The organism is Streptomyces sp. IBSBF 2435, from assembly GCF_036815005.1.
In the GTDB taxonomy this organism is placed as follows: domain Bacteria; phylum Actinomycetota; class Actinomycetes; order Streptomycetales; family Streptomycetaceae; genus Actinacidiphila.
The window spans coordinates 1-40,657 of sequence record NZ_JAJSYW010000036.1; the positions used below are offsets into that span (position 1 = coordinate 1).

The following is a 40,657-nucleotide window of genomic DNA, read 5'->3' on the forward strand; positions in this document are numbered from 1 at the left end:
GCGGAGGGGAGGAGGGGGACGCGGTGGCCACGCGATCAGATCCGGTAGCCCGAGCCGGGCACGGTGACGATCACCGGTGGCTCGCCGAGCTTGCGCCGCAGTGTCATCACCGTGACCCGCACGACGTTGGTGAACGGGTCGGTGTTCTCGTCCCAGGCCTTCTCCAGCAGCTGTTCCGCCGAGACCACCGAGCCCTCGCTGCGCATCAGCACCTCGAGCACGGCGAATTCCTTGGGCGCCAGGTGCACCTCGGCGCCGTCCCTGGACACCTCGCGCCGGTTGGGGTCGAGCCGGATGCCGGAGCGCTCCAGCACCGGTGGCAGGGCCGCGGTCGTCCGGCGGCCGAGCGCGCGGACCCTGGCGGTCAGCTCGGTGAAGGCGAACGGCTTGGGCAGGTAGTCGTCGGCGCCCAGCTCCAGGCCCTCGACGCGGTCGCTGACGTCGCCTGCGGCAGTGAGCATCAGCACCCGGGTGGGCAGCCCCAGCTCGACGATCTGCCGGCACACGTCGTCACCGTGCACGACCGGGAGGTCACGATCCAGTACGACCACGTCGTAGTCGTTGACACCGATCCTCTCCAGGGCGGCGCCGCCGTCGTAGACCACGTCGACGGCCATGGCCTCGCGGCGAAGGCCGGTGGCAACCGCATCAGCGAGCAGTTGCTCGTCCTCGACGACCAGTACGCGCAAGGCGCTGTTCCTTCCGTGAGCTGTGGGAATGCTCCACCATCCTGCACCTGGCAGGGGTAAATCGGCGGTAAGTGCGCGGACCGCGGAATTTCCCCCGGGCCGGTGAGGTTTCCCCCGCGGGCACGGCGGGGAGGACGACTGAACACCCACCCACTACGCCTGCCGCGCGTTGTCGCGCGCGGCATCTGGCTTGACACATTCCCCGTGTCAACGGAGACGACGAGGGGGCGCCATATGGACGCGTTCACCACCGGAATCCTGCAGCGCATACACAGCACGGAGTCCGACCTGCGCAGGGCGCGGGAGACGGGCGACGAATTCCTCGCCGAGGTCGAGCAGGGCGAGCTGGACGATCTGCGCAGGCTCGCAGCGGAGCACGGCGTGGACGTACGGCCCAAGGTCGCCTGACCCCGAGCCGCACGCCCCGGCCCCTGGAGGGAGCCGGGGCGTTCGCATGCCCGGGTCCTGGGCGGCCCGGCCAGGTCCGGGGCGCAGTGGCCGCGCCCCGGGCTCGTCGGGCCGCCCGGGGTGCCGGGCGTGCCTGGGTCATCCCTGCCAGGCGCCCAGCTCGTCCAGCCGCTGCTGAAGCGTCTCGAAGAGCCCGGCGGGGGCGGCGACCAGCAGGTCGCCCGAGGCGCGGTCGCCGGGGCGGCCGCCGGTGAGCGCGCCGGCCTCGCGGGCGAAGAGGTCACCCGCGGCGAGATCCCACGGGTTCAGGCCGCGCTCGTAGTACGCGTCGAGCCGCCCGCAGCCGATGTCGGCCAGGTCGATCGCGGCGGAGCCGCCGCGCCGGATGTCGCGGACCTGCGGCAGCAGCGTACGCACCACCTCCGCCTGGGTCGCCCGCCGCTCGGCGCGGTAGCCGAAGCCGGTGCCGACCAGCGCGTGCGACAGCTCGGGGGCGGGCCGGCAGCGGGCCGGAGCACCGTTGACCAGCGCGCCGCCGCCCAGCACCGCCTGGTAGGTCTCGCCGCGCATCGGCGCCTCCACAACGCCGACGACCACCTCGCCGTCTTTCTCCGCGGCGATGCTGACCGCCCAGGACGGCAGGCCGTAGAGGTAGTTCACGGTGCCGTCCAGCGGGTCGATGATCCAGCGCACCCCGCTGGTGCCCTCTCGGCTGGCGCCCTCCTCGCCGAGGAAGCCGTCGTCCGGGCGCACCCGGCCGATGACGGTGGTGATCAGCTTCTCGGCCGCGATGTCCATCTCGGTGACGACGTCGATCGGGCTGGTCTTGGTGGCGGCGACGCCGAGGTCGGCCGGGCGGCCGTCCCGCAGCAGGGCGCCGGCCTTGCGGGCCGCCTCCAGGGCGACCTCCAGCAGCTCGGTGTATTCCGCGGTGCGGTCGGCCGGTGACGCTTGGGTGCTCACGTGACTCCTCAGTCCATTCCTGCGGCGGCGGGCATCGGGTTCCTGGCAGGGCAGCAGCCTGCCGGGCAGACGTCGTGGCTCGGTCCGAGCGCGCCGAGAGCGCAGCGCGCGGGGGCGGCGCCGCTCTCGGTGGCGGCCCGCTCGACCACCAGCTCGCGCACGGCGGCGGCGAACCGCGGGTCGGCCCCGACGGTGGCGGCCCGGCTGACCGGCAGGTCCAGCTCGGCGGCCTTCGCGGCCGCCTCGGTGTCCAGGTCGTACTTCACCTCCATGTGGTCGGAGACGAAGCCGATCGGCACCATGACGACGGCGGGCGCGCCCTGCTCCCGCACCTCTTCCAGGTGGTCGCAGATGTCCGGTTCGAGCCAGGGGGTCTGCGGGGAGCCGCTGCGGGACTGGTAGACCAGCTCCCAGGGGCGCTCGACGCCGTCCACCGCCCTGACCGCGTCGGCGACCAGCCGGGCGGTGTCCAGGTGCTGCGCGACATAGGCGCCGCCGTCGCCGTGGACAGGCGGCGGGCCGGAGGTGTCGGCCGCGGCGGTCGGGATCGAGTGGGTGGTGAAGGCGAGCCGGGCGCCGTCCCTGACCGCGGGAGGCAGGGCGGCCAGCGCGGCGAGCGTCGCCTCGGCCATGGGCTCCACGAAGCCGGGGTGGTTGAAGTAGTGCCGCAGCTTGTCGACGCGCGGCACCGCTCGCCCCTCGGCGGCGAGCACGGCCAGGGCGGCGGCCAGGTTCTCGCGGTACTGCCGGCAGCCGGAGTAGGAGGCGTAGCCGCTGGTGGCCAGCACCAGGACGCGGCGATGCCCCGCGGCGGAGATCTCCCGCAAGGTGTCGGTCAGATACGGCGCCCAGTTGCGGTTGCCCCAGAAGACCGGCAGGTCGAGGCCGTGTTCCGCGAAGTCCTTGCGCAAGGCGTCGAGCAGGTCGCGGTTCTGCGCGTTGATCGGGCTGACACCGCCGAAGAGGAAGTAGTGCCGGCCGACCTCCTTGAGGCGCTCGCGGGGGATGCCGCGGCCGCGCGTCACGTTCTCCAGGAACGGCACCACGTCGTCGGGTCCCTCGGGGCCGCCGAAGGACAGCAGCAGCAGCGCGTCGTAGGGGGCGGGGTCGGTGCCCGGCACCGGGGTCCCCGGCACGCGGGCGTCGGTTGTGGGTGACTGCTCTGGCATGGGTCCGATCCTGCCACCCAACGGCCGGCGACCCCGAACAGCCCCGGGCGTGCAGGGCGGGTATATCCGGTTGCCACCGTTCGTAAGCTGTATGGAGCCAGCAGAGTCCTTACGACGGAGCGCCCCTCGTGACCAGCCCCTATCGCGCGATATTCGCGGCGCCCGGCAGCAGGGCCTTCTCTGCCGCCGGCCTGGTCGGTCGGATGCCGCTGTCGATGCTGGGGATCGGCATCGTGACGATGATCTCGCAGGTCACCGGGCAGTACGGGCTCGCCGGCGCGCTGTCGGCGACCGCCGCGCTGGCCGGCGCCGCGATCGGGCCGCAGGTGTCCAGGATGGTGGACCGGTACGGCCAGGCACGGGTGCTGCGGCCGGCCGCGGCGGTCACCGTGGTCTCGGTGCTGAGCCTGCTGGCGGCGGTGAAGGGCGGGGCGCCGCACTGGACGTTCTTCGTGTGCGCGGTGGGCGTCGGCGCCACGCCGAGCATGGGCGCGATGGTACGGGCCCGCTGGTCGGCGATCCACCGCGAGGCGCCGGAACTCCTGCACACGGCGTATTCGTTCGAGTCGGTGGTGGACGAGATCGTCTTCATCCTCGGCCCGATACTGTCCATCGGCCTGTGCACGGTCCTGTTCGCCGAGGCGGGGCCGCTGCTAGCCGCGGTCTTCCTGGGGGTCGGCGTGCTGCTGCTGACCGCGCAGCGCCGCACCGAGCCGCAGCCGCATCCGCGCGCCCACCGCGGGGGCGGCTCGGCCTTGCGGGCGCCCGGCATGCCGGTGCTCATCGGGGTCTTCATCGGGACGGGCACGGTCTTCGGCGCGGTCGACGTGACCACTCTCGCGTTCGCCGACGAGCACGGCCACAAGTCGGCGGCGAGCCTGGTGCTGGCGACCTACGCCCTCGGCTCCTGCCTGGCCGGACTGGCGTTCGGCCTGATCAGACCACGTGGCAGCGCACAGGGGAGGTTCCTGCTGGGCATCTCCTTGATGGCGGTGAGTATGATCCCGCCACTACTGGTCGGAAACCTGGTGTTCCTGGCCATGGCGCTGTTCTTCTCCGGTCTGACGATCGCACCGACGATGGTGACATCGATGAGCCTGGTCGAACGGCTGGTACCGCGGGCACGGCTGACCGAGGGCATGACGTGGACCTCCACGGGGCTCGCGATCGGGGTCGCCCTGGGGGCCGCGCTCGCCGGCCGGGTGACCGACGCGCACGGCGCCTCGGCGGCGTTCGCGGTGCCCGCCGGCGCGGCGTTCCTCGCCGCGGCGGTGGCAGGACTCGGGTATCGCCGGCTGCGTCCGGCGCCGGAGCGGGAGGAGCCGCGCGGTGGGTACGACGACGGACACGGCGCGATCAGCGCGCACGACACGGTCGACGGACGCGAAGGTGTGGCGTAACTGGGCGGGGAACGTCACCGCGCGCCCGGCGCGCGCGGTGGCGCCGGCCTCGGCCGACGAGCTGGCGGCGGTGCTGCGCGCCGCCGCGGCGGACGGGCTGACGGCCAAGGCGGTCGGCTCCGGCCACTCCTTCACCTCGGCCGCCGCCACCTCCGGGGTGCTGATCCGGCCCGAGGGGCTGACCGCGATCCGCTCCATCGACCGGGCGGCCGGCACCGTGACGGCCGAGGCCGGGGTGCAGCTCAGGCAGCTCAACGCGGCGCTGGCCGCGGAGGGCCTGTCGCTGACCAACATGGGCGACATCATGGAGCAGACGGTGGCCGGCGCCACCAGCACCGGCACCCACGGCACCGGCCGCGACTCGGGCTCGATCGCCGCGCAGATCACCGCGCTCGAACTGGTCACCGCGGACGGCTCGGTGCTGACCTGCTCGGCCGACGAGCGGCCCGAGGTCTTCGCCGCGGCCCGGATCGGCCTCGGCGCGCTCGGCGTGGTCAGCGCGGTCACCTTCGCGGTCGAGCCGGTCTTCCTGCTGACCGCCCGCGAGGAGCCGATGGCCTTCGACCGGGTGATGTCCGAGTTCGACGCGCTGGTCGCGGAGAACGAGCACTTCGAGTTCTACTGGTTCCCGCACACCGACAGCTGCAACACCAAGCGCAACAACCGCAGCCAGGGACCCGCGGCGCCGCTCCCCGCGGTCCGCGGCTGGATCGACGACGAACTGCTGTCCAACGGGGTCTTCCAGGCCGCCTGCGCGCTCGGCAGGGCCGCTCCCGCCGCTATCCCGGGCATGGCCAGGATCTCCAGCAGGGCGCTGTCGGCCCGCAGCTACACCGACATCCCCTACAAGGTCTTCACCAGCCCGCGCCGGGTGCGCTTCGTGGAGATGGAGTACGCGGTGCCCCGGGAGGCGGCGGTCGACGCGATCCGGGCGCTCAAGGCGATGGTGGAGCGGTCGGACCTCCGCATCAGCTTCCCGGTGGAGGTACGGGTCGCGCCGGCCGACGACATCGCGCTGTCGACGGCGTCGGGCCGGGACAGTGCGTACATAGCGGTACACATGTACCGGGGCAGCCGGTATCAGGAGTATTTCACCGCGGTCGAGGCGATCATGACCGAGCGGGGCGGCCGGCCGCACTGGGGCAAGATGCACACCCGGGACGCGGAGTATTTCCGGGCCGTTTACCCGCGGTTCGCCGAGTTCACGGACGTGCGCGACCAGTTGGACCCGGGGCGGCTGTTCACGAACGACTACCTGCGGCGGGTGCTTGGTTCGTAGCCCTTCGCCCTTTTTGCCCCCGGCGCGTACCCCGTACGAGTGAGCCGGGTCACTCAACTCCCGCTCCGCACACCACATTCGGCGCGCGGCAGCCGCCCTCGGCTGGCCCAAATGGAGTACCGTGACGAATCCGTGCTCCCGGTTGCCCGTCCGGTCGCCCGGACGAACAGGGGGGAAGCCTCGACGGCACTCCTCCCGGTGCACGGCGATCGGTCACACTGAGTGGCCAATCGACCACCGTCCCATAACGGCGTGTCACCAGGCAGTGCCGACACGCCGGGTAACTCTGCAAGGTTGTGGCACGCTGCACCCGGGCAGGCCACACTCGTCCAACGGGAGCAGCGACGCAACTGACGTCGGCAGGCACCACCCGGGAGGTAACCGTGCCCGAACTGCGCGTCGTGGCCGTCAGCAACGACGGCACACGACTGGTGCTCAAGGCTGCCGACAGCACGGAATACACGCTCCCCATCGACGAGCGGCTGCGCGCCGCGGTCCGCAACGACCGTGCCAGGCTCGGCCAGATCGAGATCGAGGTCGAGAGCCATCTGCGGCCCCGTGACATCCAGGCGCGGATACGCTCGGGTGCCTCCGCCGAGGAGGTCGCGCAGATGGCCGGCATCCCGGTGGAGCGGGTGCGCCGCTTCGAGGGTCCCGTGCTGGCCGAGCGCGCCTTCATGGCCGAGCGGGCCAGGAAGACCCCGGTCAGGCGGCAGGGCGAGAGCACCGGCCCGCAGCTCGGCGAGGCGGTGGCCGAGCGGCTGCTGCTGCGCGGCGCGGAGAAGGAGACCGTGCTGTGGGACTCCTGGCGGCGCGACGACGGCACGTGGGAAGTGCTGCTGGTCTACCGGGTGGCCGGTGAGCCGCACTCGGCGAGCTGGACCTACGACCCGCCGCGCCGGCTGGTGCAGGCGGTGGACGACGAGGCCAGGTCGCTGATCGGCGAGACCACCCAGGCGCAGGCACAGGCGCAGGAGCCGAGCTTCCCGTTCGTGCCGCGGATCGCCAGGCTGCCGCGGGACCGCCCGCTGGACCGGGCGCTCGACCGGCAGTTGGAGCGGCCGGACCGGCAGGAGCGCGAGCCCCGGGAGGCCAGGGAGGCGCGGGCCGACGAGCGGGCCGTCCTCGCGGAGCCGGAGGAGCGCGACTCGCTGACCAGCCTGCTGGAGGCCGTGCCGAGCTTCCGCGGCGACATGGTCGTGCCCGCCCCGCCGACGGCTCCGCCGGACGCGGTGCCGGCCGCGCAGGAGCCCGCCGCCGAGGTCGAGCAGGAGACGGCGGCCCCGGCCGCCAGCGCGGGGTCCGCCTACGCCGACGTCCTGATGCCGCGGGCCGTCGCGGGCCACCGCGACCGGCTGGTCGGCACCACCGACCGCCAGGCCGAGGCGGACGGCGTCCGGCCGGGCCGCAGAGCGACCGTCCCGAGCTGGGACGAGATCGTCTTCGGCAGCCGCCGCAAGAAGCAGGAGTGATGTCCGCGTCGATGCCAGCGGTCTGACGCGGGACAGCTCGTGCCCGCGGTCTGACGCGGGGACAGCCACGGGTAAGGGGCGGCCACCCAGCTGGCCGCCCCTTACCCGTGTCCGGTGCGGGCGTCAGCCAGCCTGGCCGCCGGTGGCGACCGGGCGGGCCGGGTCCGCGGTCCACTCGCTCCAGGAGCCGGGGTAGAGGGCGGCGGGGATGCCGGCCTCGGCCAGGGCGAGGATCTCGTGGGCGGCCGAGACGCCGGAGCCGCAGTAGACGCCGACCTCCGTGCCGGGGGCCGCGCCCAGCGCGGTGAAGCGGGCGGCGATCTCCGCGGCGGCCAGGAAGGTGCCGTCGGGGGCGGAGTTGGCCGTGGTGGGGGCGTTGACGGCGCCCGGGATGTGGCCTGCCACCGGGTCGATGGGCTCGGCCTCGCCCCGGTAGCGCTCGGCGGCGCGCGCGTCGAGCAGCAGGCCGCGGCGGGCCAGCGCGGCAGCGCCGTCCGCGTCCACCACCGGCATGCCGCCGGGCCGTGCCACGAAGTCGCCGTCGCCCGGCGGCGGTTCCTCGGCGCTCAGCGGGCCGCCCGCGGCCCGCCAGGCGGCGAGGCCGCCGTCCAGCACCCGGACCCGCCGGTGGCCCGCCCAGCGCAGCAGCCACCAGGCGCGGGCCGGGCCCCAGCCGTTCCCGTCGTCGTAGACGACCACGTCGGTGTCCGCGCCGACCCCTGCCCGGCGCATGGCCGCGCCGAAGTCCTCCGCGTCAGGCAGCGGATGCCGCCCCGCGGCTCCCGGCGGCGCGGCCAGCTCCGCGTCCAGGTCGACATAACGCGCCCCGGGGATATGGCCCTTGGCGTATTCGCCATGTCCGGGCGGGCCGCCCATCCGGTAGCGCACGTCCAGCAGGACCGGCGGCACGGGGGCCGCGGCCAGCTCGGCCGCACTGATGAGAAATTCCATGTACCTATTGTGGAGGCACGGTAGTTGTCCCCGGCGCGGCCGGGCCGCGCGCGGCCGTCTGCGGTGCGACGATCTGCTGTGCCACCCCCGGGCAAGCCGGGCAGGCAGCGGGCTGCCCACGAGGAGAACGTTCGCATGACCACCGAGGTACAGAACCGGCGTCCGCCTGGCACACCCTGCCTGGCCAGTCTCATGGCACACCGGCCCGACCTGGCCCGGGACTTCTACGGGGCGCTGTTCGGCTGGGACTTCACGCCGGGGCCGCCGCAGCTCGGCTCCTACACGCTCGCCGAGGCGGGCGGCCTGCGGGTCGCCGGCATCGGCGAGGGAGCGCCGCAGGCGGACCGGCCGGCTGTGTGGACCACCGTGCTCGCCACCGACGACGTCGACCGCGCCGCGGAGTCGGTACGCGAATGCGGCGGCACGGTCGGTATCGGCCCGCTCAACGCCGGTGAGGACGGCCGGCTGGCCATCGCCGTCGACCCCTCGGGGGCCGTCTTCGGCATCTGGCAGGGCGGGCGGTTCGGCGGCGCGGACGTCACCGGCGTGCCGGGCAGTGTGGCGTGGAGCGAACTCGTCACGCACGACTCGGCCCTGGTCGGCAAGTTCTACGAAGCGGTGTTCGGTTTCGGGGTGGACCGGGCCGCCGGGGTGGACGGCGGCGAGGACCGGGCCGAACTCACCGTGGACGGGCGGGCGGTGGCCGGCGTCCACGGGGTCGGCCGCGATCTTTCCCCTGAACGGGGTGCGCACTGGATGACAGGTTTCGCTGTCGCGGACGTCGCTGCTGCGGTCCGCCTCGCTTCACGGCTCGGCGGCCGGGTCCTCTCCCCGCCCACGGCCGGCCCGCACGGTCCCACGGCCACGGTGGCCGACCCCGAGGGGGCGGTCTTCTCACTCGTGGGCCGGGTCTGAGCGAGTGCCTCCGGCCTGGTCCTCACGCCTGCTTCCCCCGGCGGTGGGCCCACTGCCGGGGGAAGGTCCCGGCAGAGGGGCGCGGGGGCAGCCCGGGGTGGGACAGAGGTCACGCCACCTCGCCGGATGCCGCCGCCGCCGACAGGAGGTACGGCGCTCCTGCCAGGACCAGGCCCGCCGCCCCGCGGACTTCGGCCCCGTCGCCGAGGCCACCTGTGACGATCTCGACCCCCCGCGCCGCGGAGGGGAGAGTGTGCCGGCGGACCCCGGCCCGCAGCGGTTCGAGCAGATCCTCGCCGGCCCCGGCAAGATCGCCGCCGACCACGATGAGCCGCGGGTTGAGCAGGGTGACGAGCGTGGACAGGGCACGCCCCACCGCGTCCCCGGCGTCGCGCACCGCGCGCAGCGCCCCGGCATCGCGCTGCTTGATCAGTGCGGGCAGGTCGCGCGCGGCGATGTGCCGGCCCCAGCTCTGCGTCAGCAGCCGGGCGATGGCGACGGGACTGGCCACCGTCTCCAGGCAGCCGCGGTTGCCGCAGCGGCAGATGAGGCCGTCGGTGATCAGCGGCAGGTGCCCGATCTCGCCGGCCAGCCCCCGCGCCCCCAGCAGCAGCTGCCCGTTGCTGACGATCCCGGCGCCGATGCCGGCCGACAGCCGGATGTAGACCATGTCGCCGACCTGCCGCCCGGCGCCGTACATCAGCTCGGCCAGCGCTCCGGCGTTCGCGTCGTTGGTGACCCGGACCGGGAGGGCGGTGCGGTGCTGGAGTTCCTCGGTGAGGTGCAGGCCGACCCAGCCCGGCATGATGCCCTCGGCGCCGAGTTCGCCGCTGCCCTTCTCCACCGGCGAGGCGATCCCGGCGCCGATGCCGAGCACCCGTTCGCGGGCCACCCCGGTCTCCTGGAGGGCGCGGCCGACGAGGACGGCCACGAGGTCGAGGGTCTCCTCCGGCGCGCGGTCGACGTCCTTGGCCACCCAGTGCTCCCACAGCACCGTCCCGAACAGGTCGCACAGGTTCACCCGTACGTGCTGGTGGCCGATGTCCGCGCCGATCGCGTAGCCCGCGGTCGGGACCAGGGACAGCGACTGCGCCGGGCGCCCGGTGCGGCGCGGCTCCGGGTCGTCGGTGTCCGGATCCTCCTCGGTGACCAGGCCGATCGCGATGAGGTCGGCGATCAGCGAGGAGACGGTGGCGCGGGACAGGCCGGTGACCCGTACCAGTTCGGGACGGCTGCTGCGCGGTGTGGCGTGCAGGGCTTCGAGGACCCGCAGCCTTCCGACCTCGCGCAGGTTGACTGGTGTGTCGATCGTGACCCCCGGGGGTGTGCATGCAGGCGCGCGGATCGTGATTCCGCGTGCCCCGCCCTCTTGCGTCCGGCCCGGTCAAGAGCCTTGACTTATGACGAACTTCAGGCAGAAACTCGCGAACTGTTCTATCCAACTCCACGAGTTTCAGTCGATGCCGGATGAATAACGATTCACGGCCCAGTGCCGCCCGAGGAGGACGCACGTGACGACGACAGCACCGCAGGCCCTGCGGATCGGCATGGTAGGCCATGCCTTCATGGGAGCGGCGCACTCGCACGCGTGGCGCACCGCGGGCCGCTTCTTCGAGCTGCCGCTGCGGGTCGAACTGACCGCGGTCTGCGGCCGGTCGGCGGAGCGCGTGCGGCAGGCCGCCGAGCAGTACGGCTGGCAGTCCACCGAGACCGACTGGCGGGACCTGGTCGCCCGGCCGGACATCGACGTGGTGGACATCTGCACTCCCGGCGACAGCCACGCCGAGATCGCGCTGGCGGCGCTGGCCGCCGGCAAGCACGTGCTGTGCGAGAAGCCGCTGGCCAACTCGGTCCGCGAGGCCGAGGAGATGGCCGCGGCGGCGCAGAAGGCGGCGGCGGACGGGGTCCGCTCGATGGTGGCGTTCAACTACCGCCGGGTGCCTGCGCTGGCGCTGGCCAGGCAGCTGGTCGAGCAGGGCAGGCTGGGCCGGATCCACCACGTGCGGGCGCAGTATCTGCAGGACTGGCTGGTGGACCCGGAATTCCCGCTGGCCTGGCGGCTGGTCAAGGACCGGGCGGGCTCCGGCGCGCTCGGCGACCTGGGCGCGCACAGCATCGATGTGGCGCAGTACCTGACCGGGCAGCGGATCTCGTCGGTGGGCGCGGTGCTGGAGACGTTCGTGACCGAGCGACCGCTGCCGGCCAGCTCCAGCGGCCTGTCCGGTACTGCGGGCAGCGAGCGCGGCTCGGTGACGGTGGACGACGCGGCGCTCTTCACCGCGCGCTTCGACGGCGGCGCGATCGGCGTGTTCGAGGCGACGCGCTTCGCCACCGGGCACAAGAACGCGATGCGGATCGAGATCAGCGGCTCCTCGGGCAGTCTGGCCTTCGACGCCGAGTCGATGAACGAGCTGTCCTTCCACGACCGCTCCGAGGACGGCACGACCGCCGGCTTCCGCCGCATCCTGGTGACCGAGCCGACCCACCCGTATCTGGACGCCTGGTGGCCGCCGGGCCACCTGATCGGCTACGAGCACACCTTCACCCACCAGGTGCGCGACTTCGTCACGGCCGTCGCGGAGGGTACGGACCCGCGTCCGTCGTTCGGCGACGGGCTCCAGGTGCAGAAGGTGCTGGCGGCCGTCGAGTCGAGCGCGGCGGCGCTCGGCGTGCACATCCCGGTGCAGGGCGCCCCCGTAAAGCCCTGAGCCGCCGCTTGCCCCGGCACGACCCCGTAACGGCACGACCTTCCCCCGGAGCTTCGCCCGGGGGTTCCCGAGCGCCTGCCACAGGAGGACGCACATGGCACGACCCGTCACCCTCTTCACCGGCCAGTTCGCCGATCTGCCCTTCACCGAGGTGTGCCGGCTGGCCTCGCAGTGGGGCTACGACGGCCTGGAGATCGCCTGCTGGGGCGACCACTTCGACGTCGAGGCGGCACTCAGCGACGACAGCTATCTGCCGCGGCTGCGCGACACCCTGGACAAGCACGGGCTGCGCTGCTGGACGATCTCCTGCCATCTGACCGGGCAGGCGGTCTGCGACCACCCGATCGACGAGCGGCACAAGGGCATCCTGCCGTCCAGGATCTGGGGCGACGGCGAGCCCGAGGGGGTGCGTACCCGGGCCGCGGAGGAGATCAAGAACACCGCGCGGGCCGCCGCCGCCTTCGGCGTCGACACCGTGGTGGGCTTCACCGGCTCATCGATCTGGCACACCGTGGCGATGTTCCCGCCGGTGCCGCCGGAGATGATCGACCGCGGCTACCAGGACTTCGCGGACCGCTGGAATCCGATCCTGGACGTCTTCGACGAGGTGGGGGTGCGCTTCGCGCACGAGGTGCACCCCAGCGAGATCGCGTACGACTACTGGACGACCGTGCGCACCCTTGAGGCGATCGGCCACCGCCCGGCCTTCGGGCTGAACTTCGACCCCAGCCACTTCGTGTGGCAGGACCTGGACCCGGTCGGTTTCCTCTACGACTTCAAGGACCGCATCTACCACGTCGACTGCAAGGAGTCGGTCAAGCAGCTGAACGGGCGAAACGGGCGGCTCGGCTCGCACCTGCCGTGGGGCGACCCGCGGCGCGGCTGGGACTTCGTCTCGACCGGGCACGGCGACGTCCCGTGGGAGCCGGTCTTCCGGATGCTCAACAGCATCGGCTACGCGGGGCCGATCTCGGTGGAGTGGGAGGACGCCGGCATGGACCGGCTGCTGGGCGCGCCCGCCGCGCTGGCGCACGTACGCGAGCTGGCCGCGATCGAGCCGCCCGCCGCATCCTTCGACTCGGCCTTCAGCTCCTCGTCCTGACCGCACGGCGACGGCCGCCGATCGCCACGGCGAACAGGTGCATGCCGACCTGGTGGTCCACCTGGGTCTTGCTGACGTCCGGCAGGGTGATCGCCTGCACGGTCTTGCCCGGCAGCAGGTCCACGGTCGCCGCGGATATGTGCACGGTCTGGGTCTGCTGTCCGCCGCCGTTGTTCAGATACGGCGTGCTGGCGGCGAAGTCGCTGCCCTGGGTGGGCGATCCGGCCCACCAGTCCGACAGCGCCAGCGCGTAGGTCTGCGTGGTGCCGTCGGTGTAGACGATGGTGCCGGTGCCCGAGGTGCTGCCGAAGGTGCTGGTGCCGACGAAGCCCAGCTTGCTTCCGCTGCCGGTGATCTCGACCGCCTGGCCGCCCGCGACGATGTTGTCGGGCTGCCCGGTGCCCGCGGTGGCGGGCCACGGGAAGGACACCCCGTCGTGGTCGGTGCTCTCCCCCGCATGCCAGCCCAGCGCGGCCAGCGCCTGGAGCGAGAAGCTGGCGCCCTCCGCGTCGATACTGCCGGTGGTGGTGTGGGCGTCGTCGCTGATGCCGGAGTTGTTGTAGGCGGCGCTCACCGAGGCGTAGGGCACGCTGACCGGCGCCTGCGCGCTGTGGGCGCCGGCCGGGGTGGTGACGGTGGCGTCCAGCGTGAAGTTGTCCGGGGTGGCGCCGTCCGGCACGGTGACCGACCAGCTGGTGGTGACCGACTGGCCAGGGCCGACCTGGTCGAAGGCCGCCGGGGTGGTGGCGGTCGCGGTCCAGCCGGCGGGGGCGGCGAGCGAGACGGTGATGTCCCGCACCGCCGAGGCGCTGCCGTTGGTGTAGGTGGTGGTCGCGGTCAGGGTGCTGCCGGCCTTGGCGATGGGCAGCGCCTTGAGGGTCAGCGAGTTGCGGACCACGACGGGCGCGGAGCCGGTGACCCCGCCGACGGTCGCCGAGACGGTGGCGACGCCGTCGGCGACGGCGTGGACGCTGCCGTTCTTGTCGACGGTGGCCACGGCCGGGTCGCTGCTGCGGTAGGTGACCTTGGCCTTGCCCAGGTCCACGAAGGACTGGTCGTTGTTGACCGCCTCGACGACGCCGTCCGCGGTGATGGAGGTGTCGCGCTGCTCCTTGCTGTGGTCGGTGTCGTCCTTGATCCACTTGTTCTTGGCGGTGAGGCTGAAGGTGTCGCCCGCGTTGTGGACGACGTCCTCCGGCTGCACGGTGACGGTCTGCACCTTCGGTGTCAGGGCGCCGCTGATCGTCACCTTGGCGCTGCCCGCGACATGGGCGGAGTCCGGGCCGACCTGGAAGCGGTAGCCGCCGGAGGGCACGGTCTGCCGGGACGCCGAGGCGTCCCACGAGGACAGGTCGGCGGCCTTGACGGTGAGGTTGAGGTGCTGGGTCTTCCCCGGCTTGAGCACCTTGGTCTTGGCGAAGCCCGCCAGCCGCTCCTTGGGCAGTTCGACGCCCGGCACGGTGAAGGGCGTGGCCGCGTAGAGCTGGGCGACGGCGGCGCCCGCGGTCTTCCCGGTGTTCGTCACGTCGACGCCGATCTTCACGGTGCCGTCCGCGGTGATCTGCTGCTTGTTCGCGGTGACGTTCGTGTACGAGAAGGTGCTGTAGCTCAGCCCGTAGCCGAAGGGGTAGGTCGGGGCGCCGGTGAAGAACTGGTAGGTGCGGCCGAGTCCGCCGGTCTCGCCGGGGGTGAGGCCGTAGTTCTGCTTGTCGGGCAGCTGCGAGTCGTCCTTGTACCAGGTGAAGTTCAGGTGCCCGGACGGATTCTGCGCGCCGAACAGCACGTCGGCGAGCGCGGTGCCCTGGGCCTGGCCGTTGTAGCCGCTGAAGACGATCGAGGACACCTTGTCCTGCTCGTCGTCGATCTTCACCGGGCCGTCGGACTGGATGACCAGCGCGAGCTTGTCGTTGCCCAGTGCCGCGGTCTGGTTGATCAGCGAGTCGTAGTTGCCGGGCATCGCGATGTTGTCGCGGTCGTTGCCCTCGTCGCCGTTGGCCTTGGTGGTGCCGACGAACAGCACGACGAGGTCGGCGGCCCGGATGTCGGCCTTGGTGCGGTCGCTGAGCACCGCGTCGGTGGTGGCGGTGGACGAGGTGCCGGCCGCGTCGTAGACGACGGAGGCGGTCGGGTCGGCCGCGTGCACCTCGTTGAGCACGCCCTGGAGCGGGCTGGTGGTGTGGGTCGGCTCGCCCGAGTAGAGGCCGAGCGAGGTCGTGTCGGCCAGGTCGCCGAGCACCACGACCTTCTTGGCCCTGGCCGGGTCGACCGGCAGCAGCGGTGCCTTGGCGGACGCCGGTCTGGCGTTCTTGAGCAGCACCAGCGAATTGTCGGCGACCTTGGCGGCCAGCGCCTGGTGCGCGGGGCTCTCGACCTGGTCCTTGGTGATGGCGGTGTACGGCACGGAGCCGGCCGGGTCGAACTCGCCGGTGGCCATCCGTACGGTGAAGACCTTCACCAGCGCGGTGTCGATGACGCCCTCGCTCAGGGCGCCGGCCCCGATGGCCTCCTCAATGTTCGCGGTGGTGGCCTCGTCGCCGGTGCAGTTCAGGTCGGTGCCGGCCCGCAGCGCGTACGCCTGCCCGCCGGCCTGCCCGGACACCGTCTTGCCTGTGGAGGTCTCGGTCCAGGTCGGGTTGTCCTTGTGGTCGGTGGTCCAGCCGGGCGGCGCCCAGTCGTGGCCGCCGGGGAAGAGCCGCCAGTTGGTGCCCACCGCGCCGCAGTCGGAGGTGATGTAGCCGCCGAAGCCGTAGGTGCGCTGGGCGAGTTCGTTGGTGGTGTAGGTGTCGGAGACCGACGGCGTGCCGTTGATCGCGTTGTACGACGTCATCAGGCCCGACACGTGGGCCTGCTCGATGAGGTCGCGGAATTGCGCGGTGTAGTAGTCGCGCAGGTCGGTGTCGTTGACGTCGGAGCTGATGCCGGTGCGGTTGTCCTCGACGTTGTTCAGGGCGTAGTGCTTGGCGGTCGCGGCGACCTTGAGGTAGCCGGTCTGCGAGCTGCCGTCCTGGTTGTTGCCCTGGTAGCCGTCGATGAACTGCCCGGCCATCTGGCCGACGAAGTACGGGTCCTCGCCGAAGGCCTCGTCGGTACGGCCCCAGCGCGGGTCGCGGTCGAGGTTGACGGTGGGCGCCCAGTAGGTGAGCGAGCCGTAGTCGTCGGCAGACGGGCCGAGGTTGTTCTGGCCCTTGTCGAAGAGCGACTTGTCGAGGAAGCCGCGTACCTCGTCGGAGATCGCGGTGCTCTCCTGGTACAGCAGGTCGCGGTCCCAGGACATCGAGGAGGCGAAGTTGGTGGGGAAGCTGGTGGAGTGGACGCCGCCCTGGACGCCGCCGTTGTGCTGGTCGGCACCGAGCTGGTTGACGCCGTGCTGGCCCTCGCTCCAGTACGTGTACTGCTGGACGCCGAGCCGCGCAATGGCGGGTCCGCTGTTCGTGCTGAGCTGCTGGACCTTCTCCTGCAGGGTCATCCGGGACACCAGGTCCGCGGCGCGCTCCTGGAAGGAGTAGTGGGTGTCCAGGTAGATCGGGGTGGCCGCCGCCGTCGCGCGCGGGGTGTCGGCAGCGGCCGTACTCCCGTAGCCCGCGGTCATCGCGGCGGCGCACGCAAGGGCGCACGCTGCCGCAAGTCCCGCACGCCGGCGCTTTCGCTGGTCCATCCTGCCTCCGTCGTCATCGAGCAGGGCCCGGACGATCGGCGGACTTCCGTGCAAGTCCGAAGAAAGATCCGGGGATTGCGGTAACAACTGGGCAGTGTGTGGCCACCTTTGACGCAAGGTCAAGAGCGGCGGCCTGATTCATAGGACGATTCGGCTCGATGACGACATAAGTCAGGAGCGGTCCCGGCCGCGCAGCCGCGGGGTGAAGGTGGCGTGGAAGATGGTCGAGGCGGCGCCGACCGCCGCGGCCTCCGCGCTGAGCACCGAGCGCTCCACCTCGACCTGCCGCAGCCGGCGCGCCTGCGGGAAGTCGTTCACCACCCGGCCGATCTCCTCCAGGTAGAAGGGTGCCGCGTCGTCGGTGAAGAACGGGCCGCCCAGCACGATCAGATCGATGTCCAGCAGATCGACCAGGCCGAGCGCGCCGCGCCCGATCGCGCCCGCGACCTCGCGCAGCGCCCCGGCCGCCGCCTCGTCGCCCGCCGCCGCGGCCCGGCCCACCGCCCGGTAGGCGGCCGTACTGCCGCCGGCGCCGCCGGCGCCGCCCGCGCCCCGCAGGCCGCGGCGGGCCGCGAAGTCCGGTACGGAGACCGGCGGGTTGCACTCGGGCAGCACCTCGGGCCTGCCGTCCGCGCCGACCCGGCCCAGCGCGATGGCGCACAGCTGGCCGAATTCCCCGGCGTTGGCGCTCACCCCGCGGTAGAGGTCGCCGTTGAGGTAGAGGCCCGAGCCGACTCCCGTACCGAGGTAGAGGTAGGCGAAGTCGCGTGCCCTGCGGTCGCGTCCGATCCACCGTTCCCCCGCCGCCGCGGCCAGCGAGTCCTTCTCGATGATCACCGGGCACGGGAAGTGGTCCTGGAGCAGGTACAGCAGCGGCAGGTCGTTCCAGGCCGACATCAGCGGCGGGTCGAGCACCGTGCCCGAGGCGATGTCCACCGGGCCCGGTACCGCGACGCCGATACCGAGGAAGCCGTCCTCGCGCACCGCACCGCGCGCCTTCTCCAGCGCCTCGCGGCCCAGCGCGACGACCTGGGCGACGAATTCGCCCGGGTCGATGTCGGCGCTGACCGGCCGGGTGCAGGTGCAGACGATCGCGCCGTCCAGGTCGATGACGACCGCGGTGAGCACCTCGGGGTCGATGTGCAGCCCGAGCGCGTGGGCCGCGGTGCCGCACAGCCGGACCGGGGTGCGCGGTTTGCCGGAGGTGGCCCGGCGCTGGGCGTCCTCCACCAGGATGCCCCGGTCGAGCAGCGAGCGGGCGATCCTGGACACCGACTGCTGGGTCAGGCCGGTGCGGTGGGCGATCTCGCCACGGGTGATCGTGCCGGACAGCCGCACCGACTCGATGACCACGCACTCGTTGAAGGAGCCCAGGTCGATCTGGTTGACGCCGCTCGACGACGGCGGGCGCGCCGCCGCACCCGCGGTGCCCCCCTCCGGCACCGCGGCGCGCGGCGACCGCAGGTGTCCCGCGACGCTCTCCCGCAGCCAGCCGACCGGCCCCTCGGCCTGCTGGAGCGCCGCGATCAGGTCCAGATAGACCCGGCGGGACGACTCGGGGTGGCTGGTGCTGTCCAGCGCGACCATCGCGCGCAGGAAGCCGCGCCAGGACGACCTGGCCGGCAGCAGATGGACGCTGGGGCCGCCGGCCGTCCCGGCCTGCGGGTCCTGGCCGCGCTCGCCGGCGCCGGCGTCCCACAGGATGATCGCGTGCAGCGCGATGTCCGGGTGGTGCTCGGCGGCGGCGGACAGGAAGGCGGCCAGGCCGTCCTGCTCCGGGTGCCGCGCCCGCTCCTGCCCGGCCGGTCCGTCCGCCGGGCCCAGCGCGTCGAGCGCGCGGCCGAGCCCGGCGAGCACGTCCTCGCCGATCACGGTCGCGGCAGGCCCCGCGGCAGCCGCCGCGGCGGGCCGGGTGCCGGCCAGCAGCACCGCGCGCCGGGCGTCGGCGTAGAGGCCGAGCACCCAGACGTCGGCGCCGGGCAGCGGCGGCACGGTCGGGACGAAGGGGCCGGGGCCCGCGTCCGCGGTGAGCTGCCAGCGGCGGCGGATCGCGGCCACGGTGGCGTGCGACAGGCCGAGTTCGCGGGCGATGGCCCGCCCCGCGCCGCTGCCGCCGGGGGCGAGCAGGGCGCGGGTGACGACCTCGGCCTCGTCCACGGTGGCGGGCCGGCCGGTGCGCGGGCGCTGTTCGAGCCCGGGCAGGCCCGCGCTCTGCCAGCGGTGCCGCCAGGTGCCCACGGTCTGCCGGGAGATGCCGAGCCGGCGGGCGATCTCGGCGTCCCGCACTCCTTCCTCGGCGAGCAGCACGACCCGGGCGCGTACGGCCATCGGCCCGTTGCCGGCCGCCCAGCCGCGCAGCAGCTCGCGGCTGTCGGCGGCCGTGGCCGTGGCTGTGCCTGTGCCTGTGCCTGTGCCTGTGCCTGTCGGTACGTCAGCCACGGCTCACCCCGGCGTCCCGGGCGGTGGCCGGGGTCAGGCGCAGGGTGAGGATCTGGAAGGGGCGCAGCGTCAGCGGTACGCGGTCTGCGTCGTGCGGACGGGCGGTCAGCGGGGCCTCCAGCAGGTCGGTCTCGTGGACGGCGGTCACGGGGAAGCCCGCGGTCAGGGTGGTGCGGGTCCGGCCGCCGCGTGACTCGTAGAGCCTGACCACGACGTCGCCGCTGCGGTCGTCGGCGAGTTTGACGGTCTCGACCAGCACTCCCGGGTGGTCGGCGGCGATCAGCGGGGGCGGCGCCGGTGTGCCGGGGCCGGGCCGCAGCGGGAGGTTGAGGGCGTATCCCTCGGCGATGGCGTCGCCGATGTCGGCGCCGGGCCGCAGGGTGTGCCGGAAGCACTGGAGGCCGCGGTCGGCGTGCGGGTCGGGGCTGTGCGGGGCGCGCAGCAGGGTGCTGCGGACCACGGTGGTGGTGCCGCCGTCGGCGCGGGTGTGCCGGGTGACGTCGTAGCCGTAGGTCGCATCGCAGGCCAGGGCCACGCCGAAGCCGTGCTCGCCGACGTGGATCCAGCGGTGTGCGAGGGCCTCCTGGCGGGCGGCGTCCCGGGCGGCGTTCTCGTGGGTGGGCCGGGCGACATGCCCGAACTGGACCTCGGCGCGGCTGTGCTCGGCGTGCACGTCGAGCGGCCAGGCGGCCTTGAGCACGGTGTCCTGCTCGCGCCAGTCGACCTCGGTGTCCACCGCCAGCGCCCGGCTGCCGGCGCTCAGCGTCAGTTCCTGGACCACGGTCGAGCGGCCGGTGCCGCGGGTCACCCGGACCGCGGCGAGCAGCGGGCCCGCCGCCGTCACCTCGACGCTCCCGGCGGTGTCCAGGTCGCGGCAGGTGCTGCGGTAGCCGGGGTCGAGGTGCAGCGCGCTCCAGTCGGCGGGCTCGTCACGGTGCAGTTGCAGCAGGTTGCCCGCCTCGCCGGGGGCGACCGCGTCGCGTCCCGTGGCCAGGTCGACGGCGGAGCGCACCAGTCCCTCTGCGTCGACGCGCACCCGCAGCAGCCCGTTGTCCAGCAGGTGGCCGCCGCCGTCGGCGGGGGTGACGGTGACCGGCGCGGTGCCGCCCAGCGGCAGTCCCGCGGGGCCGCCGCCGAAGGCGGGCGCCTGCGCCATGACGGCGATCCGGCCGTCGGGCAGCGGCTGCCCGTGGGCGGGCGGGGATCCGGCGCCGGCCTCGGGCGCGGGCAGGACGACGACCTCGCGGCGCGCGTGCGGACCGGAATTGAGGACGCTCGCGCCCTCCGGGTCGCCCGCGGCCCGCCGGATGAGCCGGTCGAGGCGCCGCTGCACATCGCGGTGGGTCAGCTCGGCCTCGCCGTGCACCCAGGCGATCGAGGTGCCGGGCAGGATGTCGTGGCACTGCTGGAGCAGCACCTTCTTCCACAGCCGCTCCAGCTCGTCGTGGGGATAGGGGACGCCGTGGCATATTGCCGCGGTCGCCGACCACAGCTCCGCCTCGTGCAGCAGTGCCTCGCTGCGCCGGTTGCCGCGTTTGGTGCGGGCCTGGCTGGTGTAGGAGCCGCCGTGCGGCGTCAGGTCGATCTCGCCGCGCCACACCGGGGCGGCGGCGTATTCGGCTTCCGCGTCGCGGAAGAAGCGCGCGGGGGAGCGCACGGACACCCGGGGGGCGCCTTCGAGGTCGGCGAGCCGGCGGGCGCGCTCCAACATGTCCCGGTCGGGGCCGCCGTCGCCGCGGCCGAAGGGCAGCAGCGAGCGGGTGGCGGCGCCCATCTCGGCGAAGTCCGCGACCGCTGCGGTGACGTCGCCGCCGGTCAGGGCGCTGCCATCGGGGCCGCCCGGCGCGAGGTGGGTGAACAGCCGGGTGCCGTCGATGCCCTCCCAGCGGAAGGTGTGGTGGTCGGGGCCCGAGCCGGCGTCGGGGCGCCTGCTGAGGAACCATTTGGCCCCGGACAGCGCGGCGAGCTGCGGAAAGGCCGCGGACGCGCCCGACGCGTCGGGCAGCCACACCCCGTCGCTCTCCACACCCAGCTCGTCGCGGAAGAAGCGCCGCCCGTGGACGAACTGCCGCACCAGCGCCTCGCCGCCGGGCATCTCCGCGTCGGCCTCGACCCACATGCCGCCGACCGGCGCCCAGTTGCCGTGGGCGACGGCCTTGCGGATCCGCTCGAAGACGTGCGGCTGGTGGTCCTTCATCCAGGCGTAGTGCTGCGCGGCCGAGGCGGCGACGATCAGTTCGGGGTATTCGTCGGCGAGCGCGGCCATGGTGCTGAAGGTGCGGGCGCACTTGCGTACGGTCTCGCGGACCGGCCACAGCCAGGCGGAGTCGATGTGCGCGTGCCCGACCGCGTCGAGGCGGTGGGCGGACTCGTGGGCGCGGCGGGCCAGCAGCGGGGCGAGCACCGTACGCGCGCGGTCCGCGGTCCTGGCGACGGCCCGCGGGTCGACGGCGGCGACGGCCCGCTCCAGCGCTACGCGTATCTCGTGCCTGCGGGGTGTGTCGGCGGGCAGCGCCCGCATCAGACCGCTGAGCGTCTCGAAGTCGTGGATCAGCTGCCAGACGGTGTCGTCGCGTACCGCCAGGTCGGCGCGGCGCAGCCGGTACAGCGGGGTGTCGCCCGCGGTGGCGGGGTCGCCGTAGCGGGCGCCCGCGCCGGTGCCGCCCTCGATCCGCGGGTTGGCGGCGGCCTCGACCAGCAGCCTGACGCTCTCGCCGCCGGTCGCGGAGCGGTGCAGCAGGACCGCGTCGAGGTGCGGGTGCAGGCCTTGCAGGGGGATGCCGTGCCCGTCGTGGACCAGGCCCTCGGCGCGCCCGGCCAGGGCGCCGGCGCCGTCCTGCGAGCCGAGGTCGATCAGTGCCTCGACCCGGCGGCCCGCCCACCGCTCCGGCACGGTCGCGCGGACGTCGAACCAGCTGGTCGCCCAGGGGCGGCCCCATGGCTCGCCCACGGTGAAGGGAACGTAGCCGGCGCGCAGGGCCAGCTCCACGGGCACCGGTTCGCCCGCGATGTGCCAGGCGCCGACGTCCATGGGCAGCCGCTGCGGATACAGCGCGGGGCGCAGCCGTTCGGCGAGGAAGGCGGCGGTCCGCTCTTCCCCGGACGTGATCCGGTCATGCATGGGCAGCCCTTCCTGTCCAGCCAGTAACCGCTATGTAAAACCATGTGTGTTATCAAGTCAACGCTTGCGCCGAATTCGACTTTCTCGCTGGTAGTGACCTGCAAGAACACCTGTGTCAGGTGAATTTCCCGCCGAATTGCGCATTCTTCGTCCATTAATTAACCTGACATCGGCGGCACGAAAAGGCGGCGGAGAGATCCGGCCCCCATGACCGGCTCTTTCCGCCGCCTCCCCGTGCTCCGCCGCGCCCCTCCCGGGTCCCGCGGTCAGCCGGTGAGCGGCACCGGGGCGGGCCGCTCGCAGCTGCTCGCCACCGGCAGCGCCCTGCCCTCGTGCGCCGCGTCGAGCAGGGTGAGCATCACGTCGAGGACGTGCTCGGCGACCTCGGCCGACGCCAGGTGCGGCCGGTCCTCGGCCACCGCCGCCGCCATGTCGGCCAGTCCGGTGCCGCGCCCGGCGCCCCGGTAGCCGGCCGAGACCGGCAGCGGCTGCCACGACCCGGCGGTGAACAGCTCCACCGGCCCCTCGAAGCCGTTCGGGTCGGGCACTCCGAGCGACCCGGCGGTGCCGTGCACCTCGATCCGCGGCAGGTGGGCGGCGTGGATGTCGAAGCTCATGACCAGCGTGGACAGCGCGCCGCCCGCGTGCTCCAGCACGCCCGTCACATGGGTGTCGACCTCGACCGCGAAGCGCTGCCCGGCCCGCGGCCCGCTGCCGATCTCCCGCTCGGCGCGCGGGGTGGCGGCGGCTCCGGTGACCTTGACGACCGGGCCGAGCAGGTGCACCAGCGCCGACAGGTAGTAGGGCCCCATGTCGAGCAGCGGGCCGCCGCCCGGCCGGTAGTAGAACTCCGGGTCGGGGTGCCAGGCCTCGTGTCCCGCGGTGGTCATGAAGGCGGTCGCCGCGACCGGGACGCCGATCAGCCCGTCGTCCACCGCCTTGCGCGCGGTCTGGGTGCCGGTGCCGAGCACGGTGTCGGGGGCGCTGCCGACGCGTACGCCCGCGGTGCGCGCCGCGGTCAGGACGGCGGTGGCCTCTGCGCGGGTGGTGGCCAGCGGCTTCTCGCCGTAGACGTGCTTGCCCGCGGCGATCGCGGCCAGCGCGACCTCGGCGTGGACGGCGGGGACGGTCAGGTTGAGCACCGCGTCCACATCGTTCCTGGCAACCAGTTCCCCGACGCCGCCCACCACCTGGGCGCCGGATTGCTCCGCCGCCTCCTTGGCGCGGGCGGGGTCCAGGTCGGTGACCGCGGTCAGCCGCAGCCCGTCGAGGCGGCCGACGGTGCCCAGGTACTGGCCGCTGATCTTGCCCGCACCCACCATGCCGACCCTCAGCGGCTCGCCCACAGCAGTCCCCTCTCGGTGATCGCCCGCACCTCGGGCACGTCGAAGTCGTCGGCCTTGTGGCCGATCGCGGAGACGAAGACCCGCCCCGCCCCACAGGTCCTGGTCCACACCTGAGGCATCACCACATCCTGCGCCCGGTCGCCGCCGGCCGGGAAGACCGTGCTGGCCAGAACCTCGTTGGCCGGGTCGGTGGCCACCCAGTAGTGCTCGGTGTGCACGGCGAAGTCCGCCAGGCCCGCGGTGATCCGGTGGCCGGGGGGCGCCAGGTGGACGGTGTAGTCCACGAAGCCCGGCGGGTGCATCAGGAACTGGCCGCCGGTCAGCCGCTGGTAGTCCACGTCGCCGCGGAAGGAGTCGATGATCCCGCCGTGCCAGCCGGCGAAGCCGGTGCCGGCGCGGACCGCGTCGGCCAGGCCCCGGCTCTGCTCCGCGGTGATCTCGCCCATCGTCCAGCACTGGACGACCAGATCGGTCGCGGCCAGCAGCGCGGCGTCGGCGTAGACGTCGAGCGAGTCGGAGATCTCGACGGCGAAGCCCTGGTCCTTGAGGAAGGGCAGGAACAGGTCGGTGATCTCCACCGGCGCATGCCCCTCCCAGCCGCCGCGGACGACAAGGGCCTTGCGAATCGGGTCGGTCACGGGCGTTGCACGCTCCCATCGGTGTTGCGCAGCAGGGCCCAGCGGTCGTGGGCCAGCGGTTCGGGTACGGGGTACTTCCTCGCCTCGGCCTCGTCGAAGCCGACGCCGTGGCCGGGGGCCTCGTTGGGGCGCAGTCCGCCGTCCCGGGCGGTGACCGTGCCGGGGAAGACCTCGTGCACGGCCGGCTTGAAGGCCGCTGCCTCCTGCACCCCGAAGGCATGGCTGGAGACGTCCATCGCCAGGGTCGCAGCCTGCGCGACCGGGCTGACGTCGGCCGGGCCGTGCGGTGCCAGGCGTACGCCGCGCAGCTCGCACAGCGCCGCGATCTTCCGCGCCGGGGTCAGTCCGCCGAGGGTGGGCACCCTGATCCGGGCGAAGTCGATGTCGGGCCCGGCCAGCAGGGCGGTGAACTGCGCCGGGTCGTGGAAGAGCTCGCCGACCGCGAGCGGTACGGGCGAGGCGTCGTGCAGCCGCTTGAAGTGCCCGGCGTCCTCGGGTGCGAGCAGGTCCTCGACGAAGTACAGCCCGGCGTCCTCGATCCGCCGCAGGAACTCCCTGGCCTGCCGCGGGTCGAGCCGCTCGTGCACGTCGTGCAGCAGCTCGACGCCGTCGCCGACGATCTCCCGTACCCGGGTGAGCACCGCGGGCACGTGCCGCAGATAGCCGGCGCTGTCCCAGGGCGCGCGCCGGGTGCGTACCGCCTCCGGATCGGCGGTGCCGCCGCCCGCGGCGCCGTAGGTGTCGGCGCCGGGGACCGCGGCCTGGATCCTGACGTGCCGGTAGCCGCGTTCGCGGGCGGCCAGCACCCTGTCGGCGATCTCGGCCGCGTCGCGGCCGTCGACATGGGTGTAGGCCTCGGCGAAGGTGCGCACCCGGCCGCCGAACAGCGAGTGCAGCGGCGTCCCGAGGCGCTTGGCCTTGAGGTCCCACAGGGCGACGTCGACGCCGCCGAGCGCGTTGCCGGTGATCGAGCCGCCGCGCCAGTAGGCGCTGTTGAGCAGCAGCCGGTGGATGTCCTCGATGTCGTCGGGGTCGCGGCCGACGAGCAGCGGGGCGACGTAGTCGTCGAGGACCGAGCGGACGGCGAGCGTACGCTGGGGGTCGCTCGCGCAGCCGAGGCCGTAGAGTCCCGGGTCGCTGGTCTCGACGCGGACGACGAGGTGGGGACAGCCGTGCGGGGCTGTCAGGAACGTGCGAACGGCCGTGATGCGGACGGTGGCACCACGCTCCTCGACCCAGGGTGCGGGTGCGAGCGGCGCGAGGCCGGCATCAGGCAAGGCCATGGGTGACTCCCACGTACAGATAGCGGAATAACGTACTGACTCCCGAACGTAAGGAGGCCGATCCGAGTTTGTCAATGCATATGACAAATGAGGACCGGCCGGGGAACAGAGCGTCAGGATCAGTGCTGTCCGAGGCGTTTGAGCAGGGTGCTCAGACTGTGCGCGGCCTCGGTCACGGCCTGCGCGACCTCTTCGAGCCGGGCGTCGTCCATCCGGCTCTTGGGCGCGGAGCAGCTGATCGCGTCCATGCCCTGGCCACCGCCGAGCGGCACCGCGACACAGCGGATGTCGACCGAGTTCTCACCGTCGTCCACCGCCCAGCCGCGCAGCCGGGTCTCGGCGAGCTGGGCGAGGAAGGCGTCGGGGTCGGTGACCGTACTGGGGGTGAGCCGCTCCAGCGGCCAGTCGAGCCGGCGCTGCACCTCGGCGTGGTCGAACTGCGAGAGCACCGCCTTGCCCAGTCCCGTGGCGTGCGCGGGCAGCCTGCGGCCGACCGCCGAATACATCCGAAGGGCGTGCCTGGACTCGCGTTTGGCCAGGTAGACCACATCCTTGCCGTCCAGCCTGCCCAGGTGCACGGCCTCACCGGTCTCCTCCGCGAGCACGTCGAGCACAGGCCCCGCGAGGCTGGTGACGTCGTCGCCCTCCAGGTAGGCCGTACCCGTCAGCAGCGCCTTGAGGCCGATGCCGTAGCGCGTGCCTGAGGGGTCCAGATCGACCCATCTGCGGGCCTCCATGGTCCGCAGGATCGCGTGCAGGCTGCTCTTGGGCACGGCCATGGCCGCGGCCATCTCCGCGAGCGAGAGCCGCGCGCCCCGCACCCCGAGCAGTTCGAGCACCTCCAGGACCCGAGCCGCGGACTTGACCTCTTCGGGCTTCCGCCCGCGCGCCGCTTCTGCCACCGATTCCACTGATCCTCCGCTCCCCGCGCCGACGCCTCACGGCCGCGCTGTGCCCATCTCACCTCAGCGCGCGTCTTGACGCTATACCAAACACGACCCTAAGTTCAGTCACTCCAACGTCATTCGGTCTTCTGAACGACCGGAGCCTAGGTAGGGGCCCATGCGCACACCATTCGCACGTTTTACCCCGAGAACCAGATTTGCCGCTGTGGCTGTGGCGACGGCCCTGTCGCTGAGCCCGCTGGCTGCCTGCGGCGGCGGTTCCTCCGGATCGGGCGACGCCAAGTCGCTCACCATGTGGACCTTCAAGCAGTCGCACGTCGCGGCGCTGAAGAACGCCGCCGCCGAGTTCAAGAAGCAGACCGGCATCACGGTCACCGTGCAGGCCTACGGCCCCGACGACGCCTACACCACCAAGGTGCAGGCCGCCGCCAAGACCCACGACCTGCCCGATGTGCTCGAAGTCCACTCCGACGGCGAGGATCTGGCCCTGGGCGCGACCGGCATCGCCCGCGACATATCGAAGGAGGTCGGCAGCGACTGGAGCGGCCTGTACCAGAAGGGCGTCCAGACCTCCGGCACGGTGACCCCCGCCAAGTACAAGGAGTCCCTGCCCGCCGACTCCAAGTCGCACGGCGTCACCGAGGGCCAGCGCTTCAGCGTCCCGCTGACCTCGGGCACCTTCGGCATCGTGATGGGCAACAAGAAGGCGCTGGCCGCCGCGGGCATCACCAAGCCACCGGCCAGCTACGAGGAATTCCTCGCCGACCTCAGGGCGACCACCGCCAAGGACCCGAAGAACGGCGGGGTCAGCCTCGGCCTGAAGGTCAAGGCCACCGGTCTGACCTGGGTGCTCCAGCCCCTGGCCTTCGGCGAGCTGGGCACCGACAGATACCACGCCCTCTTCGGCAAGGACGCGTCCGGCGACTTCTCTTCGCCGAACGGCCGGAAGGTGCTCGGCCAGTACGCGCAGCTCCAGCCTTACTGGATGCCCGGCACCCAGAGCCTGGACATCGACGCGGCCGACCAGGCCTTCGCGCAGGGCAAGTCCGCCTGGGACATCGGCGGCACCTTCACGCTGGCCTTCCTGGAGCAGAACGGCATGAACCCCGACGACGTGATGGCCTTCGGCATCCCCGGCCCGCAGGGCGGCGCCGTGCCCAAGCCGGCCCTCGGTCCGCTGGCGCTCACCGGCCTGACGGTCTCGGCCACCAGCAGTCACCCGAAGAACGCCGAGAAGTGGATGAAGTTCCTGGCCCAGCCCTCCGTCGCCTCGCAGTTCGCCAAGGACGCCACCGAGGTGCCGTCCACCGAACTCGGCGCGGACGCCGCCTCGGTGATGGGCGCGACGCTCGCCGACATGACCAAGGCCTTCGCCGGCACCCCTGAGACCACGTACGACCCGAGCCTGAACGACTTCCGGCCCGGCAACTACGACCAGGACTCGATGGCGGAGATCCTGGCCGACCTGACCCCGCTCAAGCAGAAGAGCGTGGACGCCACCGGCAAGGCCATGGCCAAGCTGGAGAACTCCTTCTGGGCGACGGCCAAGTGACCACCGCACCCCGTCCCGCACTGACGGAGACGGCCGCCGCCGGCCGGGGACCCGCTCCCCGGCCGGGCGGCGCGGCCGGCCCCGGAAGCGGCCGGCGCGTCCCGCGCCGCCGCACCTACGAGGCAGTCTCCGGTTACCTGTTCGTCGCCCCCGCCGTGATCCTCTTCGCGGTCATGGGCCTGTACACCGTGGGATACGGCTTCCTGCTGAGCTTCGCCCGCTGGAACGGCTTCGCGCCGCACTGGACCTGGGTGGGCGTGCAGAACTACAAGGACCTGCTCTGGCAGAACCCGGCCTACGCCCCGCGGCTGCACCACGCGGCCGTGCACACGCTGTACGTGATGATCGCCGTCCCGCTGCTGACCGTGCTGGTGTCCTTCCCGCTGGCGGTGCTGCTCAACTCGGCCAAGCGGATGCAGGGCGTGCTGCGCTCGGTCTACTTCGTGCCGTACGTGACCAGCGGCGTCGCGGTGTTCTTCGCCTGGCAGTACATCCTCCAGCCGGACGGCGCGGTCAACACCGTGCTCGGCAGCCTCGGCATGGGCTCGCTGTCCCAGCCGCAGGGCTGGCTCGGCAATCCGCACACCGCGCTGCCCACCATGATCGTGGTCACCGTGTGGGGCGCGGTGCCGGTGGCGATGCTGCTGTACCTGACCGGCCTGCAGGGCATCGACCGCAGTGTGCTGGAAGCCTCGCAGCTGGACGGCGCCGGATGGTGGCGTACCAATGTCTCGGTGGTGTGGCCGCTGGTGCGGCCGATCACCTCGATCGTGGTGCTGCTGAACCTGCGCGACTCGCTGCAGGGCTTCCAGACCTTCCTGGTGATGACCAACGGCGGCCCCGGCGACCACACCAACGTGCTCGGCCTTGAGGCCTACCGGCTGGCCTTCCTCAAGGACCTCGCGCCGACCCTCGGTCTGGCCAGTGCGCTCGGCTGGATCCTCTTCGCCGCCGCGCTGGTCATCGCGCTGATCAACCTGCGAGTCATGCGGAGCAAGACATGACAACGATTCCCTTCGCCTCCCGGCCCCCGCGCAGGCCCGGCCCGCCCGGCACCGGAGCGGTGCGCGCCCGCAGGATCAGCGCCCGGGTACTGGTCGGCGCGCTGCTCGCACTCTACGGCGTGATCAGCATCTACCCCTTCCTGTGGATGGTCTCGGCCGCCTTCAAGGACCAGGTCGAGGTGGTGCGCGGCGGCCATCTGATCCCGCACCACCCCACGTTCGACACGCTGGCCGACACCTGGAACCAGCTGCACTTCTTCCGCTACTTCATGAACAGCCTCGAAGTCTCCGCGCTGACCGTGGTGCTGACACTGGTGGTCTACGCGGCCGCCGGCTACGCCTTCGCGGTGCTGGACTTCCCCGGCCGCGGAGCGCTGCAGAAGCTCTTCGTGGCGCTGCTCTTCGTCCCCGGTGTCACGGTGATGCTGCCGATCGTGCTGCTGGAGGACAAGATGGGCATCCTGGGCACCCATATGGGCCTGGTGCTGCCTTTCGTCAACGGCGGGGCGCCGCTGTCGGTGCTGCTGATGACCGGTGCCTTCACCTCGGTGCCCAAGGAGCTGCGGGAGTCGGCGCGGGTGGACGGCGCAGGCGAATTCCACATCTTCACCCGCATCTACCTGCCGCTGACCCGGCCCGCGCTGATCACGGTGGCGCTGATCACCGCGATCCCGACCTGGAACGAGTACCTGCTGACCAGGGTGTCGCTGAACAACGAGAGCACCTACACCCTGCCGCTGGGCCTGCAGACGCTCGCGTCGGAGAACGTGCCGCACTACAACAACCTGATGGCCGGCGCGCTGATCGTGGTGGTGCCGGTGATCCTGCTCTTCCTGAGCCTGCAGCGCTACTTCGTCAACGGCCTGGTCGGGGCGGTGAAGGGCTGATGCGGATCCTCGTCACCGGGGCCGCCGGGCACATCGGCGGCCATGTCACCGACGAACTCCTCGCGGCCGGGCACCAATTGGTGCTGACCGACCTGGTGCCGGTCGGGGAACCGCGGGCCGAACGGGTGCACACCGGCGACCTCCAGGACCCGGACCTGGTGCGCAAGGCGATGGACGGCGCCGAGGCGGTGGTCCACCTCGGGGCGATCCCGCACCCCAACGTGGACGACCGCAGCGCGCTGTTCGCCGCCAACTGCCTCACCGCGCACCGGGTCTTCGACGAGGCGGGCGCGGCCGGGGTGCGCCGGGTGGTGGCCGCCTCCAGCATGGCGGCGGCCGGCCTCGCCTGGTCGCCGGTCCCGGTCTCACCGGCGTACGTACCGCTGGACGAGGCGCATCCGAGCCTGGTCCGCGACCCCTACGGGCTGTCCAAGGTGGTCCTTGAGGAGATCGCGGCGGCGGCGCACCGGCGCTGGGGCCTCGACGCGGTGTGCATGCGCTTCCCCTTCACCGGCACCGGCGACCGGCTCGGCCACTTCCTCGCCGCCTGCGCCGCCGACCCCGCCGCGCAGCGGCACGACCTGTGGGGCTGGCTGCACACCCTCGACGCGGCGCGGGCGATCCGGCTGGCGGTCGAGGGCGACAGCCGCGGCTCCCGGGTCGTCAACGTCACCGCGGCCGACACCACGTCCACCGTGCCGTCCGCGGAGCTGATGGCCGCCCACCACCCCGGGGTGCCCGTACCGCCCTCGGTCACCGGGCACGGCACCCTGTTCGACACGACCGCCTGCACCGATCTGCTGGGGTTCGTCCCCCGGCGCACCTGGCGGAACCCACCCCGGCAGAAAGAGCACATCAGTGCATGACGACCGGCACATCGTCCAAGAGCGGATCACCAAATTCCTGGCCCAGGTGGTCAGGCCCGCCCTCTACGGGGACACCGCGGACCTCGGCCTGGCCGTGTGGCACGTCCCCGGCGAGCCCGTCCCGGTGGCCGACGCCCTGAGCGCGGACTACTCCCCCATGGCGATCGGCGACACCTGGGGCGGCGCCTGGTCGACCAGCTGGCTCAAGGTCACCGGCCGCATCCCGCCGCAATGGGCGGGTCGGCGCGTCGAGGCGGTCTTCGACCTGGGCTTCGACCTGTCGATGGGTCCCGGCGGACAGGCCGAGGGCTTCGTGCACGACGGCGCCGGCTCCCCGCTCCAGGGTCTGCACCCGCACCACCGCAGTGTGCTGCTCGCCCAACCGGCGGCTGGCGGGGAGCCGGTGGACCTGCTGGTGGAGCTGGCCGCCAACCCGATGATCGAGGGCGCGAAGTCGGTCGGCACCCACTTCGGGTCCAGGGAGACCGCGGGCACCGCCCACCTGTACCGGCTGCGGGCCGCGCACATCGCGGTGCGCGAGAACGCGGTGTGGCACCTGCTGCACGACATGGAGGTGCTGGACGAGCTGATGCGGCAGCTGCCCGCGGACGGTTCGCGCCGGCACGAGATCCTGCGCGCACTGGCCCGCGCGATCGACGCGGTCGACGTCAAGGACGTGGCGGGCACCGCGCCCGCCGCCCGCGGCCTGCTCGCCGACGTCCTGTCCAGGCCCGCGTACGCCTCCGCGCACACCGTCACCGCGGTGGGCCACGCGCACATCGACTCGGCGTGGCTGTGGCCGATCCGGGAGACCGTGCGCAAGTGCGCGCGCACCTTCACCAATATGACGACGCTCGCCGAGGAGTATCCGGAGCTGGTCTTCGCCTGCTCCTCCGCGCAGCAGTACGCCTGGATCAAGGAGCGCCGCCCGGAGATCTTCGAGCGGATCAAGAAGGCCGTCACCGAGGGCAACTGGGCGCCGGTCGGCGGTATGTGGGTGGAGGCCGACGGCAACCTGCCCGGCGGTGAGGCGCTGGCCCGGCAGCTGATCCTCGGCCGGCGCTTCTTCGCCGAGGAGTTCGGCATCGCGCAGGAGGGGGTGTGGCTGCCGGACTCCTTCGGCTACACCGCCGCCTACCCGCAGCTGGCGAAGCTGGCCGGGGCGAGCTGGTTCCTCACCCAGAAGCTGTCGTGGAACGAGACCAACCGGCTGCCGCACCACACCTTCGACTGGGAGGGCATCGACGGCACCAGGATCTTCACCCACTTCCCGCCGGTCGACACCTACAACGCCAGCCTGACCGGCGCCGAACTGGCGCACGCGGAGAGCAACTTCGCCGACAAGGGCGCCGCGACCCGCTCGCTGGCCCCCTTCGGCTTCGGCGACGGCGGCGGCGGCCCCACCCGGGAGATGCTGGAGAAGGCCCGCAGGCTGCGCGACCTCGAAGGCTCCACCCGGGTCGAGGTCGGCGACCCCGCGGACTTCTTCGCTGCGGCCCGCGCCGAGTACGACCGGCTGCCGGTCTGGCGCGGCGAGCTGTACCTGGAGAACCACCGCGGTACGTACACCAGCCAGGCCCGCACCAAACGCGGCAACCGGCGGGCCGAGGCGCTGCTGCGGGAGGCCGAGCTGTGGTCGGTGGCCGCGGCACTGCGCGGCGGGACGCCCTACCCGTACGAGCGTCTGGAGTCGATCTGGCAGCGGGTGCTGCTGCACCAGTTCCACGACATCCTGCCGGGCTCCTCGATCGCCTGGGTGCACCAGGAGGCCGAGGCGGTGCACGCCGAGCTCCAGGCGGAGCTGGCCGAGGTGATCGGCACCGCGCTGGACGGCGGCGAGGGCCTGGCCTTCTTCAACGCCGGGCCCTACGCGCGCCGCGAGGTGACCGTACTGCCGGCCGGACCGGGGCCGCAGGAGGGCCAGCCGCTCTCCGACGGGCGGCGGGCCGTGCTGGTGGAGGCGCCGGCGCTGGGCACCGGCCGGGCCGTGGCCTGCGGGCTGCCGCCGGTCACCGCGAGCACCGAGGACGGCACGACCGTGCTGGACAACGGGGTGCTGCGGGTACGGATCGACGCCGACGGCCTGGTGCGCTCCGCCGTGGACCTGCGGGCCGGCCGGGAGGCCATCGCCCCCGGCACCGCGGGCAATCTGCTGCAACTGCACCCCGACGACCCGAACCTGTGGAGCGCCTGGAACATCGACGGCTACTACCGGGACACCGTCAGGGACCTCACCGAGGCGGTGTCGGTGGAGCTGACCGAGCCGGGGCCGCTGCTGGCCGCCGTCCGGGTGGAGCGGGCCTTCGGCGCCTCGCACCTGGTGCAGCATTTGGAGCTGACCGCGGGCAGCGACCGGCTGACGGTCAGGACCGATATCGACTGGCAGGAGCGCGACACCCTCCTCAAGGCCGCCTGGCCGGTCGATGTGCACGCCGACACCGAGAGCGCGGAGATCCAGTTCGGGCATGTGCGCCGCCCCACCCACGAGAACACCAGCTGGGACGCGGCCCGTTTCGAGCTGTGGGCGCACCGCTGGGTGCACATCGGCGAGCACGGCTGGGGCGCGGCGGTCGTCAACGACTCCACCTACGGCCACGATGTGTCCCGGCAGTCCCGCGACGACGGCGGCACCACGACCACCCTGCGCCTGTCGCTGCTGCGCTCCCCGCACAGCCCCGACCCGCAGGCCGACCGCGGCCGGCACCGGTTCAGCTACGCGCTGGTGGTCGGCGCCGACATCGGCGACGCCGTCGCGGCGGGCTACGCGCTCAACCTGCCGCTGCGTCCCGCGGGCGCCGCGCCGGCCGGCGGGGCCCCGCTGATCGGCGTGGACAACCCGGACATCACCGTGGAGACCGTCAAGCTCGCCGACGACCGGTCGGGCGACGTCGTGGTGCGGCTGTACGAGTCGCGCGGCGGTACGGCCCGCGGATCGCTGCGTACCGACTTCGCGGTGGCCGGCGCGGAGATCACCGATCTGCTGGAGAACCCGGTGGACCGGCTCGACGCGGACACCGGCGGCGCCTTCCCGCTCGCCCTGCGGCCCTTCCAGATCCTGACGCTCCGGCTGCGCCGGTCCTGACACCCGGCACGGCCGGTACCGCGCCGCCCCCGGCCCGCTCCGCGGCGGACGGGGGCGGCGGCGGCCCCCGCGCCTGCGCCCGTCGGGAAGCAGGCGGGCACCATCCGCACGACCCCTGACCCGCACGCCCCATCGTGATCCTCGGAGGTTGTCCGTGCCACCCAGACGTACGCGTATCAGGGCGCTGCTGCGCGCGCCCGCCCTGCTGCTGCTCACGGCCGTCGCGCTGCTGCTGCCAGCGTCGCTCCCGGCGTCGGCCGCCGCGCCCTCGCTCTATCCGCTCGGGGTCGGCGCCGACCTCGGCCCGCGGCCCTTCACCCTCGGGCTGACCGCCACCGCCGGGGACGACGCCGGCGGCCTGCGGACCGGGACGCAGGACGGTACGCCGTACTGGCGCACCGATGTCGCGGCCGGCACCGGCTATCTGGCGTTCGACCTCGACCAGGAGTACACCGGTGCGGTGACGGCCGATCAGCTGACCGTCGCCGTCACCTACCAGGACGCGGGCAGCGGCGCCCTGCGGCTGACCCGGGGCGCGGGCGAGGTGCTGGGCAGCGCCGCGCTCGGCGGCTCGGGGGCCTTCAAGACCGAGGCGTTCTCGATTCCCGCGGACTTCTCCGCGGGCCGCCAGCTGCGGATATCCGGCGTCCAGGGCGACGCCCCCGCCGACGTCACGGTCGCCGCGATCCGGGTGGCCGCGGGCCTGTCGGTGAACCTCGGCACCGCCGTCGACACGCACGGCGTCACCCCCAGGGCCGGCGACAACGACACCCACCTGGTCACCGGCGTGCAGGACGGCCGCGGTTACTGGGGCACCGACCGCGGCACCCCGGGCGCCGAGACCGGCTTCTTCTACATGAACGTGGACGACGGCACGCTTTACGACAACCACGACCCGGTCGCCGTCAGCATCGACTACTTCGACAGCGGCAACGGCTCGATCCAGCTCGAATACGACTCCCCGGGCGACACCATCCCGCAGATGTTCAAGCAGTCGCCGCTCTTCACCTACGGCGACTCGGGGACCTGGAGGACCCACACCTTCCTGCTGGACGACGCGATCCTCACCAACCGCTCCAACGGCTCGGACTTCCGGATCACCACCGGCGGCGGCGCCGGCGAACTCAAGGCCGCCCGGGTCTCGGTGACCGCGCTGCCGACCGCGCTCGACCCGACGACCGGCCTCAGGCAGCTGGTCGCGCAGGCCGACACCGCCTACGCGGCGGCCCGCGAGGGTACCCGCGACGGGCAGTACCCGGCGGGCGCCAAGGACACGCTCAAGCAGGCCGCCGACGCGGCCCGCGCCGTCGCGAACGGCACCGGTGTCACCGACGTGCAGGCGCGTACCGCCTTCCACGCGCTGGCCGCCGCGCTCGACGCCTTCCACGCCGCCGCGGTGAACACCGACCTGGCCCACACCGGCACCGCCACCGCCTCGTCCACCGCCGCCGGGTCGTCCCCGGCCGCGGCGATCGACGGCAACGGCGGCACCGCGTGGGTCAGCGGCGACGCAGGCAAGGGCGAGACCTTCACCGTGGACCTGGGCGCCGCCAAGCGCTTCACCGAGGTCCAGGCCAGCTGGACCGGCGCCTTCTCCGCCGACTACACCGTCCAGGTCTCCCGCGACGGCAGGCACTTCACCGACGCGGGCCGCACCGGCAGCACAGGACCCGGCGCGGTCTTCAGCACCGCCTTCCCCGCGACGACCGCCCGCTGGGTACGGCTGGCGGTCCACGGCTATTCCGCGGGCGCCACGAAGGTCGGCCTCGCCGAGCTGGAGATCCACGACCAGCGGGTCGTCACCGGGCACCCGAAGCTGGTCGCCACCCGCTACCCGGCCGACGGCCCGGTGGTCGCCGACTTCGACGTCCGCGACTACGGCGCCGACGCCACCGGGCGCAGGGACGCCACCGCCGCCGTGCAGTCCGCGCTGTACGACTGCCAGGACGCGGGCGGCGGCACGGTGTGGCTGGGCGCGGGCACCTACCGCGTCACCACCACCGTGGAGATCCCGGCCTTCTGCTCGCTGCGCGGCGACCGGCGCGACCCCGACCGCGGCAAGGGCGGCTACGGGACGCTGATCCGCGCGGACCTGCCGCCCGGCGCCGACGGCCCGGTGCTCTTCCGGGTCGGCGGCAGCGCCTCGGTCCAGGGCCTGACCACCTACTACCCGAACCAGAGCGCCACCCGCCCGGTGCCGTACAACTACACCTTCGAGATCCCCGGCCGGGCCTGGCAGGGCGACCAGAACTACATGATGTCCACGGTCGCGCATGTCACGATGCTCGACTCCTACAAGGGTGTCGGCGTCTCGACGCTGGCCAGCGACCGCGGTGAACCCGCCGTGCAGGGCCAGGTCCACGAGTCGGCGACGCTCTCCGACATCAAGGGCACGGTGCTGGCCGAGGGCGCCCGCGCCTACAACGGCGCCGACGTCGGCACCTGGCAGGACATGACCTTCTCCAACTCCTACTGGGCGCAGGCGCCGGCCGCCTTCCACCCGCCGAAGCGGGCCGTGCTCGACCGCTGGACCCGCGCCAACGGCACCGGATTCGTACTCGGCGACCTGGAGTGGGACCAGTTCTCCCGGATCACGCTGTCGGACTACCGCACCGGCATACAGGTGGTGAAGGGCCAGCGCGCGTCCTTCGTCGGCGCCTTCGTACAGACCAGGGTGCTGCGGACCGATGTCGCCCTCCAGGTGGACGACATCGACAGCCGCTGGGGCATGACGCTGGGCGACAGCACCCTCCAGGGCAGCACCGCCTCGGTGCGCAACGCCTCGGCCGGCTACGTGAAGGTCACCGGCACCACCCTGACCGGCCCCACCACCGGCACCGTGGTCGAACTCCCCGGCAGGGTGCCGTCCTACGACGGCCCGCCGAGCACACCGGCGCCCGAGCGGGCGGTCCTCTACGTCGCGAGCGCGGCACCGCACGGCATCGGCTACCAGCCGGCCGCCGACGCCACCGGGGCGATCCAGCAGGTCCTGGACCGGGCGGGCCGGCAGGGCGGCGGCCTGGTCTACCTGCCCGCGGGCTGGTACCGCGTGGCCGGCCATCTGCGGGTGCCCGCCGGGGTGGAGCTGCGCGGCGCCGCCGCCTCCCCGAACCGCGACCTGAGCGGCGCGAGCGCCGGCACCGTCCTGTTCGCGTACGAGGGCAGGAACGCGCCCGACGCCGACACGGCCACCGCCTTCGTCACCCTGGACGGCAACGGCGCAGGGGTGCGCGGGCTGCGGGTCTTCCACCCGGAGAACAACCCGGCCACCGGCTACGTCCCCTACCCCTACGACATCCGCGGCGCGGGCCGCGGCACCTACGTCGTCGACGTCGGCCTGACCAACGCCTGGAACGGCGTGGACCTGGCCGCGCACCGCAACGACGGCTTCGTCGTCCGCAAGCTCACCGGCGGCTTCCTCAACCGGGGCATCTCGGTGGGCCGCGGCGACGGCGGCTCGATCGAGGGCGTCCTGACCAACGGCAATTCGGTGAACCGGGTCGGCTTCGGCATCCCGGACTGGGGCCTGGACGGCGACGTCTTCCCGCAGACCATCGACGGCTGGACCCGCAAGCGCACCGACCTGGTGCACGTCGACGGCGCCCGCGGCCTGACGGTCCTCGACGTCTTCGGCTACGGCATGCACAACGGCCTGGTGGTCGACTCCGGTGACGTCCACGCCTTCAACCTGGGCACGGACAACCTCGGCGACGGCGGCCACACGGTCGCGGCGGGCGCGTCCGCCTCGGTCGAGGCGCTCAACGTGCTGCGCTACAACGGCACGACGTCGGCCGGTCCCGCGAAGCTGTACGGGATCATGGCGATCAACATGACGCAGCAGTCCGTGACGGCGGGCGCGGACCCGGCGACCGGCGGCAGCGTCCGTATCACCGGCAACGCCACCGAGCCCGGCCGCTACGAGAAGGGCGACACGGTGACCGCCACCGCGCTTCCGGCGCGCGGCTTCCGGCTGCTCGGCTGGACGCTGGACGGCGCCGACACCGGCGGCGCCGCGCCGACGCTCTCCGTGCCGGTGACGGCGGACCGTACGGTCGTCGCCAGATTCGGCCCGGCGTCGGCGGGCTGACCGGCCGAAGGACGGGGTGGCCGCCTGATTCAGGCGGCCACCCCGTCCTTCGTCATGACTGCGTCACCGGCAGCACATCGGGCGACAGCGCCGCCGCGCCCGCGCTCGCGCTGGTCGTCCTGCGCCGGTGGTGGCGGCGGCACAGCACCTCGTAGCCCACCTCGGCCGACAGGTCGTCGACGTCCCCGATCACCACCTGCGCGCCCTCCACGACCATCACCCCGCCGACGGTGCGGGCGTTGTGAGTGGCCCGCGCACCGCACCAGCACAGCGCCTCGACCTGGAGCGCCTCGACGCGGTCGGCGAGTTCGATCAGCCGCTGGGAGCCGGGGAAGAGCCGGGTGCGGAAGTCGGTGGTGATACCGAACGCGTAGACGTCCAGGTCGAGATCGTCCACCGCGCGGGCCAACTGGTCGATCTGGTCGGGCGCCAGGAACTGCGCCTCGTCCACGACCGCGTAGTCCACCCGGCCGCCGCGGCTTATCAGCCCGACCAGATGACCGTAGAGGTCCATGCCGTCGGTGACCTCGACCGCGTCGGTGACCAGGCCGAGCCGGGACGACAGCTTGCCCTCGCCCGCCCGGTCATCCCGGGTGAAGATCACCGCCTGCAGGCCGCGGGAGGTGCGGTTGTGGACGATCTGCAGGGCGAGCGTGCTCTTGCCGCAGTCCATCGTTCCGGAGAAGAAGACCAGCTCGGGCATGGGTGGGACGGCGGCCTTTCGATGGGGGACGTGGGGGGACGACGACGGTCAGGAGCGTACTTCGAGCAGCGGCACGAGTTGTTCGACGGAGGTCATCGAGCCGTGCAGCCCGGTCATCCGGGACTCCCCCGGCTCGGTGCGGGTGGCCACGATCGCGATGTCGTCGCTCGCTGCGGCGACGACGTCGCCGATCCTGGCGAGCACCCGCGGCTCCGGGTCGGGCCCGAACCAGCCCGCGGCGACCGCCTCGTCCCGGGTCGCCACCCACATGCGGTCCCCCAGCACCTCGCTCCACACCGCGTGCACGTCGGCCGCGGCGCCGGGCACCGCGTAGACATGCCGGGCCCGGCCCTCGCCGCCGAGCACCGCGACGCCGGCCCGCAGCTCCCAGTCCTCGTCGAAGTCGATCCGCGAGTCCTCGTCGAAGGGGATGTCGATCATGCCGTGGTCGGCGGTGACATAGAGCACCGAGCGCGGCGGCAGCTGCTCGGCCAGCCGCTGCGCCAGCCGGTCCACCATCATCAGCTGCCCGCGCCACGCGTCGGAGTCCACACCGTGCCGGTGGCCCATGGCGTCCAGCTCGCTGTAGTACGTGTAGACCAGCGTCCGGTCCGCCGCGCCGAGCCGGTCCGCGGCCAGGTCGATGCGCTCCTCGCCGGTCAGCCGCCCGTGGAAGACGCCGCCGGACAGCGCCACCTTGGTCAGCGGGGTGTTCTGGAAGGCCGGCGAGGACACCTGGCAGGTCGCGATCCCGGCGGCGTCCGCCAGCTGGAAGACCGTGGGGTGCGGCTGCCAGGCCGCGGGCGACGTCCAGGGCTGCCAGCGCAGCTGGTTCATCAGCGCGCCGGTGTCCGGGTTGAGCGTGGTGTAGCCGGCCAGCCCGTGCGCGCCGGGCGGCAGCCCGGTGCCGACCGAGGCCAGCGAGGTCGCGGTCGTCGCGGGGAATCCCGCGGTCAGCGGACGGCCGGTGCCGCCCGTCGACGTGGGCAGCAGCGAGCACAGATAGGGCGCCTCCTGCGGGTGCCGCCCGATCAGCTCCCAGCCGAGGCTGTCGACCAGGAAGACGCACACCCGGTCGGCGGGGACCAGGTCGAGCCCGGTCGCGGGCATGCCGGGGATGCCGAAGGACGCCACCGCGGCGGGGATCACATCGCACAGCGCGGCGGTGCCGTAGCCGGGCACGGGAGCGGTGCTCAGGTCGAGCGGCACCGGGTCGGCGCCGCCGTGGAACGGATGGCCCATCAGTCGACGGCCGCGGTCGCCTCGGAGAGCGCCTGCGCGAAGGCCAGGGTCTGCCGTACGGTGTCGGGCCCGTCGCCCGCCTCGCTCACCCGCAGCGACAGGTCGTCGGCGGTGGACGAGCCGGTGTAGCCGTGGTCGGCCTCGCAGTTCGGGTCGCCGCAGGCGGCCGGCTCCAGGTCGAGCCGCGAGACGGCGCCCCAGCCGATCGTCAGCACGACCTCGCGGGGCAGCGTGCCCGGTTTGTACGACTCCGGGTTCGCCACGACCCGGCTCACCACGACCGAGGAGATCCGGCCGATCTTCACCGACTCGGTCGACGTCGTGGCGTACGGCGTCGGCGAGGTGTCGTCGGCGGCCTGCTCGTCGGTGTGGCTGACGATGAAGCGGCCCTCGGTCAGTACCAGCACGGTGACGTGCCGGCGCACCTCGTTCGCGTCGAACGTCGTCTCCTGGTGCACCAGATACGACGCGACCGGTTCCTGCCCGACCGCGGCCTCCACGGCCTCCGACACGAGCGTCGGGTAGTAGCCACTGCGTTCGATCGCCGTCCGCAGGCCCTGCGTCGTGGTGCCGGTCTTCGCCATGCGCCCATCCTAATCGCGTCCCCGCCAACCCCCTGCGGGGTGCACACGCGGAACCCCCCCTCACCCCCGTGCGGAGGTGCGCGCCGTTTGCGGTGGGCGCCGCTGTCTCTGGGTGAGTGCTACGTGCGGTGGCCTTCCACCCGCTGCCCCGGTGGGGGCTGAGCGCGCAGTTCCCCGCGCGCCCGGGGGGCGACGCCTGCCGCGGGG

General features: G+C 72.9%; 28 protein-coding genes. 13 read left to right on the forward strand and 15 right to left on the reverse strand.

Annotated elements, in window-relative coordinates; genetic code table 11:
• Nucleotides 1-35: 35 nt before the first annotated feature.
• Nucleotides 36-689 carry a response regulator transcription factor gene (locus tag V7E46_RS10055; protein WP_329173883.1) on the reverse strand — a complete coding sequence of 218 codons (654 nt, stop codon included), beginning with the start codon at nt 687-689 and terminating at the stop codon, nt 36-38.
• A gap of 234 nt (nt 690-923) precedes the next feature.
• Here V7E46_RS10055 and V7E46_RS10060 point away from each other — a divergent pair, with 234 nt between their 5' ends.
• The gene (locus V7E46_RS10060) at nt 924-1,097 is read left to right on the forward strand and encodes a hypothetical protein (RefSeq protein ID WP_329173884.1); all 174 of its coding nucleotides are present in this window, start codon (nt 924-926) and stop codon (nt 1,095-1,097) included.
• Between the two features lie 138 nt (nt 1,098-1,235).
• On the opposite strand, the gene V7E46_RS10065 is transcribed toward V7E46_RS10060, so the two are convergent.
• Nucleotides 1,236-2,060, reverse strand: a complete 825-nt coding sequence (locus V7E46_RS10065) for an inositol monophosphatase family protein (protein WP_329173885.1) — start codon at nt 2,058-2,060, stop codon at nt 1,236-1,238.
• A gap of 8 nt (nt 2,061-2,068) precedes the next feature.
• Nucleotides 2,069-3,229: a ferrochelatase gene (locus V7E46_RS10070; RefSeq protein WP_333768096.1), complete on the reverse strand. Its 1,161-nt coding sequence runs from the start codon at nt 3,227-3,229 to the stop codon at nt 2,069-2,071.
• Nucleotides 3,230-3,357: 128 nt separating this feature from the next.
• Here V7E46_RS10070 and V7E46_RS10075 point away from each other — a divergent pair, with 128 nt between their 5' ends.
• The 3 genes from V7E46_RS10075 (at nt 3,358) to sepH (ending at nt 7,380) form a co-directional block, all read left to right on the forward strand.
• Nucleotides 3,358-4,629, forward strand: a complete 1,272-nt coding sequence (locus V7E46_RS10075) for an MFS transporter (protein WP_333768097.1) — start codon at nt 3,358-3,360, stop codon at nt 4,627-4,629.
• On the forward strand, nt 4,619-5,908 hold the full coding sequence (locus V7E46_RS10080) for a D-arabinono-1,4-lactone oxidase (protein WP_333768098.1): 1,290 nt from the start codon (nt 4,619-4,621) through the stop codon (nt 5,906-5,908). The genes V7E46_RS10075 and V7E46_RS10080 overlap by 11 nt, the downstream gene beginning before the upstream one ends.
• A 350-nt stretch (nt 5,909-6,258) precedes the next feature.
• Nucleotides 6,259-7,380: a septation protein SepH gene (sepH, locus tag V7E46_RS10085; RefSeq protein WP_329182320.1), complete on the forward strand. Its 1,122-nt coding sequence runs from the start codon at nt 6,259-6,261 to the stop codon at nt 7,378-7,380.
• A 123-nt stretch (nt 7,381-7,503) separates the two neighbouring features.
• Here sepH and V7E46_RS10090 read toward each other — a convergent pair whose 3' ends face one another.
• Nucleotides 7,504-8,331 (reverse strand): sulfurtransferase, encoded by an 828-nt coding sequence (locus V7E46_RS10090; protein ID WP_333768099.1) that lies wholly within the window; start codon nt 8,329-8,331, stop codon nt 7,504-7,506.
• 135 nt (nt 8,332-8,466) lie between these two features.
• On the opposite strand from V7E46_RS10090, the gene V7E46_RS10095 reads away from it, so the two are divergent.
• Entirely contained in the window at nt 8,467-9,246 is a 780-nt protein-coding gene (locus tag V7E46_RS10095; RefSeq protein ID WP_333768100.1) for a VOC family protein, read from the forward strand.
• A gap of 109 nt (nt 9,247-9,355) precedes the next feature.
• On the opposite strand, the gene V7E46_RS10100 is transcribed toward V7E46_RS10095, so the two are convergent.
• A complete protein-coding gene (locus V7E46_RS10100; RefSeq protein WP_333768114.1) occupies nt 9,356-10,597 on the reverse strand; it encodes an ROK family transcriptional regulator in 1,242 nt (413 codons plus the stop codon).
• Nucleotides 10,598-10,793: 196 nt separating this feature from the next.
• Here V7E46_RS10100 and V7E46_RS10105 point away from each other — a divergent pair, with 196 nt between their 5' ends.
• Together V7E46_RS10105 and V7E46_RS10110 are read left to right on the forward strand one after the other, a co-directional pair.
• Nucleotides 10,794-11,954, forward strand: a complete 1,161-nt coding sequence (locus V7E46_RS10105) for a Gfo/Idh/MocA family protein (RefSeq protein WP_333768115.1) — start codon at nt 10,794-10,796, stop codon at nt 11,952-11,954.
• 94 nt (nt 11,955-12,048) lie between these two features.
• Nucleotides 12,049-13,056, forward strand: coding sequence for a sugar phosphate isomerase/epimerase family protein (locus V7E46_RS10110; protein ID WP_329173899.1), 1,008 nt, complete (start codon nt 12,049-12,051; stop codon nt 13,054-13,056).
• Here V7E46_RS10110 and V7E46_RS10115 read toward each other — a convergent pair.
• From V7E46_RS10115 to V7E46_RS10145, 7 genes are all read right to left on the reverse strand, one after another.
• Nucleotides 13,040-16,711: a glycoside hydrolase family 3 C-terminal domain-containing protein gene (locus tag V7E46_RS10115; RefSeq protein ID WP_333768101.1), complete on the reverse strand. Its 3,672-nt coding sequence runs from the start codon at nt 16,709-16,711 to the stop codon at nt 13,040-13,042. The genes V7E46_RS10110 and V7E46_RS10115 overlap by 17 nt on opposite strands.
• Before the next feature lie 171 nt (nt 16,712-16,882).
• The gene (locus V7E46_RS10120) at nt 16,883-19,150 is read right to left on the reverse strand and encodes an ROK family protein (protein ID WP_333768102.1); all 2,268 of its coding nucleotides are present in this window, start codon (nt 19,148-19,150) and stop codon (nt 16,883-16,885) included.
• Nucleotides 19,143-22,271, reverse strand: a complete 3,129-nt coding sequence (locus tag V7E46_RS10125; RefSeq protein WP_333768103.1) for an alpha-mannosidase — start codon at nt 22,269-22,271, stop codon at nt 19,143-19,145. Before V7E46_RS10125 ends, V7E46_RS10120 begins: the two co-directional genes overlap by 8 nt.
• 266 nt (nt 22,272-22,537) lie before the next feature.
• On the reverse strand, nt 22,538-23,617 hold the full coding sequence (locus V7E46_RS10130) for a Gfo/Idh/MocA family protein (RefSeq protein ID WP_333768104.1): 1,080 nt from the start codon (nt 23,615-23,617) through the stop codon (nt 22,538-22,540).
• The gene (locus V7E46_RS10135) at nt 23,602-24,255 is read right to left on the reverse strand and encodes a ThuA domain-containing protein (RefSeq protein WP_329173909.1); all 654 of its coding nucleotides are present in this window, start codon (nt 24,253-24,255) and stop codon (nt 23,602-23,604) included. The genes V7E46_RS10130 and V7E46_RS10135 overlap by 16 nt, the downstream gene beginning before the upstream one ends.
• Nucleotides 24,252-25,538, reverse strand: a complete 1,287-nt coding sequence (locus tag V7E46_RS10140; RefSeq protein ID WP_333768105.1) for an enolase C-terminal domain-like protein — start codon at nt 25,536-25,538, stop codon at nt 24,252-24,254. The genes V7E46_RS10135 and V7E46_RS10140 overlap by 4 nt, the downstream gene beginning before the upstream one ends.
• Before the next feature lie 119 nt (nt 25,539-25,657).
• Nucleotides 25,658-26,440, reverse strand: a complete 783-nt coding sequence (locus V7E46_RS10145) for an IclR family transcriptional regulator (protein WP_333768106.1) — start codon at nt 26,438-26,440, stop codon at nt 25,658-25,660.
• A 208-nt stretch (nt 26,441-26,648) separates the two neighbouring features.
• Here V7E46_RS10145 and V7E46_RS10150 point away from each other — a divergent pair, with 208 nt between their 5' ends.
• The 6 genes from V7E46_RS10150 (at nt 26,649) to V7E46_RS10175 (ending at nt 37,921) form a co-directional block, all read left to right on the forward strand.
• On the forward strand, nt 26,649-27,995 hold the full coding sequence (locus V7E46_RS10150; RefSeq protein ID WP_333768107.1) for an ABC transporter substrate-binding protein: 1,347 nt from the start codon (nt 26,649-26,651) through the stop codon (nt 27,993-27,995).
• A complete protein-coding gene (locus tag V7E46_RS10155) occupies nt 27,992-28,999 on the forward strand; it encodes a carbohydrate ABC transporter permease (protein ID WP_333768108.1) in 1,008 nt (335 codons plus the stop codon). The genes V7E46_RS10150 and V7E46_RS10155 overlap by 4 nt, the downstream gene beginning before the upstream one ends.
• The gene (locus V7E46_RS10160) at nt 28,996-29,886 is read left to right on the forward strand and encodes a carbohydrate ABC transporter permease (RefSeq protein ID WP_333768109.1); all 891 of its coding nucleotides are present in this window, start codon (nt 28,996-28,998) and stop codon (nt 29,884-29,886) included. Before V7E46_RS10155 ends, V7E46_RS10160 begins: the two co-directional genes overlap by 4 nt.
• Complete coding sequence (locus V7E46_RS10165; RefSeq protein WP_333768110.1) at nt 29,886-30,752, forward strand: NAD-dependent epimerase/dehydratase family protein; 867 nt, start codon at nt 29,886-29,888, stop codon at nt 30,750-30,752. The genes V7E46_RS10160 and V7E46_RS10165 overlap by 1 nt, the downstream gene beginning before the upstream one ends.
• Nucleotides 30,745-33,834, forward strand: a complete 3,090-nt coding sequence (locus V7E46_RS10170; protein ID WP_333768111.1) for an alpha-mannosidase — start codon at nt 30,745-30,747, stop codon at nt 33,832-33,834. Before V7E46_RS10165 ends, V7E46_RS10170 begins: the two co-directional genes overlap by 8 nt.
• A gap of 154 nt (nt 33,835-33,988) precedes the next feature.
• Complete coding sequence (locus V7E46_RS10175) at nt 33,989-37,921, forward strand: discoidin domain-containing protein (RefSeq protein WP_333768112.1); 3,933 nt, start codon at nt 33,989-33,991, stop codon at nt 37,919-37,921.
• A 52-nt stretch (nt 37,922-37,973) separates the two neighbouring features.
• On the opposite strand, the gene V7E46_RS10180 is transcribed toward V7E46_RS10175, so the two are convergent.
• From V7E46_RS10180 to V7E46_RS10190, 3 genes are read right to left on the reverse strand one after another with little or no spacing between them, the layout of a single operon-like run.
• The gene (locus tag V7E46_RS10180; RefSeq protein WP_329173927.1) at nt 37,974-38,624 is read right to left on the reverse strand and encodes a thymidine kinase; all 651 of its coding nucleotides are present in this window, start codon (nt 38,622-38,624) and stop codon (nt 37,974-37,976) included.
• A gap of 48 nt (nt 38,625-38,672) precedes the next feature.
• Complete coding sequence (locus V7E46_RS10185) at nt 38,673-39,866, reverse strand: alkaline phosphatase family protein (RefSeq protein ID WP_333768113.1); 1,194 nt, start codon at nt 39,864-39,866, stop codon at nt 38,673-38,675.
• Nucleotides 39,866-40,450 carry a DUF5998 family protein gene (locus V7E46_RS10190; RefSeq protein ID WP_329173931.1) on the reverse strand — a complete coding sequence of 195 codons (585 nt, stop codon included), beginning with the start codon at nt 40,448-40,450 and terminating at the stop codon, nt 39,866-39,868. Before V7E46_RS10190 ends, V7E46_RS10185 begins: the two co-directional genes overlap by 1 nt.
• Nucleotides 40,451-40,657 lie beyond the last annotated feature (207 nt).

What these genes read in the sequence shown, in the direction of transcription:
- V7E46_RS10115 (WP_333768101.1), bottom strand. Translation starts at nt 16,711, where the DNA reads ATGGACCAGCGAAAGCGCCGGCGTGCGGGACTTGCGGCAGCGTGCGCC.
- V7E46_RS10140 (WP_333768105.1), bottom strand. Translation starts at nt 25,538, where the DNA reads ATGGCCTTGCCTGATGCCGGCCTCGCGCCGCTCGCACCCGCACCCTGG.
- V7E46_RS10095 (WP_333768100.1), top strand. Translation starts at nt 8,467, where the DNA reads ATGACCACCGAGGTACAGAACCGGCGTCCGCCTGGCACACCCTGCCTG.
- V7E46_RS10070 (WP_333768096.1), bottom strand. Translation starts at nt 3,229, where the DNA reads ATGCCAGAGCAGTCACCCACAACCGACGCCCGCGTGCCGGGGACCCCG.
- V7E46_RS10165 (WP_333768110.1), top strand. Translation starts at nt 29,886, where the DNA reads ATGCGGATCCTCGTCACCGGGGCCGCCGGGCACATCGGCGGCCATGTC.
- V7E46_RS10110 (WP_329173899.1), top strand. Translation starts at nt 12,049, where the DNA reads ATGGCACGACCCGTCACCCTCTTCACCGGCCAGTTCGCCGATCTGCCC.
- V7E46_RS10160 (WP_333768109.1), top strand. Translation starts at nt 28,996, where the DNA reads ATGACAACGATTCCCTTCGCCTCCCGGCCCCCGCGCAGGCCCGGCCCG.
- V7E46_RS10185 (WP_333768113.1), bottom strand. Translation starts at nt 39,866, where the DNA reads ATGGGCCATCCGTTCCACGGCGGCGCCGACCCGGTGCCGCTCGACCTG.
- V7E46_RS10125 (WP_333768103.1), bottom strand. Translation starts at nt 22,271, where the DNA reads ATGCATGACCGGATCACGTCCGGGGAAGAGCGGACCGCCGCCTTCCTC.
- V7E46_RS10105 (WP_333768115.1), top strand. Translation starts at nt 10,794, where the DNA reads ATGGTAGGCCATGCCTTCATGGGAGCGGCGCACTCGCACGCGTGGCGC.
- V7E46_RS10190 (WP_329173931.1), bottom strand. Translation starts at nt 40,450, where the DNA reads ATGGCGAAGACCGGCACCACGACGCAGGGCCTGCGGACGGCGATCGAA.
- V7E46_RS10060 (WP_329173884.1), top strand. Translation starts at nt 924, where the DNA reads ATGGACGCGTTCACCACCGGAATCCTGCAGCGCATACACAGCACGGAG.
- V7E46_RS10090 (WP_333768099.1), bottom strand. Translation starts at nt 8,331, where the DNA reads ATGGAATTTCTCATCAGTGCGGCCGAGCTGGCCGCGGCCCCCGTGCCG.
- V7E46_RS10180 (WP_329173927.1), bottom strand. Translation starts at nt 38,624, where the DNA reads ATGCCCGAGCTGGTCTTCTTCTCCGGAACGATGGACTGCGGCAAGAGC.